Here is a 55612-nt window from a genome sequence, read left to right on the forward strand (position 1 = left end):
GGACGACTGGGGCGCGGCCGTCGACCCGGCGGGCGTCGTCGCGCAGGCGCGGCTGTTCAAGGAGCGGTACGGGTTCACCTCGTTCAAGCTCAAGGGCGGTGTCTTCCCGCCCGAGGAGGAGATCGCCGCCGTACGCGCCCTGGCCGAGGCCTTCCCCGGGCACCCGCTGAGGCTCGACCCGAACGGCGCCTGGTCCGTGGAGACCTCACTGAAGGTCGCCGGGGAGCTTGCGGACGTCCTCGAGTACCTGGAGGACCCGGCGCTCGGCACGCCCGCGATGGCCGAGGTCTCCGCCGGCACCGACGTGCCGCTCGCCACCAACATGTGCGTGACGACCTTCGCCGAGATCAAGGAGGCGTTCACCCGGGACGCCGTCCAGGTCGTCCTCTCCGACCACCACTACTGGGGCGGGCTGCGCAACACCCAGCAACTCGCCGCGATCTGCCGGACGTTCGGCGTCGGGATCTCCATGCACTCCAACACGCACCTCGGGATCAGCCTGGCCGCGATGACCCACGTCGCCTCCACCGTCCCCAACCTCCACCACGCCTGCGACTCCCACTACCCCTGGCAGTCGGAGGACGTCCTCACCCAGCGGCTGACCTTCGACGACGGCAAGGTCAGCGTCTCCGACGCGCCGGGCCTCGGCGTCGAACTCGACCGGGAGAAGCTCGCCGTCCTGCACCAGAGGTGGCTCGACGACGACGGCGCGCTGCGCGAGCGCGACGACGCGGCGGCGATGCGGATCGCCGACCCCGAGTGGGTCACCCCCGCCGTGCCCCGCTGGTAGGACCGGGGACGGCCCGCACGGTACGGGGGGCGGCCGCTGCGGCGTGAGCGGCGGCGGAGGGTCCGTGATGTGGTGCACACTGGCTGGATCCGCACCATGTCAGGGAGTGCACCGTGATCGCGCCCAACGCGTCCACCGGAAAGGGACCGTCACCCGTCATCGAGGGACCGCAGTGCCGGGCCCAGGTCGATCCGCTGGCCGGCCTGCGCACGCCCGACGACCCGCCCTGGGACGTGTACCTGACCGGCATGGTCTTCCTGGACATCATCTTCACCGGGCTCGACTCCGCCCCGGTGCGCGGCACCGAGTCCTGGGCGCGGGGCATGGGTTCGAGCCCCGGCGGTGTCGCCAACATGGCCACCGCCCTCGCCCGACTCGGGCTGCGGACCTCCCTCGCGGCCGCCTTCGGCGACGACCACTACGGCGATTACTGCTGGGACGCGCTGGAGCAGGGCGAGGGCATCGACCTCTCCACATCCCGCACCGCGCCCGGCTGGCACTCCCCGGTCACCGTCTCCATGGCGTACGAGGGCGAGCGCACGATGGTCTCCCACGGCCACGAACCGCCCCCGGAGGAGCCCGCCCCCGACCACCCGCCGTACGCCCGCGCGGCCGTCGCCTCCCTCACCCCCGGCACGCGCGCCCCCTGGATCGCCCAGGCCGCGAGCCGCGGCACCCGCATCTTCGCCGACGTCGGCTGGGACGACACCGCGGCCTGGGACCTGGCGGGCCTGGCCGACCTGGAGCACTGCGAGGCCTTCCTGCCCAACGCGGAGGAGGCCATGCGCTACACCGGCGCCGCCTGCCCGCGCGCCGCCGCCCACGCCCTCACCGAACACGTGCCGCTCGCCGTGGTCACTCTGGGCGCGGAGGGCGCGTATGCCGTGGACCGGCGGACCGGGGAGACGGCGGAGGTCCCCGCCATCGCCGTGGAGGCCCTGGACCCGACCGGCGCCGGTGACGTCTTCGTGGCCGGCTTCGTCACCGGCACCCTGGCGGGCTGGCCGCTCGCCGACCGGCTCGCCTTCGCGGGTCTGACGGCGGCCCTGTCCGTCCAGGAGTTCGGCGGCTCCCTCTCGGCCCCGGGCTGGGCGGAGATCGGCGCCTGGTGGCGGAAGGTGCAGTCGGTGGAGGGACAGGAGCCGGAGGCGCTGAGCCGGTACGCCTTCCTGGACGCGCTGGTTCCGGGGGAGGGAGCAACCCGCCCGTGGCCGCTGCGGCGGGCGGTGCCGACGATCGGGTTCGGGCGCTCGGCGTAGCGGACGCCGAAAAGCCCTACGGCGTTGTCAGTGCACCGTCGTACCCTTGGAATCGCGAGGCCGCCCTCAGCTGCGCGGCCGTGACGAGGAGGAACCGCAGGCCTACAGAGCCGGCCCATGACTCAGACACCCACAGCTCACACCCCCGCGCAGGAGCAGGCGAGAGCACAGTTCACGGTTCCCGCCCAGCACCCGATGGTCACCGTGCTGGGATCAGGCGACTCCCTCCTGCGCGTGATCGAGAAGGCCTTCCCGGCGGCCGACATCCACGTCCGGGGCAACGAGATCAGCGCGGTCGGCCACCCGGTCGACGTCGCCCTCATCTCGCGCGTGTTCGAAGAGATGATGCTGGTGCTCCGCACCGGGCAGCCGATGACGGAGGACGCAGTGGAACGCTCGATCGCCATGCTGAAGGCGAGCGAGAACGGGACGAGCGACGGCCAGGAGACCCCGGCCGAGGTACTGACGCAGAACATCCTGTCCTCCCGCGGCCGCACCATCCGCCCCAAGACCCTCAACCAGAAGCGGTACGTCGACGCGATCGACAAGCACACGATCGTCTTCGGCATCGGCCCCGCCGGTACCGGCAAGACCTACCTCGCCATGGCCAAGGCGGTGCAGGCCCTGCAGTCCAAGCAGGTCAACCGCATCATCCTGACCCGCCCCGCGGTCGAGGCCGGCGAACGTCTCGGCTTCCTCCCCGGCACCCTCTACGAGAAGATCGACCCGTACCTGCGCCCGCTGTACGACGCGCTGCACGACATGCTCGACCCGGACTCGATCCCGCGGCTGATGGCGGCCGGGACGATCGAGGTGGCGCCGCTGGCATATATGCGGGGCCGTACCTTGAATGACGCCTTCATCATCCTGGACGAGGCGCAGAACACCTCGCCCGAGCAGATGAAGATGTTCCTGACCCGGCTCGGGTTCGACTCGAAGATCGTGATCACGGGTGACGTGACCCAGGTCGACCTGCCCAGCGGAACCAAGTCGGGTCTGCGTCAGGTCCAGGACATCCTGGAGGGCCTCGACGACGTCCACTTCTCCCGCCTGTCGTCCCAGGACGTCGTACGGCACAAGCTGGTCGGCCGTATCGTCGACGCGTACGAGCAGTACGACAGCAAGCACGGCACGGAGAACGGTACCCACAAGGGCGGCCGGGGGAAGTCCGCGCACAAGGGGAAGTAGACACACACAGCGCCATGTCGATCGACGTCAACAACGAGTCCGGAACCGAGGTCGACGAGCAGGCGATCCTCGACATCGCCCGCTACGCACTCGCACGGATGCGCATCCACCCCCTCTCCGAGCTCTCGGTGATCGTGGTGGACGCCGACGCCATGGAGCAGCTGCACATCCAGTGGATGGACCTGCCGGGGCCCACGGACGTCATGTCCTTCCCGATGGACGAGCTGCGTCCGCCGTCGAAGGACGACGACGAGCCCCCGCAGGGCCTCCTCGGCGACATCGTGCTGTGTCCCGAGGTCGCCAAGAAGCAGGGCGAGGAGGCCGAGACGCAGCACTCCATGGACGAGGAGCTCCAACTGCTCACCGTCCACGGCGTGCTGCACCTGCTCGGCTACGACCACGAGGAGCCGGACGAGAAGGCCGAGATGTTCGGCCTGCAGGCGGCCATCGTGGACGGCTGGCGCGCGGAGAAGGGCCTGACCGGTCCGTCCCCGGCCCCGACCGTCTCATGAGCGGTCAGATCGTCGCGGGCGCGGTCGCCCTGGTCGTCGTGGCGTGGCTCGCCGCCTGCGCGGAGGCGGGCCTCGCCCGTGTCTCCAGCTTCCGCGCCGAGGAGGCGGTCCGTTCCGGCCGCCGCGGCAGCGCGAAGCTCGCGCAGGTCGCCGCCGACCCGACCCGCTATCTGAACGTCGCCCTGCTGGTCCGCGTCGCCTGCGAGATGGCGGCCGCGGCCCTGGTGACGTACGCCTGTCTGCAGTCCGTCGACGGCACCACCCGTGCCCTGCTCGCCGCGATCGGCGTGATGGTCCTGGTGTCGTACGTCGCCGTGGGTGTCTCGCCGCGCACCATCGGCCGCCAGCATCCGCTCAACACGGCAACGGCGGCGGCGTACGTCCTGGTGCCCCTCGCGCGGATCATGGGCCCGATCCCCAACCTCCTCATCCTGATCGGTAACGCGCTCACCCCCGGCAAGGGCTTCCGCCGGGGGCCGTTCGCCTCCGAGGCGGAGCTGCGGGCGCTGGTCGACCTCGCGGAGAAGGAGTCGCTGATCGAGGACGAGGAGCGCCGGATGGTGCACTCGGTCTTCGAACTCGGCGACACGCTCGTCCGGGAAGTCATGGTCCCGCGCACCGACCTCGTGGTCATCGAGCGCTACAAGACGATCCGTCAGGCCCTCACCCTCGCGCTCCGCTCGGGCTTCTCGCGCATACCGGTCACCGGCGAGAGCGAGGACGACATCGTCGGGATCGTGTACCTGAAGGACCTGGTCCGCAAGACGCACATCAGCCGGGACGCGGAGAGCGAGCTGGTGTCGACGGCAATGCGGCCCGCCGCCTTCGTCCCCGACACCAAGAACGCCGGCGACCTGCTGCGCGAGATGCAGCAGGAGCGCAACCACGTCGCCGTCGTCATCGACGAGTACGGCGGCACGGCCGGCATCGTCACCATCGAGGACATCCTCGAGGAGATCGTCGGCGAGATCACCGACGAGTACGACCGCGAACTGCCGCCCGTGGAGGACCTCGGCGAGGACCGCTACCGCGTCACGGCCCGCCTCGACATCACCGACCTCGGCGAGCTGTACGGGCTCGACGAGTACGACGACGAGGACGTGGAGACCGTCGGCGGTCTGCTCGCGAAGGCCCTGGGCCGCGTGCCCATCGCGGGCGCGTCCAGCACGGTCGAGCTTCCGGACGGGCGTGAACTGCGCCTGACCGCCGAGGCCGCCGCCGGCCGCCGGAACAAGATCGTCACGGTACTGGTCGAGCCGGTGGAACCGGCCGGTCCGCCCGAGGAGGAGAAGGACGCATGACCCCCGAGGAGCTGCGCGGCCTCTGTCTGTCCTTCAACGCGGCCGTGGAGGACTTCCCGTTCTCGCCGGAGATCTCCGTCTTCAAGGTCCTGGGCAAGATGTTCGCGCTCAGCGGGCTCGACAATCGGCCACTCACGGTGAACCTCAAGTGTGACCCGGAGGACGCGATCCGGCTGCGCACCGATCACCCGGGCCTGATCATCCCCGGCTACCACATGAACAAGCGCCACTGGAACACCGTCACGGTCGACGGCGGCCTGCCCGACGGCCTGGTGCGGGAGCTCGTCGAGGACTCCTACGACCTGGTCGTGGCCGGTCTGCCGCGTGCCGAGCGGCTCCGCCTCGACCGCCCCTGAGCTGGGCGGCGCCGGTGGTTATGCTCGGCTCATGACCGACAGCAGCGCGCTTGATCCCGAGGACCGCAAGATCGTCACCCTGGCCCGTTCCGCGCGGGCGCGCAACGGTGTGCCCGAGGGGGCGGCCGTACGGGACGAGACCGGGCGGACGTATGTCGCCGGGACCGTCGCGCTCGCCTCGCTGGAGCTGAGCGCGCTGCGCACGGCCGTTGCGATGGCGGTGGCCTCGGGTGCGAAGTCCCTGGAGGCGGCGGCCGTGGTGACCGAGGCCGGGTCCGTGCCCGAGCAGGACCTGGCGGCCGTACGGGATCTCGGCGGGGAGGGGACGCCGGTGCTGCTCGCCGGGCCCGACGGGACGGTACGCAGCACGGTCCCAGCAGGCTGAAAACCGCCCTTTTCAGAGTGGGCCGGAGTCGGCCGGAAATCCTCCTTGCCGCCTGCGTGTCTCTCGGGCATCAATGGAATCCGTAGTTCCGACGGTCCGTCAGATTCCTTACGCCACCCCCCACTCGGCGCCCCGCACCGCGCCTGTCGGCGGCCCGTCCGGACCTCTCCCATCCATCCCCACATGGCTTTCCCAGACACGGGAAGGGAGCCGGATTCCCCATGAGAGGCAAACGCAGAGCAGCAGGTGCGGCAATGGCGGTGGGGGCCCTCGCGGCCGCCTCGCTGGCGTTCGCGCCCAGTGCCCTCGCCGTCACCCCGCAGACCGCGACGATCAGCGCGGACTGCGGCGCCTTCGGCAGCGGCGAGGCCACGCTCACCGCCACCCAGGACGGCACGGCGGCCACCATCACCGTCACCTCGGCCGTCACCGCCCCGATCGCCCTGTCGCAGGACTCGATCTCCTCGACGCTCACCCTGGTGAACGGCGCCACCGGCGGCACCAGCACGTTCAGCGGGACCAAGAACCCCGCGATCGCGGCCGGTGACCCCGTCACCGTCGGCCCCCTCGACGGCACCGTCGCCTCCGGTGACAGCCTGGACGCCTACGGCGGCTCGCTGCAGCTGGTCGTCTTCGGGATCACCGTCTCCTGCACGGCGACCGGACCGCAGTCGCCCGGACCGTTCGTCTTCGACTGACCCGAGCCCGGGCTGCTCAGCCGACGGACCGTCAGTTCCTGGCAGACACACAGGAACTGACGGTCCATCAGTTCATTTCGGCATCTCCATTGACTTCTCACGCGATCCACACATCAATGCCCCCAGCGAGCACAGAAGAAGAGGGGGCACACCCATGGGTTCGCAGAACCGAAGACGCCGTCTGGCGTCGCTGTTCGGGGCGGCCGCGCTCGCGGTCACCGCGGGCGGCGCCCTGGCCTGTCCGGCCGGCGCCGCCACCAACGTGGACTTCCCCACGCACTGCATCCCGCCTGCCGTCGCCGGCATCCCGCCGATCGACGGCACCACCACGGCGAGCATCTCGGTGGACAACACCGCTCCGAAGGTCGGCGACACGGTCGCCGTGACCTACACGGTGGTCAAGCCCGCCGCCAGCAACCCCACCGCGATCGCCCTGCCGGCCGACATCATGACGCCCACCGGCAAGATCACCCTCACCGGTGCGCAGACCGGGGACGTCACCGTCGCCGGACCCAAGAAGAACGACCCGGTGCCCGGCAACGGCGCCTTCCCGTCGTTCTCCATGACCGGCACCTTCAAGGTCACCGCGCCGGGAGCGATCAAGCTCTCGCCCGGCGACTACAACATCCACACCAGCTACATCCTGGAGCTGGACACCCCGTGCACGGTGACCAACCCGCCCGCCCCGGTCTCCGAGACCGTCACGGCGACGAACTCCACCCCGGTCAACACCCGTGCCATCACCCTGAACAAGGCGTCCGGCAACCCCGGTGACAGCGTCACCGTCAGCGGCACCGGCTTCACCGCAGGCGCCACGGTGACCCTGGCCGGACGGTCCGGATCCACCCAGACCGCGGACAAGGCCACCGTCACCGCCGACGCGAGCGGCAAGATCAGCGGCTCCCTCGTCGTCAACGACAAGACGACGACCGGGATCGTGGCGTACGAGGGCAGCACGTACAGCGACGCCCTGGGCGCCGGCCCGGCCACGTACACGGTCATCGACAACACGCCGATTCCGGCCGGGAGTCAGAAGCTGATGACCACCGTGAACGCGGGCACGCTGTCGATGTCCCAGGCCGGGGACTCCGTCGCACTGTCGGCGGTGGACTTCGGCAAGGGCGGGGCCTCCACGGGCAAGCTGCAGACCGTCACCGTCAAGGACTTCCGCGGCGGCCCGGCCGGCTGGTCGCTCACCGGCAAGGTCACCGACTTCACCGGACCCGGCGCCAAGATCGACGCCGGGAAGCTGAGCTGGACCCCCGCCTGCGCCACCAAGGCGGGCAGCCCCAGCACCTGTCAGGCGGGTTCGGCGGGCACGGTGGGCACCTCGGGCGCGACCCTGGCGTCCACCCCCAACGGCACGCTGACCGGCGGTGAGTTCACAGCGGACGCCCAGCTCTCCCTGGACGTACCGGCGTTCACGCCTCCCGGGTCGTACTCCGGGGTCCTGACCCTGACGCTCAGCTGACCGTACGGGCGTCCGCACCCGCCCGTCCCTCTCCTACCGCCGAAGTCCGTGGGGGTCCGCACCCATGAGAAAGCTCTCCGTCCTCCTGCTCGGTCTGTTCCTCGCCGCTCTCGCCACGCCCGCCCACGCCGCCGACAACGGCAGCTGGTCGGTCTATCCCCTTGCCTCGAAGATCGCCGCGCGCCCCTACTTCTACCTCTCCGCCGATCCCGGTACGACCGTCTCGGACAAGGTCGTCGTCGCCAACAAGACCGTCGGGCCCATCACCTTCCGCCTCTACGCCGCCGACGCCTACAACACCGCCCGGGACGGCGGGTTCGCGGTGCGGACGGTGCACGAGAGGCAGCGGGGCGTCGGGGCCTGGGCTAGGCCCGCCGAGTCCCGGATCACCGTCCCCGCGCACGGCAGGGTCACCGTGCCCTTCACGCTGCGCGTGCCCCAGGGGGCCGAACCCGGCGACCATCCGGGCGCGTTGGTCGCGCTGGACGAGCGGATCGACAAGGGCAGCGGGTCCCTGGCGCTCGGTGTGCAGCGCGCGGTCGCCGCCCGTGTCTACCTGCGCGTGGGCGGACCCACCCTCCCCGCGATCTCCGTCGAGAACGTCCACATCAGCCACAGCCAGCCGATCGTCCCCGGCTTCGGGACCAGCACGTCGACGATCTCCTACACCCTGCACAACACCGGCAACGTCACGCTCGACCCCAAGGTGGAGCTGCGCGCGCGGGGCCTGTTCGGTCGCACCCTGCTCTCCCGCGACCTGTCCCGCATCCCCTCCGAACTCCTGCCGGGCCAGCGCGTGCACCTCACGGAGCCATGGCGCGGGGCGCCCCAACTCGACTGGGGCGACATCACGTTGACGGCGAGCGCGCAGGACACCCGGGAGTCGGCGAGCGCGTCCTTCTTCGCGGTGCCGTGGATCGCGACGGCGGTGCTGCTGGCGGTGCTGGCCGTGGGCACGGTGCTCTTCGCCAGATCGCGCCGGACGCGTGCGGTCGGTCAGGGTCCGGCGCGCCCCACGGGATCCCCGGCCACGGCGCGCGAGGCCGAGCGGGAGCGGCATCCGTCGAGGAGATGAGCTGTGCGGCGGATGCCCGGGCGTCGCACTCCGGGCGCACGCCAGGCACTGTCGCCGTACACCACCCGCCGCTCGCGGCCGGTGGTGTCTCACAGTGCGTCCGGGCCGCGCTCTCCCGTTCGTACCCGGACGACCGTCTCGACCGGCAGGGACCAGACCTTGCCGTCGCCGATCTTGCCCGTCTGTGCGGCCTTGACGATCGCGTCGATGACGGCGTCCGCGTCGGTGTCGTCGACGACGACCTCGATGCGGACCTTGGGTACCAGGTCGACCTGGTACTCGGCGCCGCGATACACCTCGGTGTGGCCGCGCTGGCGGCCGTAGCCGCTGGCCTCGGTCACGGTCAGGCCGTGCACGCCGATCTCCTGCAGGGCCGTCTTCACCTCGTCGAGGCGGTAGGGCTTGACGATCGCGGTGATGAGCTTCATGCCTGGCTCTCGGCCTTCCGGGCGGAGGGGACGACGGACGCGCTGACCGGGGCGCCGTGGCCCAGGACGCCGTGATCGTATGCGGTCTCGGCGTGCACCGTAAGGTCCAGACCGGTGTGCTCGTGCTCCTCGGCCGCCCGGAAGCCGATGGCCCTGTCCAGCAGCTTGCCGATGCCGTACGTCACGGCGAAGGAGTACGCTGCGACGACCCCCACCCCGACCGCCTGCTTACCCAGCTGGGCGAGCCCGCCGCCGTACAGCAGGCCCTCCGTGCCGCCGGTCATCGCCTTCTCGGTGAAGACGCCGATCAGCAGGGTGCCGATCACACCGCCGACCAGGTGGACGCCGACGACGTCCAGCGAGTCGTCGTAGTTCAGCCGGAACTTCCAGCTCACCGCGAACGAACAGACGACACCGGCGGCGAGGCCGACGACCAGGGCGCCGAGCAGGGAGACCGTGCCGCAGGACGGCGTGATCGCGACCAGGCCCGCGACCGCGCCGGACGCGGCGCCCAGGGTCGTCGGGTGGCCGTCCCGCTTCTGTTCGACGAAGAGCCAGCCGAGCAGACCGGTGCAGCCGGCGGCGAGGGTGTTGAGGAACGCGGCGGCCGCGAGGCCGTTGGCGCCGAGCGCGGAGCCGGCGTTGAAGCCGAACCAGCCGAACCAGAGCAGACCCGCGCCCAGCATCACCATCGGCAGGTTGTGCGGGCGCATGGCGTCCTTCTTGAACCCGAGCCGGGGGCCGAGGACCAGGGCGAGCGCGAGTCCCGAGGCGCCGGACGTGATCTCGACGGGCATACCGCCCGCGAAGTCCAGGGCGCCGAGGCGGTCCAGGATCCAGCCGCCCGGGCCCCAGACCCAGTGCGCGACCGGAACGTATACGAGCAGCGTCCACGTCGGCACGAAGACCAGCCACGCCGAGAACTTCGCCCGGTCCGCGATCGCGCCGCTGATCAGGGCCGCCGTGATGATCGCGAAGGTGAGCTGGAAGGTGGCGAACAGAACGGTGGGGACGGTGCCGTGCACGCTGTCGGGGCCCAGGCCCGCCATGCCGGCGTGCTTCAGGCCGCCGATGAGTCCGCCGCCGATGTCGTCGCCGAAGGCGAGCGAGTAGCCGGCGGCCAGCCAGACCACGGTGACCAGGGCGATCGACACGAAGCTCATCATCAGCATGTTGAGGACGCTCTTCGTGCGGACCATGCCACCGTAGAAGAGGGCCAGGCCCGGGGTCATCAGAAGGACCAGGGCGGTGGCGGCGAGCAGCCAGGCGGTGTCGCCCGTGTTGATCTGCGCGGCGGCGAAGGTCACGGTCGTCTCCATCGAGGTGGGGGCTCGTCAGAGGGTCACCGGCGTGCGTTTCCGGTTGCGTACGGCTGTGTTTCCGTAACGTTTCGTTGCGGCGGGGTTACCGAATCCTCACGGTACGGCGGGGGTCCGGGGATCAGGGAGAATGGGCGGCATGAGCGTTCGTACCCAGTCATCCGAAGAGTCGGGCGAGACCGTCCACCGTGCCGGCTTCGCCTGCTTCGTGGGGCGCCCCAACGCGGGCAAGTCCACCCTCACGAACGCTCTGGTCGGGCAGAAGGTGGCGATCACCGCGAACCAGCCGCAGACCACGCGGCACACCGTGCGGGGGATCGTGCACCGGGAGGACGCCCAGCTCATCCTGGTCGACACCCCGGGGCTGCACAAGCCGCGCACGCTGCTGGGGGAGCGGCTCAACGACGTCGTGCGCACGACGTGGGCCGAGGTGGACGTGATCGGTTTCTGCCTTCCGGCGAACGAGAAGATCGGCCCCGGTGACCGGTTCATCGCCAAGGAACTGGCGGGGATCCGCAAGACCCCCAAGATCGCGATCGTCACCAAGACCGATCTCGTCGACTCCAAGACCCTCGCCGAGCAGCTGATCGCCATCGACCAGCTGGGCAAGGAGCTCGGCTTCGAGTGGGCGGAGATCGTGCCGGTGTCGGCTGTCGGCGACAAGCAGGTGAACCTGCTGGCCGATCTCCTCGTGCCGTTGCTGCCCGAGGGGCCGGCGCTCTACCCCGAGGGTGACCTCACCGACGAGCCCGAGCAGGTCATGATCGCCGAGCTGATCCGCGAGGCGGCGCTGGAGGGTGTCCGCGACGAGCTGCCGCACTCCATCGCCGTCGTCGTCGAGGAGATGCTCCCGCGCGAGGACCGCCCCGCCGACAAACCTCTCCTGGACATCCACGCCAACCTGTTCATCGAACGCCCCAGCCAGAAGGGCATCATCATCGGCCCCAAGGGCAAGCGCCTGAAGGAGGTCGGCATCAAGTCCCGCAAACAGATCGAGGCGTTGCTGGGCACGCCGGTGTTCCTGGACCTCCACGTGAAGGTGGCGAAGGACTGGCAGCGGGATCCGAAGCAGCTGCGCCGCCTGGGTTTCTGAGCGGGACCCCTCCTCGGCACGCCGGCGGTGGCAGCTACGGCGTCTCGGCTTCTGACGGGGACAGGTCCTGTAGGCCGACCACCCGCAGCAACTGCAGTCGCTCGTACGACTCCGTGCCCGGGCGGGCCGTGTGGAGGATCAGGTGGTAGTGGCCGGTTTCGGTGAGGAGGATTTCGCAGTCCAGCTCCAGGAGGCCGACCAAGGGGTGGCGGAAGCGCTTCGTGGACTGGCGGCGGACCGCCACCTCGTGGTCGTCCCACAGGCGCGCGAACTCCTCGCTGGAGGCGAGCAGTTCGGCCACCAGCGCGGCCGGTTCGGGGTCGTCGGGGCGGGACGCGGCCACCGCCCGCAGGCTCGCCACATGGCTGCGCGCGTGGGCCGGTACGTCCTCCGGCGGGAGCAGGTCCCGGGCCGCGGGGTCCAGGAAGAAGCGGCGCAGCATGTTGCGGTCCCGCGGCGGACGAGCCGACGTGTCGCCGCTCAGCGCCCGCGACATCGCGTTCTGCGCCAGCACCTCCCCGCAGTCCGTCGAGACCATCGCCGGGGTGTCGTGCAGGCGGTCGAGGACCAGCAGCAGACCGGGGTTGACGTGCGTGGAGGCGCCGCCCCGGCGCGGCGGCTCCTCGCCGGCCAGATGGAACAGGTGGTCGCGCTCGTCGTCCGTCAGCCGCAGCGCGCGGGCCAGCGCCGTCAGGATCTGCCGGGACGGCCGCGGCCCCCGGGACTGCTCCAGGCGCGTGTAGTAGTCGGCCGACATCCCGGCCAGCTGCGCCACCTCCTCCCGCCGCAGCCCCGGCGTACGGCGGCGCGGGCCGGCCGCGAGACCCACGTCGGAGGGGTCCAGGCGGGCACGGCCACGACGCAGGAAGTCGGCGAGTTCGGCTCGGTTCACCCTTCCAGCGTGCGGGAGCCGGCCCGGCATATCCAGGGACTGCCGATCCCCTGATCGGTAGGTCTCTCCCGATGACCGGCGTCCCGCTGAAGGGTGGGTGGGGACGAGAGGAGCAGAACATGCTGACATTGGTCACGGGTACGACGGGACAGGTCGGACGGCGCTTCGTGCCGAGGCTGCTGGCACAGGCCCGGGCGGACGAGAACGTGCGGATCCTGGTGCGGGACGCGGCGCGCGCGGAGCCGTTCGCCCGGCTCGGCGCCGAGGTCGTGATCGGGGACGTACGGGACAACGAGGCCCTCGCCAAGGCGGTCGCCGGAGCGGACGCCGTCGTCAACGTCGCCGCCGCCTTCCGCGGGGTCCCGGACGAGGAGGCGTGGGCCGTCAACCGGGACGCGGCGGTGGAGCTGGGCCGCGCCGCCCTGGCCGCCGGTGTGCGGCGCTTCGTGCAGGTCAGCACGGGGCTGGTGTACGGCGTGGGGCGGGGCCGTCCGGTGACCGAGGAGGACGAGAGCCGGCCCGGCGGCACGATGTGGGGCGCCTACCCCGCATCGAAGGCGGAGGCCGAACGGGAACTGCTGGCGATGGAGGGCCTGGACCTACGGATCGCCCGGCTGCCCTTCGTCTACGGCGAGGGCGACCCGCACCTCGCCCAGTCGCTGCGCTGGGCCGGGCAGTGGGCGGCGACCCAGCGCCTGCACATGGGCCACCACGCGGACGTCGCCCAGGGCCTGCTGCGCGTCCTGCACGCCCCCGGCATCGCCGGCCGGATCTACAACATCGCCGACGACGCCCCCGTCACGGCGGTCGAACTGCACCAGCTCAACGGGGCCGAGGTGCCCGCCGAACTGCACGAGCGCACCGACCCCGACCCATGGCTGGTGATCATGTCCACCGACCGCATCCGCCGCGAGCTGGGCTACCGCCCCCGGTACCCGTCGGTCTACGCCGCCCGGGACGCCGGCGCCCTGTAGGTCACTCCACGCCCCGGATCCGCTGGACCAGCACCGCCCCCGCCAGCCCGATCACCGCCGACACCAGGTACAGCACCCGGTAGCCGCCCAGGTAGGTGACGATCGGCGCGGCGAGGGCGGGTGCCGCGACCTGGGGCAGGGCGTTGGCCACGTTGATCACGCCCAGGTCCTTGCCCCGGTCCAGGGCCTTGGGCAGCACGTCCGTCATCAGCGCGAAGTCGACCGAGGTGAAGACGCCGAAGCCGATGCCGAGCACGGCCGCCGCGACGACCGCCCCCGGCCAGGTCTGCCAGCCCGCCAGCGCACCCGTCGCCACCGCCATCAGCACCCCGGACCAGATCACGAACGGCTTGCGCCGTCCCGTCCGGTCCGACCACACCCCGCCCACCACCACCGTGGCGAGCAGCGTCACGCCGTTCACCGCGGTCAGGATCAGCACGCCCTGGTCGGGGTCGTGGTAGTGCAGCCGGTCGCGCAGATAGTAGAGCAGGTACAGCAGCACCAGCGCGTTGCTGAGGTTGATCAGGAAGCGGGTCAGCCAGGCCCACCCCAGGTCGGGATACCGCCGTGGACTGAGCCAGAACCCGGAGAGAAAGCCGCGCCAGGACCACACCGGCCGGTCCGCGGCCCCCAGCCGCAGATCCGGATACCGCAGCACGTACGGCAGCACGCCCAGCACCGTGAACACCGCGCACGCCCCATACCCGGCCCCGATCCCGCCGGCCACCGTCGCGAGCCCGGTCCCGCACACCACGCCCAGGATCTGCGCCGCCCCCAACCAGCCGCCCACGGCCCCGCGTTGCAGCCGGGGCACCCGGTCCGGCACCGCGGCCGTCACCGCCGCGAAGGCCGCGTTCAGCGTCAGCTGGACCAGGCACCAGCCGAGCGTCATCGTCGCCATCCCGCCCGCCCCGGCGAGGACCAGCAGCGACAGCGCACCGCCCGCCGCCCCGGCCACGATCCAGGGCGTACGACGGCCCCAGCGAGCGGTGGTGCGGTCCGAGAGGGCGCCGAAGAAGGGGTTGGCGACCAGGGAGACGACCGCGCCGATCCCGGTCACCCAGGCCAGCATGGTCTCCTTCGACATGCCGGAGCCGGGCGCGAAGTCCTTCGCCTGGGAGGCCAGCAGGATCTGCAGGGGGCCGTACCAGCCCACCCAGATCGCCCCGTTGGCGAGCGAGAGGGAGGCGGTCCAGCCCCGGCCGACCCGCTCGACCGGCTCGGCGAGTGCCTGCGGGGGCCGGGTGGTCGTCATCTCTGCGCCCGCAGCACGTCCCGGAACCAGCCGTACGAGGCCTTCGGCGTCCGCGCCTGCGTCTCGAAGTCCACGTGGACCAGCCCGAAGCGGCGCGCGTACCCCTCCGCCCACTCGAAGTTGTCCATCAGCGACCACACGAAGTACCCGCGCACGTCCACGCCCGCCTCCAACGCCCGGTGCAGGGCGCGCAGATGACCGTCCAGGTAGGCGATCCGGTCCAGGTCGTCGAGGCCCTCGTAACTGCAGCCGTTCTCGGTGATGACGACGGGCGGCAGCCGGTCGCCGTAGCGCTCGCGGAAGCCGGTGAGGAGTTCGGTCAGGCCCTCGGGGACGACGGGCCAGCCGAAGTCGGTCACCGGTACGCCCTCGATCTCCCGCACGGAGAAGGGCAGTTCGGCCGGGATGGTGAGGCCGCCGAACTCGATGTCCGTCCCCTGCGGGGCGCCCACGCGGGTCGGCGCGTAGTAGTTGATCCCGTACCAGTCGAGCGGCTCGGCGATGACCTTCAGATCGGCCTCGACGTCGCCCGGCATCAACTCGCCGATGCCGTCCGGGTACTGGCCGAGCAGCAGGGGGTCGGAGAACAGCCGGTTGAGCAGCAGGTCGTAGAAGTCGGCGGCTTCGACGTCGGCCTGTTCCGAGGAGGCCGGCCAGGTCGGACCGTGCGAGTTGGCGATCCCGATGTCCGTGGCACCGGCCGCGCGCAGGGCCCGTACGGCCAGACCGTGGGCCAGCAGTTGGTGGTGGGCGACCGGAAGCGCGTCGAACATCAGCTGCTTGCCGGGCGCGTGGGCGCCCAGCGCGTGCCCCAGCAGGGTCTGTTCGGCGGGCTCGTTGAGGGTGATCCACTTCCGCACCCGGTCGCCCAGCCGCTCGGCGACCACCGACACGTACTCCGCGAACCGCGAGGCCGTGTCGCGCTCCAGCCAGTCCAGGGCGACGGGCAGGTCCCAGTGGAAGAGGGTGGGGACGGGGCGGACGCCCGCGGACAGCAGCTCGTCCACGAGACGGTCGTAGAAGTCCAGGCCGCCGGGGGAGTCCACCCGCGGCCAGGAGATCGAGAAGCGGTACGCGTCCACGCCGAGGCCGGCCAGGAGGGCCACGTCCTCGCGGTAGCGGTGGACGTGGTCGCAGGCCACCGCCGCCGTGGAACCGTCCTTCACCCGCCCCGGCTCGGCCGTGAAGGCGTCCCAGACCGAGGGCTCGCGCTCGTCGACGGCGCCCTCGATCTGGTGGGCCGAGGTCGACACGCCCCAGAGGAAACCGGCCGGGAAGCGGGGTATCGGATTGCCTGCATCAGTCGCCATGGGCGGGATCATCCTTACCGCCGGTAACGGAAGTCAACGCCCTGGCGTGAACCGGTCGTTACAGCCCTTCTCTACGGCTTTCCTCACGCCCCTTCTTTCAGTACCCGGGAGATCAGCTGCCGCTGCTCCTCGGTGAGCCGGGGATCGGCGGCGTACACCGTCCTGCCGTCGACCGTGATCTCGTAGCTGAACCCGTCGGGCACGCCCGCGGGCGGCGTGACCCGGCCGGCGGCCACCGCCTTCTCGGCCAGGCCCTGCCACTCGTGCGCGTCGGGCCGCCCCGAGGTGTCCACCTCGGCGCGGCGCTCGATACCCGCGAATCCACCCGTGCGCCTCACTCGAATACGCATGGGTCCGTGTCTAGTACGGAACTACGACGTGCGCACCCCGACCTGCTCCCAGGCCTTCAGAACGGCCTGAAGCTCCTCGCCGTCGCTGTAGCGGGCCTTGGCCGCCGCCACCGTCAGCTTGGCGAAGTCCACGAACAGGGCGTCCTTCTTGAGCTCGCCGCCGGTCAGGACGTCGTACCAGATCTGGCCGGCCGTCTCCCAGGCGTGGCCGCCGAGCGCGTTCGCCGTCAGGTAGAAAGCGTGGTTGGGGATGCCGGAGTTGATGTGGACACCGCCGTTGTCACGGCCGGTGCGGACGAAGTCGTCCATGGTCGCGGGCTGCGGGTCCTTGCCGAGGACGTCGTCGTCGTACGCCGTGCCCGGCTCCTTCATGGAACGCAACGCCTTGCCCGTCACCCGGGGCGCGAGCAGGCCGGCGCCGATCAGCCAGTCGGCCTCGGCGGCGGTCTGGCCGAGCGTGTACTGCTTGATGAGCGAGCCGAAGACGTCGGACAGGGACTCGTTGAGGGCGCCGGGCTGGCCGAAGTAGGTCAGGTTGGCCGTGTACTGCGTGACGCCGTGGGTGAGTTCGTGGCCGATGACGTCGATCGGGATGGTGAAGTCGAGGAAGATCTCACCGTCACCGTCGCCGAACACCATCTGCTCGCCGTTCCAGAAGGCGTTGTTGTAGTCCTTGTCGTAGTGCACGCTCGCGTCGAGCGGGAGCCCGTTGCCGTCGATCGAGTAGCGCTCGTAGGCCTTCAGATACAGCTCGAAGGTGGCGCCGAGACCGGCGTAGGCGCGGTTGGCGGTGGCGTCCTTGCCGGGGTCGTCGCCCTCGCCGCGGATCTTGTGGCCGGGCAGGTCGGTGCCGTGGCGGGCGTCGTAGATGGTGCGGTGGGGCTGCTCGGCGGCCGCTCCGGTGGGCGGGGCGACGGCAGGGGCGCCGATGACCGTGGTCAGACGGCGGTGGGTGCGCTCGAAGGCGTCGCGCTCGAGGGTCTTGCGAGCGGCGTTGGCGAGCGCCGGGTCCTCGTGCTGGGCCAGCTTGTCGAGGATGTGCGGCGGTACGACTGTGCAGAAGACGGGCTCTGAGCCCCCGTTGGTCTTCGTCATGCCCGGCACGATGGCACTGCGTTAGCTTTATGTCACTAGGTGCGACCATGATTGGTGAAATATGGGGATGCTCCCGCCGTTGGTGATTGCGCTGTGTTATGCCGCTCCGGTTGTGTGTGGTTGCTCGCGCCGTTCCCCGCGCCCGTTTGGGGGCGCACTGCAGTCCCGCATGCTGATACGGGGCCGCCGACCCCGAGCGGCTCGGCTACAGTGGCTCGCATCATGCGTTTCGGGCTGCTTCTTCTTAGCTGCCGCGGCGAGGGCCTGTAGGACAGGTCGACTCCCTCCCCGCGGAGCTTCGTGTTGCGTCGTCGGCCGTCCTTCCGGACACCAAGAGGAGCCCCGCAATCATGGCGAACCGCCAGCAGCCCAGCAGCATGCCGATCCACAAGTACGGGAAGTACGAGCAGGTCGACATCCCCGACCGCACCTGGCCCGAGAAGCGGATCACCCAGGCACCTCGCTGGCTCTCCACCGACCTGCGCGACGGCAACCAGTCCCTGATCGACCCGATGTCGCCCGAGCGCAAGCGCCGGATGTTCGACCAGCTGGTGAAGATGGGCTACAAGGAGATCGAGGTCGGCTTCCCGGCGTCGGGCCAGACCGACTTCGACTTCGTGCGGTCGATCATCGAGGAGCCCGGGGTCATTCCCGACGACGTCACCATCTCCGTACTGACCCAGGCCCGCGAGGACCTGATCGAGCGGACCGTGGAGTCGCTGAAGGGCGCCAGGCGGGCCAACGTCCACCTGTACAACGCCACCGCGCCCGTCTTCCGCCGTGTCGTCTTCCGGGGCTCCAAGGACGACATCAAGCAGATCGCCGTCGACGGGACGCGGCTGGTGATGGAGTACGCGGAGAAGCTGCTGGGCCCGGAGACCGAGTTCGGCTACCAGTACAGCCCGGAGATCTTCACCGACACCGAGCTGGACTTCGCGCTGGAGGTCTGCGAGGCGGTCATGGACGTCTGGCAGCCCGGCCCGGACCGCGAGATCATCCTGAACCTGCCGGCGACCGTCGAGCGCTCCACGCCCTCCACCCACGCCGACCGCTTCGAGTGGATGGGCCGCAACCTGTCCCGCCGTGAGCACGTCTGCCTGTCCATCCACCCGCACAACGACCGGGGTACGGCCGTCGCCGCCGCCGAGCTGGCGCTGATGGCCGGCGCCGACCGCGTCGAGGGCTGTCTGTTCGGGCAGGGCGAGCGCACCGGCAACGTCGACCTGGTCACCCTGGGCATGAACCTGTTCTCCCAGGGCGTCGACCCGCAGATCGACTTCTCCGACATCGACGAGATCCGTCGTACGTGGGAGTACTGCAACCAGATGGAGGTCCACCCGCGCCACCCGTACGTGGGCGACCTGGTCTACACGTCCTTCTCCGGCTCCCACCAGGACGCCATCAAGAAGGGCTTCGACGCGATGGAGGCCGACGCGGCCGCCAAGGGTGTGACGGTCGACGACATCGAGTGGGCGGTGCCGTACCTGCCGATCGACCCGAAGGACGTCGGCCGCTCCTACGAGGCCGTGATCCGCGTCAACTCGCAGTCCGGCAAGGGCGGTATCGCGTACGTCCTGAAGAACGACCACAAGCTGGACCTGCCGCGCCGGATGCAGATCGAGTTCTCGAAGATCATCCAGGCGAAGACGGACGCCGAGGGCGGCGAGGTCACCGGCTCCGACATCTGGGCGGTCTTCCGGGACGAGTACCTGCCGAACCCCGAGAACCCGTGGGGCCGTATCCAGGTCAGGAACGGCCAGTCGACGACCGACACGGACGGGGTGGACACGCTCAGGGTCGAGGCGACCGTGGACGGCGAGGACACCGTCCTGACCGGTACCGGCAACGGCCCGATCTCCGCCTTCTTCGACGCCCTGCAGAAGATCGGCGTCGACGCCCGGCTGCTGGACTACCAGGAGCACACGATGAGCGAGGGCGCCTCCGCGCAGGCCGCCTCCTACATCGAATGCGCGATCGACGACAAGGTTCTGTGGGGAATCGGCATCGACGCGAACACGACGCGTGCCTCCCTGAAGGCGGTCGTCTCGGCGGTCAACCGCGCCGCCCGCTGACGTCTCTGACGTGCTGGTTCGGGGTCCTGATCTTCGTATACGGCGATCAGGGCCCCGCCCCTTTTCGGCCACCTGTTCGTGGAGGTCACGGAAAGGTCTCTTCCGGGGTACTGACTGCGCCTCCCCGATGTGGCTAACATCACGACACCGCTGCGATGTTGCCGCGGTGTTAAGGAGGTGCGACGTGCTGCCAGTACGGGGACGAAACGGCCGGGCCGCCAGGCCTGCGCGCCTCCTGGGAACCCGCACCGCGTGGACGCCCGTCGGGGACGGCGAGTTCTTCTGCCCGGGCTGCGGAGGCGACCGCAACTACCAGCGGCTGACCGGCCGCCGCCGCTTCACCCTCCTCGGCGTCCCGGTCCTGCCGCGCGGCGAGACCGGCCCGGTCGTCGAGTGCGCGGCCTGCAGCCGCCACTTCGGAACGGACGCCCTGGACCACCCCACCACCACCCGCTTCTCCGCGATGCTCCGCGACGCCGTCCACACCGTCGCCCTCGCGGTCCTCGCGGCGGGCGGCACCTGCTCCCGTACGACGCTGGAGACGGCCGCGGCCGCCGTCCGCGCCGCCGGTTTCGAGGACTGCACGGAGGACCAGCTCGGCGCGCTGGTCGACGCCCTGGCCGCGGACACCGGCCGGGTCTACGGCGAGCCGGGCGGCGCGGGCCTGGCCATAGAGCTGCACGAGGCCCTCGACCCCCTCGCCCCGCACCTCGCCCCCGTGGGCCGCGAGTCGATCCTCCTCCAGGCCGCCCGCATCGCCCTGGCCGACGGCCCCTACACGCCCGCCGAACGGGACGTCCTGACCACGGTGGGCGCGGCCCTGACCATCTGCTCGGACGACGTCAAGCGGCTGCTGGCGGCGGCACGGACGCCGTCCTGATACTCCCGCGGGAGTAACGCCCTACGGCGACCTCCCCTCGCAGTAGCCCCGAACTCGATCCCACGCCCGACGAACGCATCCCTGCGCGCCGGAAGTCTGGAAGCGGACCAGACACCCGAGCGGAGGGAGGCCCGTCCATGGGGGCCGGTGGGACAGATGCGGGACATCGGCGGGCCGTGCCCTGGGTGGTGGTCGGGCTGTGGGTGGCCGCGCTGGTGCTCGTGGGGCCGTTCGCCGGGAAGTTCTCCGGGATCCAGCAGAACCGGTCCGTGGACTATCTGCCCGACAGCGCGGACTCGACCCGGGTGGCCCGCATCCAGGACCGGCTGCCCGGCGGGGAGGCCACCGACCTGCTGGTCGTCTACCACCGGGCGGGCGGGCTCACCGCCGCCGACAAGGAGCGGGCGGGCGAGCAGGTCGCCCGGATCGAGGCCGCGTACCCGCTCAGCGACAAGCCGCGGGCCGTCCCCTCCCGGGACGGCACCACCCTGATGTACCCCGTCTCCAGCACCCGGCCCGGCCAGGACGACGAGGCGCGGGACGTCTTCGTCGACGGGGTCCGGGGCATCGCGGACGGCGGCGACGGGCTGAGCGTTCGCGTCGGCGGGCCCGGCGCGCTCAACACCGACATGGGCAAGGTCTTCGGCAGCATCGACGGCACCCTGCTGTACGCCACCCTCGGCGTCGTCACCGTCCTGCTCGTGCTCATCTACCGCAGCCCCTTCCTCTGGCTCGTCCCGCTCGCCACCGCCGGGGTCGCCGCCGGTCTGGCGATGGCCGCCGGGTACGCGCTGCACGAGGCCTTCGGCGTCACCGTCACCGGCCAGAGCGGCGGTGTGATGACCGTGCTCGTCCTGGGCGCCGGCACCGACTACGCGCTACTGCTCACCTCCCGCTACCGCGAGGAGCTGCGGAGGTACGAGCGGCCGTACGACGCCATGCGTGCGGCGCTGAAGGGCTGCGGCGCCGCGATCCTCGCCTCCTCGGCGACGGTCGCGGCCGGGCTGCTGTGCCTGCTCGCCGCCGATCTCAACAGCAGCAGCGGGATGGGACCGGTCGGGACGGTCGGTGTGCTGGCGGCCCTGCTCGCCATGACCACCCTGCTGCCCGCCGTACTGGTGCTGCTGGGGCGGCGGGTCTTCTGGCCGATGATCCCCGCCTTCGGGAGCGAGCCGAGGGTGCGGCGGTCGCTGTTCGCCGCGATGGGGACGTCCGCCACGCGCCGGCCCGTCGCGGTGCTGGCCGGCGGGGCGGTGCTGCTCGGAGCGCTGGCGCTCGGTGTCCTGCACCTCCCTGGCTCGCTCAGGCAGGAGGACTCCTTCACCAAGAAGCCCGAGTCCATCGTCGCCGCGCAGACGCTCGCGCACACCTACCCGGGGCACAGCAGCCAGCCCGTCACGGTCATCGCGCCGACCGGGAAGGCCGACGCCGTACTGGCCGCGGCGCGGGCGACGGACGGGGTCGCGCAGGCGACGGCCGGGCGGAGCGGGGGCGGCTGGAGCGAGGTGCGGGTCTTTCCCACCGCCGCCCCCGAGAGCCCGGGGGAGACGCGGACCATCGAGGCCCTGCGCGCCGGGCTCGACGATCGGTACGGCACCCATGTCGGCGGGCCCAGCGCCCAGCAGCTCGACCTCGCCGACAGCCAGGCCCGGGACCGTGAGGTCGTCGTGCCGTTGGTGCTGGCCGCCGTGTTCGTGATCCTGCTGGGTCTGCTGCGCAGCCTCGTCGCGCCGCTGATGCTGCTCGTCGCGGTCGTCGCGGTGTGGGGCGCGGCGCTCGGGATCGGGGGGCTGGTGTTCGGGCCGGTGCTCGGCTTCCAGGGCACGGACTCCGGCCTCGGGTTGCTGTCCTTCGTGTTCCTCGTGGCCCTGGGCGTCGACTACGGCATCTTCCTCATGCACCGGATGCGCGAGGAGTCCCTCGCCGGCGCCGAACCGCGGACGGCCGCGCTCACCGCGCTGCGCACCACCGGCGGGGTCATCGCCTCCGCCGGTGTCGTCCTCGCCGCGACCTTCGCCGTGCTGACCACCCTGCCGCTGGTGCCCCTGGTCGAGCTGGGGTTCGTGATCGCGGTCGGGGTGCTCCTCGACACCTTCCTGGTGCGGACGTACCTGGTGACGACGGCCAGCATGCTGCTCGGGCGGCGCGTGTGGTGGCCGGGGCGGCTGTCGCGGGAGTCGGAGCCCGTGCGGCCGGATCGTCGGCGGGAACCCGTGTGAAGCTGAACCCCGTGGAGCAGACGCAGACGAGAGCGACCGTGCCGCGGCGGGCCGACCGGATCATGGCGGTGGTCAACCGCGACCCGCGCACGGCGCCGCACGGCACGCGCAACGACGCGATCCTCGCCGCCGTGCTCGGTGCAGCAGCCGTGTGCCTGGCGCTGTTCACGGACCCGGGCCGCCGCCCGGACGCGCTCGGCTGGACGCTGCTGCTGGCCGCGCACGTGCCGCTGGTGTGGCGGCGGCACCGGGCCCTGCTCGTCCTGGTCACGGGGCTCGTGCTGCTCGTGCCGTACCACGCCCTGCAGAACAACCACTTCGCGGCGACCCCGGCCACGATCGTCGCGCTCTACACGGTCGCCGTCACCGGCCGCCCGCTGCGCACCATCCTGGCGGGCGTCGTCGTCCTCGGCGTCTCCACCGGCGCCATGCTCACCGTCAGCACCCACATGGCGGTCGAACTGCTGCGGATCTCCGGCTGGGTGATCGCCACCCTGTTCTGCGGGGTCGACGTCCGCTACTACCGGCAGTACGTCGCCGCCATCGTCGAGCGGGCCGAGCGCGCCGAACGCACCCGCGAGGAGGAGGCCCGCCGCCGGGTCGCCGAGGAACGCCTGCGGATCGCCCGCGACCTGCACGACCTGCTCGCCCACAGCATCACCCTGATCGGCGTGCAGACCTCGGTGGCCGCGCACGTCCTCGGCGCTGACCCCGAGCGCCTGGACCGGGAGACCGTCGCCAAGGCGCTGGACGACATCGCGGAGACCTGCCGGACGGCACACGGTGAACTGCGCACCACCCTGGAGGTGCTGCGCGCCTCCGAGAACGGCGACGGACGCGGCCCGCTGCCCGGCCTCGACGGACTGCCCGACCTCGTTCGGACGGCCCGGCTCGCGGGCGCGCGCGTCGAGCCGCCGCTACGGGCGCGGCAGGCACCGCCGGCCGTGGGCGCGGCCGCCTACCGGATCGTCCAGGAGGCGCTGACCAACGCCGTACGGCACGCCGGGCCCGAAGTCGCCGTACGGGTCGAGGTGCACGAGTCGGACGGGGCCCTGCGCCTGTCCGTCACCGACGACGGCACCTGCCCCGACCCCGGCACCGCGCCCGGATTCGGGCTGGCCGGCATGCGGGAGCGGGCCCGCAGCGTCGGTGGCACACTCGACGCCGGGCCACGGCGGGAGGGCGGCTTCGGGGTCACCGCCGTGCTGCCGCTCCAGACCACGGGGGAAGGGACAGGATGACCATCCGCGTGCTGCTCGCCGACGACCAGACGCTGGTACGGGCCGCGTTCGCGATGCTGGTGGAGTCGGCGCGGGACATGGACGTCGTCGGCCAGGCGGGCACCGGCCGGGAGGCGGTGGAGCTGACCCGCGCAGAGCGGCCCGACCTGGTGGTGATGGACATCCGGATGCCGGACCTGGACGGCATCGAGGCGACCCGGCTCATCGCCGCGGACGCGGAGCTGAGGGATGTCCGGGTCCTCGTCCTCACCACCTACGACACCGACGAGAACATCGTCGAGGCGCTGCGCGCCGGAGCCTCCGGGTTCCTGGTCAAGGACACCCGTCCGGCCGGACTCCTCGACGCCGTCCGTACCGTGGCCGCGGGCGAGGCCCTGCTCTCGCCGGGGCCCACGGCACGGCTGATCGAGCGGTTCCTGCGCAGCCCGTCGACGCCGGCGACGGGCGGCCCGGAGTGTCTGTCGGACCGGGAGCGGGAGGTGCTGGGGCTGGTGGCGCGGGGCCTCAACAACGCGGAGATCGCCGGGGCGTTGGGGCTGAGCCCGCTCACCGCCAAGACGCACGTCAGCCGGATCATGGGCAAGCTCGGGACGCGGGACCGGGCGCAGCTGGTGATGGTGGCCTACGAGTCGGGACTGGTGACTCCGGGAACCATGGACCCGTGACCCTCCTGAGCCGCACCTTCCTCGTCACCCTCGCGGTCCTCGCCCCCACCACGGCGACGGCGCACGCCTCCACCGCCCACGGCTGCACGTCCTCCGTCCCCTACGTCTCCGGCGAGGGCGGCTACGACACCTACCGCATCCCGGCGACCGTCACGACCCGGCGGGGCACCGTGCTCGCTTTCGCCGAAGGGCGGCACAACAGCCCCTCCGACACCGGGCACATCGATGTCGTCCTGCGCCGGTCGGACGACGGCGGCTGCACCTGGGGGCCGTTGCGGGTGGTGGCCGCCGGGGACGGGGACACGCGGGGCAATCCGGCGCCGGTCGTCGATCCGCGCACCGGGGCGATCGTGCTGCTGACCTGCTACAACAGCGGTGCTGTGACGGAGGCGCAGATCATGCGCGGGGAGGTGACGCCCGAGCGGGGACGGCGGGTGTTCGTGCAGCTCAGCCGGGACGACGGGCTGACCTTCTCCGCGCCCCGCGAGATCACGGCCCAGGTGAAGCGGCCGGACTGGCGGTGGTACGCGACGGGGCCGGGCCACGCCGTCGCCCTCACCCGCGGCCTGCACGCCGGCCGCTTGGTGGTCGCCGCCAACCACTCCGGCCCGCCGCCCGCCGGTTCCCCCGACACCGGCGCGGAGGCCAGGTACTACGGCGCGCACGACATCTACAGCGACGATGGCGGAGACAGCTGGCACATCGGGTTCACGGACGACACCTACGACGGCGTGGTCAACGCCAACGAGTCCACCGCCGCCCAACTCCCCGACGGACGGCTGTACTTCAACTCCCGCGACCAGAACGGCACGACCCCCGGCAACCGGGTGGACACCTACTCCGGGGACGGCGGCGAGAGCGTCGACCACCCCTACGCCGGGCAGCCCACCCTCGACGACGCCCCGGTCGTCGAGGGCAGCGTCCTCCAACTCGCCGGACGGGAAGCCCCGTTGCTCTTCTCGGCCCCGTCCGTCCCGACCGCCCGCCGCTCGATGGCCGTCTGGAGCAGCGCGGACGCCGGAGCGACCTTCACGAGGTCCTTGACCCTCGCCGACCAGCCGGCCGCCTACTCCGACCTGACCCAGGTGGACGCCCGGACGGTCGGCCTCCTGTACGAGAAGGGCACGACCGGCCCGTACGACACGATCGAGTTCCGCAGGCTGCCGGTCGACGGGCTCTGAGCCGCGGGCGGCACGTCCGGCGGAGCCCTCAGTGCAGTCCGGCGGCGGCGAGGTACTTGCCGATCCGTTCCACCTCCTCCGGTGACAGCGGCACCTGGGGTTCCGCCGTCGCCGGGCAGTCGATGACGCCCCGCAGGTGCAGCGCCGCCTTGAAGGCGCCCAGCGCCGACGAGCTGCCGCCCATACGGGCCGGGTCGCCCACGCCCACCAGCCGGAACAGGGCGCACAGCCGCTCCTGTTCGGCCCGCGCCCGCTCCCGGTCACCGTCCCGGCAGAGACGGACGAGACGGACGTAGCCATGGGGGTCGACGTTGGCGAGGCCCGGGACGGCTCCGTCGGCGCCGAGCGCGAGGGCGGCATCGACGACCAGCTCCGAGCCGGTCAGGACACTGAAGCCGGGCAGCGCGCGGGCGCCCGTGACGACCTCGCGGAAGGCGGCCAGGTCGCCGCTGGAGTCCTTGAGCCCCGCGAGGGTGCCGTCGGCGGCGAGGGCGAGGACCAGGTCGGCGGGGAGTTTCGTGTGGACGGCCACCGGGATGTCGTAGGCGATCACCGGGACCGGGGAACCCTGCGCGACCAGGCGGAAGTGGCGGGCGATCTCGGCGGGGTGGGTGCGGGTGTAGAAGGGCGCCGTCACCACCACCGCGTCCGCGCCCGCCGAGGTCACGGCCCGCACATGGTCCAGGACGCGGGGGGTCGTCATGTCGATCGCCCCGGCCAGGACGGGGAGCCGGCCGGACACATGGGCGGCCACCGACTCCACGACCAGCCGCCGCTGCCCGTCGGTCAGATAGGCCGCCTCCGACGAGGAGCCCAGCACGAACAGCGCGTCCACCCCGGCGTCCACCAGATGGTCGACCAGCCTGAGCAGCGAGGGGACGTCCACCTCGCGGTCCGGTGTCAGGGGCGTGCAGACGGGCGGGACGACACCGGTCAGCGGGGTGGGAAGGGTCATGAGGGCTCCCTGGGGTGGTTCTGCCGTACGAGGTCGCGCGTAGATTCGGCCTCCTGAACAGGATGGTGGCAGCGGAACCGGTGACCGGGCGCCGACGCGGCCGAGAATTCCGGCATCTCGGACGCGCACCGGCCGTCCGCCTTCCAGCAGCGGGTACGGAAGGGACAGCCGGAGGGCGGCCGGGTCGCGGACGGCACCGGGCCGGTGAGGGGGATCGGCTCGACGGGATGCAGCAGTCCGGGGGTCGCCGAGAACAAGGCCCGGGTGTACGGGTGGCGGGCCCGGTCCGTGACCTCGGTGGCCGGGGACTCCTCCACGATCCTGCCGAGGTACATGGTGATCACGCGGTCGCTCATCCGCCGTACCGTCTGGATGTCGTGCGAGACGAAGACCAGGGCGAGGCCCAGCCGCTCCCTCAGGTCGAGGAGGAGGTTGAGGATCTGGGCGCGGACGGAGACGTCGAGGGCGCTCGTGGGTTCGTCCGCCACGACCAGATCGGGCTCCAGGGCCAACGCCCGTGCGATCGCCACCCGTTGGCGCTGACCGCCGGACAACTGGCCGGGCAGGGCGTCGGCGAGGGCGCCCGGCAGACCCACGAGGCCCATCAACTCCCGTACCCGGTCCTCGCGTTCCGCGGTCGTGCCGCGCCGGTGCACGTTCAGTGGGTCCCGCAGGATCCGCCGTACCGGCAGCCGGCGGTTCAGGGCGGTCGAGGGGTCCTGGAAGACCATGCCGGTGCCGGCGCCTACGGTGGTACGGCGTTCGGCGGGCGGCATCGACCACAGGTCGCGGCCCCGGAAGGACACCGTGCCCCCGGTCGGCCGTTGGATGCCGACCAGCACCTTCGCCAGCGTCGACTTGCCGCACCCGGACTCGCCGACGACGCCGACCGTCTCGCCGGGCGCGACGGCGAGGTCGGCGCCGGTGAGGGCGTACACCCGGTCACGGGTGAACAGGCCGCCGCTACGGGCCCGGTGGACGACATGGGCGCCGGACAGCTCGACGATCGCGTTCACTGCACCGCCTCCGACGACGTCACGAGATCGACCGCGGGATGGTGACAGGCCGCCGTGTGGGCGGGCGTGCCGAGCAGGCCGGGCGGGGTGGTGCGGCAGACGCCGGTGGCGAGCGGGCAGCGGTCGGCGAAGCGGCAGCCGGCCGGGAAGTCGGCGGGGGACGGGACGACACCCCTGATCTGGGTCATGCGCTCCTCGGCGGACTCCAGGGACAGCACGCTGCCCAGCAGCCCGCGCGTGTAGTGGTGGGCCGGCTCCTCGACCAGGTCGGCGGTGACGCCCGTCTCCACGATCTGCCCGCCGTACATCACCACCACCCGGTCGGTGACGTCCGCGACCAGCGCCAGGTCGTGCGAGACGAGGATCAGCGCGAAGCCCAGCTCCTCGCGCAGTCGCAGCAGCAGCTCCATGACCTGCGCCTGGACCGTCACGTCCAGCGCGGTCGTCGGCTCGTCGGCGATGATCAGCCTAGGCTCGCGGGAGAGGGCCATGGCGATCAGGACCCGCTGCCGCTGGCCGCCGGAGAGTTCGTGCGGGTAGCTGCGCAGGGTGCGGTCGGGGTCGAGGCCGACCAGGGCGAGCAGTTCGGCGGGGGTGCGGTGGCCGCCGCGCCGTACGACCTGCTTGAGCTGGGCGCGGACGGTCATCGCCGGGTTCAGGGAGGACAGCGCGTCCTGGTAGACCATCGCCATCTCGTGGCCGAGCAGCCGACGCCGTACCCGCAGTGGCTCGGCGAGCAACTCCCGCTGCTGGAAGCGGACTTGACCACCGATCCGGGCGTCCTTCGGCTGGAGTCCCATGACGGTCAGGGCGGTCAGCGACTTGCCGCATCCCGACTCCCCGACAAGCCCCAGCACCTCACCGGGCCGTACCTCGAAGCTGATGCCGTCCACGATGTCGACGCCGCCGTGCCGGGAGTCGAAGCCGATGGTGAGGTCCTCCACCGCGAGCACGGGCTGCCGCCCCTGGGGGAGGGGACGGGCCCTGGTGCGCAGTCGCGCCGCTGCCGCAGCCAGCCCGGGCAGCCGCAGCACCTCCCCGCTCCCCGGCTCCGGAGCCTGAACCGGGTCGTCCTCACCCCGCACCTCCACCGCACGCCCCGCCGGGACGGCCCACGCGTCCGACACGCCCTCGGACAGGACGTTCAACGACAGCACGGTCACCAGCATCAGCAGCCCGGGAAAGACGGTCGCCCACCACCCCCCGGTCAGCACCATGTTCTTGCCGTCAGCGATGACACTGCCCCAGGACGGGTCCGGCGGCCGGACCCCCGCCCCGATGAACGACAGGGAGGCCTCGAAGACGACGGCCTCGGCGACCTGCACGGTGCAGAACACCAGCACCGGGGCGGCGCAGTTGACGGCGACATGGCGCAGCACGATGTGCGGGGTCCGGGCGCCGATCACCCGTTCCGCCGTCACATAGTCCTCGCCGTACTGGTCGAGGACGTTGGCCCGCACGACCCGTGCCACCGGCGGGATGAACAGGAACGCGATCGCGCAGATCAGCACCGTGATCCCGCCCCCGAAGACCGCCACCAGCACGGCGGCCAGCGCGATGCCGGGGAACGCCATCACCACGTCCAGGCAGCGCATCAGCGTCTCGTCGACCCCCTTGCGCGAGGTCGCGGCGACCGCCCCGATCAGCGCTCCCACGACCAGCGCGAGCGCGGTCGCGCCGAGCCCGATGGCCAGCGACCAGCGGGCGCCGTACATCAGCCGGCTGAGGATGTCCCGGCCGAGGCTGTCCTGGCCCATCCAGTGGTCGGCGGACGGATGCCCGGTGTCGTCGACGAGCGGCTGCTGGTCGAGCGGGTCGTCCGGCGCGATCAGCGGGGCCAGCAGGGCGACCAGGACGACGACGGCCAGGAAGCAGACGGCGGCCTTCGACAGCGGCGGGAGCCGCCGCCATCCGCGCGGGCGCAGCCCCGGTCGGGACAGGATCCCGGCGAGGTCCTTGCGGGTGGGGAACGTCATGACGCCTCCCTGAGGCGCGGGTTGAGCAGCAGGTACAGGACGTCGATGACGAGGTTGACCACGACGAACCCGGTCGCGGTCGTCAGGACGACGCCCTGTACGACCGCCGGGTCGCCGTTCTGCACGGCGTCGATCATCAGCTTGCCCATGCCCGGCAGCGCGAAGATCGTCTCGATGACGACGGCGCCGCCGAGCAGATAGCCGACGCGCAGCCCGAGCACGGTCAGCGGGTTGACGAGCGCGTTCCGCAGGACGTTGCGGCCCACGACGACACGCGGCGGCAGTCCGCTGCCGATCGCCGTACGGACGTAGTCCTTGTCGAGCTCCTCCACCACCGACGTCCTGACGATCCGGGTGAGTTGGGCCGCGACCGGCAGTGACAGGGCCAGGGCGGGCAGGGTCATGGTCCGCAGCCAGCCGGTGAGGGAGTCGGCCGGGTTGATGTAGCCGCCGGTCGGGAACCAGCCCCGGTCGACCGCCAGGTACTGGATCATCAGCAGCGCCAGCCAGAAGGCGGGGGCCGCGACGCCGATGAGGGAGACGACCCGGATGATCTGGTCGGGGAGGCGGCCGCGGTGGATGGCCGCCGTGACCCCGCCGAGCAGGGACAGCACCACGGCGATCGCGAGGCCCAGGAAGGTGAGCTGGAGGGTGAGCGGCAGCGCGGTGGCGACCTGGTCGAGGACCGGGGCGCGGGTCAGGGCGCTGGTGCCGAGGTCGCCGTGGAGCAGGTCGCCGACGAAGTGGACGTAGCGCACGGGCAGCGGGTCGAGCAGGCCGTTGCGCTCACGGAAGTCGTGCAGCTGTTGAGCGGTCGGGTTGGATCCCTGGAAGAACGCGGACGCCGGGTCGACGTCGGAGAAGCGCATCACCAGGAACACGAACAGCACCACGCCGAGCATCAGCGGCACGAGCAGGGCGACACGGCGGACGAGGATGCGCAGGACGGCGATCACGACGGTGCCCCTAGACCCATTTCGCCTGGAGCAGGTTGATGCCGGGATACGGCTGTGCTCTTATCCCCGTCAGCCTCCGCGGATCCCACGCCGTCATCAGCTCGTTGTGGACGACCGGGTAGAGCACGGCCTGCTCGGCGACGATGTCGATGTAGTCCTGGATCATCGCCCTCTTCCTCTCCGGGTCGGGCTCCCGGGTGGCCCGGTCCATGTCCGTGAAGAGCCGCTTGGCCACCGGGTCGTCGGCCCAACGGGCGTAGCCCATCCAGAGGTTGGCGGGGCCGTAGTTGTAGTGCATGATCAGGTCGGCGTCGAGGCCGAACTGGTTGGGGTTCGAGGCGGCGGCCACGACCTGGTAGTCCCGCTTCTGGTCCAGCTTGGTGAAGACGGCGATCGTCTCCTGCGGTGAGAGGGTGGTCCGCACGCCGATCGCGTCCCAGGACGCCTTGACGGTCGGCAGACAGTCGACGATCCAACTCACGTTCACCGCGAGGACGTCGACCCTCAGCCCGCTGACCCCGGCCGCCTTCAGCAACGCCTTCGCCTTCTCGGGGTCGTGGTCGTAGACGGTCCTCGCCCGCCGGTAGGCCGGGTTGCCCTCGTTCAGGAAGGAGGACGACGGCTTCCCGTGCCCCTTGAGCGCGACCCGCACCATCTTCTCGGTGTCGATGGCGTAGTGCAGCGCCTGCCGCACCCGTACGTCGTCGAAGGGCCTGTGCCGGGTGTTGAACATCAGGAACAGGTTGTTCATCCCGGCCCCGCCCGCGACCGACAGCCCGCCGCTTCTGAGCTGCTCGATGTCGGCGTACGGGATGTTGTCGGCGATCTGCGCGCCCGCGCTCGCCCCGGAGACACGGGCCACGCGCGGGGCCGCGTCCACGATCGTCAGCCAGTTCATCCGCCGGAAGGCCGGCGGGCGGGGGCCGTTGTAGTGCTCGAAGGCCGCGAAGGTCGTGTTGGACTTCGGATGGTGCGCGGTCTGCCGGTACGGCCCCGAGCCGACCGCCAGTCCCCTGATCGCGTCGTCCCAGGCGCCGGGCCGGGAGAAGACGTGCCTCGGCATGATCTTGGCGATGGTGAGCCGTGAAGCCCCTTCCGGGAAGGGGAACGCGAGCACCAGCTCGACCGTGCGGGCGTCGACCTTGCGGACCTCCTTCAGCCAACTCGCGAAGAAGCCCTTGGCGAGGGTCTGGGTCTTCGGGTCGAGGATGCGGTCGAAGACGAAGACCACGTCGTCGGCGGTGACGGGCCTGCCGTCGTGGAAGGTCGCGCCCTGCCGGAGCGTGAAACGCCAGGTGGTGGCGTTGAGGTCCGTGGGCACCTCGGTCGCGAGCGCCGCGTACGGCTCACGGGAGATCGGGTCGGTGTCCAGCAGCCCCTCGTAGATGTGGTTGTTGGCGGCCATGCAGAACGCCGACGCGGTCTGCGTCGGGTCCCAGGTGCCGTCGTTCCCGTAGCCGATGACGGCGGTCAGCGTGCGGTCCTTGCCGCCGCTCCCGGTGTCGATCGTCGACGGCGGCCCCCACGAGCAGGCGGACAGGGACGCGGAGACGGCGGAGGCCGCGCCCAGCGCGCCGGTGTGCTTCAGGAAGGTCCGGCGGTGCACGGTTCCTCCAGCGGTGAGGAGATACGACGTCCTACGTCCTGGCGTCAGCCGCGACCCTAGGAGGGGCCCACAGGGCGGTCAAGGGAACGCACACGAATGGCGTAGCCGTCAGAGGTCGGACCAATGACGTGCTGTTATGGCCGAGTTGACGCCCCGTCGGTCCTCGGCGTCGAGGCCCGTACGCTGGCCGGATGACGGACACGTGGAACCCCGCGGACCCCGGCGTGCTGCGCCTGCCCTCCGGCCGGCTGATCCGGGGCCGGGGACTGCGTCGGCCTCTCCCGCCCGGGGCGCCCGAACCCTCGTACGCCCTCTACCTCCTCGGCGGCCAACCCCCGCCCGTGCCCTGGGAGTTCACGTGGATCCGCTGGCCCGACTTCCGGCTGCCCGGCGACCGCCCGGCGGCCCGCGCCGCGCTCACCGCGGCCTGGGAGCGGGCCGCGCGTGAGCGGGTCGAGGTCGCTTGCGGGGGCGGGCGGGGGCGTACCGGGACGGCGCTGGCGTGTCTGGCGGTGCTGGACGGGGTGCCGGCCGAGGAGGCCGTGGACTTCGTACGGCGGCACTACGACCGGCGGGCCGTGGAGACGCCCTGGCAGAAGCGCTACGTGCGGACCTTCACACGCTGAGGGCGTCCGCCACCAGCCCGGCAGCCTCCGCGACCAGCGCGTCGTCGTAGGCGGCCGCGGAGTCCGGCTTGGTCGTCAGGACCGCCAGGACGACGGGACCGCCGGTCTCGGTCCAGGCGACGCCGACGTCGTTCGCGGTGCCGTAGGAACCCGAGCCCGTCTTGTCGGCGACCGTCCAGTCCGCCGGCAGCCCGGCGCGGAAACGCCGTGCGCTGGTCGTGTTGTTCAGCAGCCAGTGCGTCAGCAGGGCGCGGTCCGGGCGGTTCAGGGCGTCGCCGAGGACCAGACGGGCGTACGACTGTCCGATGGCGCGCGGGCTCGATGTGTCCGTGACGCGCCAGGGCTCGGCCGAGTTGAGCTCCGTCTCCCAGCGGTCCAGACGGGTCACCGGGTCGCCGATGGAGCGCGCGAAGCGGGTGATCGCCCTCGGGCCGCCCAGCTCGCGCAGCAGGAGGTTGCCGGCGGTGTTGTCGCTGTAGCGGATCGCCACGTCGGCCAGTCCGGCGACCGTCATGCCCTCGGCGAGGTGCGCACGGGTGTGGTCGGAGCCGTCGACGAGATCGGCCTCGGTGTAGTGGATCCGCCGGGACAGGACCTCGCCGTGTCGGTCCAGGTCGCGCAGGACGGCCGCCGCGGCCAGGGTCTTGAAGACGGAGCAGACGGGGAAGCGCTCGTCGGCGCGGTGGGTGACGGTCCGCCGGGTGCGGACGTCGTGCGCAAAGACGCCGAGACGGGCGCCGTGCCGCCGTTCCAGGTCGCGCAGGGGCTCGGTGGCGGCGTGGGCGGGGGCGCTCAGCAGGAGCGTGGTCGCGCCTGCGGTGCCCGCGGTGAGGAGGGTGCGTCGGGTCGTCCGGGAGGTGGGTGCGCCTGGGATCGTGTTCTCCTTCGCTCGGTTCGGGACGCCGATCTCTTCCCTGACCGACGTCGTACGTCATTCCTTGGTTGCCGGACCGTAGACCAACGGCGGACGGCGGGGCGGGAACGCGGGCGCCAGGCTGGGGGCATGGATGAGACGAAGGGGATCAGCCGGGCGCGGTTCCTGGCGGGGGCCGCGGCCGTGTCGGTCGCGGCGGCTACCCGGCCCGCGACCGCCGTAGGACGGCACGGCCTCCGTCACCGGGGGGTCGTCTACACCGTCGGCGAGGGGGAGACGCCGGGGACCGCGTGGAGCGCCGCCCGCATGCGGCGTGACATCCGGGCCATTCGCGACCGCCTGCACGCGGACACCGTCGACGTGACCGGCGACGGTGTCGAACGGCTCACCGCCACCGCCGCCGAGGCCGCCGAGCGGGGACTGCACGTATGGCTGCAGCCGACCCTCGCGGACGCCCCGGAGCGGGACATCCTCGAGCACATGGCCGAGTGCGGGCGGTTCGCGGAGCGGCTGCGGCGGCAGGGGGCGAGCGTCGACTTCAGCGTGGGCTGCGAGTTCTGGCTGTTCGTGCCCGGGATCGTGCCGGGCGAGACGGTCCTGGAGCGGGTCCGGAACCTGCTGGACGGGAAGGTCGACCCCGTGGCGATGCAGCGCCGCCTCGACCGCTTCACCACGAAGGCGGCGGCGCTCGGGCGGTCCGTCTTCCACGGCGACCTGGGCTATGCCGCCGCCCAGGACGACAAGGTCGACTGGCGGCTGTTCGACATCGTCGGCATCGACTACTACTCCTCCTTCCGTCACCATTCCGACTACATACGGGAGTTGAGGCGCTACCAGCGCTGGGGCAAGCCCCTCGCCATCACCGAGTTCGGCACCTGCACCTACGTCGGCGCCCCCGAGGCGGGCGGCATGGGCTGGGACGTCGTCGACTACGACAAGGGCGAGATCAAGGGACACCTGGTCCGCAGCGAGCACATCCAGGCCGCCTACCTCGTCGACGTGCTGTCGGTGTTCGAGGCGATGGGGCTGTACGCGGCGATGGCCTTCGAGTTCGTCACCCCCGACGCCCCGCACCGCGCGGACGACCCGCGCAAGGACCTCGACATGGCGAGCTACAGCATCACCAAGGTCATCAAGAACCGCCCGGACGACCCGCGTTCGGGCTGGCACTGGGAGCCCAAGGAGGCCTTCCACGCCCTCGCCCGCCACTACGCCCGGTGCGCTCACCTGCAGTAGACGTCCCGCCGCGGCCGCTCGCCCGTCGCCAGGAACCGTGAGACCGTCGCGTCGCCGCACGCGTTGCCGTTGTCGAGATAGGCGTCGTGGCCGGTGGAGTTCACCGTGACCATGACCGCGCGGCGGCCGAACGCCTCGCGCATCTTCAGGGCGCTGCTCAGCGGGGTCGCCACATCGCGTACGTCCTGCACGAGCAGCACGTCGGCGGGCCCCCGGTCGGTGATCCGCACGGGTGCCCGCTTCGGCTGCCACGGCCAGGCGGCGCACACCATCGCGTTACGCGGCATGCCCGCCGTCAGCGGGTACTTGGCGCGGCTCTCCTCGACGCCCTTCCGGTACACGCCGGCCGACCGGGGCCAGGCGGCGTCGTTGCAGATGGTGGCGGCGCCGACCGCGGTGTAGTTCTGCATCACCTCGTCCGGCGGGGACTGCGGCGCGGGCAGCGCCCCGCCCTTCTGCGCGGCCAGGATCAGCCGGGCCGCGGTGGGATAGTCGTCGGGGTCGTAGAGGCTGTTCAGCAGGGTCTGGCGCAGGACGTCGCCGTTCAGCTCCTCGGGGTTGGCGCCGGGCCACGGGATCGGCTCGCGGTCCAGGCGGGCCGCGAGACGCAGGAAGAGCGGACGCACCTCGGCGGCCGTGGGAGCGAGGCGGTACGGACTGCCGGGCGTGGACGCCCACTTGGCGAACTCGGGGAAGTTGTCCTCGACGCCGACCTCGAACGCCTGTAGCCAGGCCCGTTCGACCCGGACCGGGTCCGGGTTGCCGCTGCTGTCGAGCACGATCCGGTCGGTGCGCTGCGGGAAGAGCTGGGCGTAGACGGCCGCGACGTACGTCCCGTACGAGACCCCCCACGCGGAGAGCTTCCGGTCGCCGAGGGCGGCCCGGATCCGGTCGATGTCACGGGCGTTGTCGACGGTGCTGATGTGCCGCAGCAGCTCACCGCCGTTGCGGGCGCAGGCGTCCGCCATGCGACGGGCGGTGGCCATGTTCCGGTCGACCGATCCGTCGGGGCCGGGCCAGGGGCGCAGCGCGGTGACGGCGAGGTCACGGTGTTCGAGGCCGCAACTGACCGACGTGGAAGGCGCGTTGCCGCGCGGAGCGAACCCGATCAGGTCGTAGGAGTCCCGGACGCCCTGCGGCAGCTTCTGCCCCTTGCCCGAGGGGTCGCCCAGACTGTCCCCGCCCGGCCCGCCGGGAACGAGCAGCAGCGCGCCCCGGCGGGCGGACGGTTTCTCGGCCGGGATACGGGAGACGGCGAGGTCGATCCGTGCGCCGTCGGGGTGGGCGTAGTCCATCGGCACGGCGAGGGTCGCGCACTCCTGACGCGGATCGAGGCCGGCGCCCTGGCACTTGGTCCAGTGGAGCGTCTGCTCGGGGCGGGCGGAGGCGGTGACCGGCGCGAGAAGACCGAGGACGACCCCGGTGGCGGCGACCAGTGAGGCGGTGCGGATGCTCTTCGTCATGGCCATGAGCCTCGCCGATCCGCGCCGCCCGTCCCATCCGGTCAACTGCCTTGTCGCGAAGGGGGTTTACCCCACCGCCTACCGCGGGTTTCTCAGACGTCCCGCCGGTCGACGGCCACCACCGCGACCACCGCGCTCACCACCGCCCACACCCCGAACACGACCCACCCGCCCGTGACGGTCGTCGGGTACTTGGAGACCAGGGTGAAGGGATGGGTGCCGTACCCGATGTCGACGAGCCGCACCCAGGCGTTGAAGGGCAGCGCGTTACGGACGCAGGCGGTCCAGTGGTAGGTGTCGGTGACGAAGGACGGCAGCAGGAGCAGCACGAGGGTCGTCAGGACCATCGTGGTCGCGCTGTGCCGGATCAGTGCCCCCATACCCATGCCGACCAGCGCGCTCACCGGGGCCAGCAGCGCCGACGCCACGACCACGCGCCAGGCGCCGGGAAACCCGATCGACACGCCCGCGCCCCGGCCGTCGAGGACGGCCTGGGTCGCCGCGAAGGAGACGCCCGCGACCAGCGTGCCGTACAGCGTCATCACCGCCGTCACCACGACCACCTTCGCCGCGACCAGCGCCCGGCGGTCCGGGACGGCGGTGAAGGTCGTGCGGATGAGGCCCGTCGCGTACTCGCCCACGATCGTGATCGCCCCGATGCCCGCGCATGCCAGCACCAGCATCAGGGCGGCGCCCTGGGTGAAGGCGTCCCGCAGCGCCCAGTAGACGAAGTCGCGGTGGATCGGGCCGCCGTAGTGCGGGTAGTTGACATAGTCGGCGCGGGCCGCGTTCGTGTTGAAGGCGACCAGGGCCAGGGCGCTCGCACCGAGGGACCAGTAAGTGGAACGCAGGGAACGGAGTTTGATCCACTCGGCGGCCAGCAGGTCGGTGAAGCGGGCGGCGGGCGGGGCGAGCGTGGTCATCGGCGGTCTCCGGCGAGGTACTCGACACGGTCGGCGGTCAGTTCCATGAACGCGGTCTCCAAGGAGGCGGCCGACGTCGACAACTCCCAGAGCAGGAAGCGGTGTTCATGGGCGATCTCACCGACCCGCACCGCACTCGCCCCGTTCACCCTCAGCGTCTCCACGTCGTCCGGCGCCACCTCCGCGCCCTCCGCCTCCAGTACGGCGGCCAGCGGGCCTGCGTCCGGCGTGCGCACCGTCACGGTCGGCGCCGTACCGCGCGCGGCGAAACCGGCCAGGCTCTCGGCGGCGATCAGCTCGCCCCGGCCGATGACGACCAGCTGGTCGGCGGTGTGCTCCATCTCGGACATGAGGTGACTGGAGACGAGGACGGTACGGCCCTCGTGGGCCAGCCGCCGGAACAGCTCCCGCACCCACAACACCCCTTCCGGATCGAGGCCGTTGAGGGGTTCATCGAACATCAGCACCGGTGGGTCGCCGAGCAGGGCGGCCGCGATGCCCAGCCGCTGCTTCATGCCGAGCGAGAAGGTGCCGACCCGGCGCCGGGCCGCCGCGTCGGTGAGACCGACCTCGGCGAGCACCTCGTCCACCCGGCGGCGCGGGATCCGGTTGCCGCGGGCCAGTGCGTGCAGATGGGCCCGCGCGCTGCGGCCGCCGTGCACGTCGTGCGCGTCGAGGAGGGCGCCGACGTGGTGCAGTCCGCGTGGGTGGCGGCGGAAGGAGTGGCCGCTGATCGTCGCCGTGCCGGACGTCGGCTCGACGAGGCCCAGCAGCATCCGCAGGGTCGTGGTCTTGCCCGCGCCGTTGGGACCGAGGAAGCCGGTGACATGGCCGGGGCGGACGGTGAAGGACAGGTCGCGTACGGCGGTCGTGGGGCCGTACCGCTTGGTGAGCTGTTCGACTTCGATCATGTGGACCACGGTCGCGCGGGCGGACGGTCCCGGGCATCGGGCGGACGCTGACACTCGTCCGGCCCGGCTGTCGACCGTGGTTGTACGTCCCCGGGCCGATGACCGGCGCGGGAGGGGCCGCCTACGATCACGGCATGTCCGCCACCCCGCCTCCGCAGTCCCTGCTCAAGCGTCTGTCGCCGGGTGACTGGACGGCGATCGTGTGGTGCGTGAGCACGCTGTTCACGCTCCTGACGACGTTCCGGCTGCCCGGCGAACTGCAGCCCAGCCAGTGGCCGGCGGCCCAGCTCTACCGCTGGGACGGGCTGCTGTTCCTCGCGGTCTCCACCGCGCTGGCGTTCCGGGGCGGCCGGCTGCTGCAACGCAGGCCGCTGCGTGCCCTGACCTGGACGATCCTCGCCGCGGTCCTCGACACGACCACCCTCGGCGTGGGCGAACTCCCCATGGCGCAGTACCTCACCACCATCGTCGCGCTGTACTTCATCGCCTCGGCCCACCCCCGGCGCACCGCGCTCATCGCCCTGGCTCTGGCGGTCGGCACCCTGGCCGTCTACGTATCGGTGCGGCTGCTGTGCGGCTGGGTCGCCGGCACGGGACCCGAACTGGCCGTCGCCCTCGTCACCGTCATCGCCTGGCTGCTCGGCAACTCCAGTCGCCAGTCCCGCCTGCACGCCGAACGCCTGAGCGCCGAGCACGCGGACCGGGCCGTCGCCGCCGAACGGCTGCGCATAGCCCGGGAGATGCACGACACCGTCGCCCACAGCATCGGCATCATCGCCCTCCAGGCCGGCGCCGCGGCCCGGGTGGCCGGGACCCGTCCCGAGGCGGCCCTCGCGGCCATGCGGGCGGTGGAGAACGAGGGCCGCGAGACGCTGGCCGGCCTGCGCCGCATGCTGGTCGCGCTGCGGGCGGCGGACGACGGCGGCACCGGCGACGCGATCCCGGCGGGCCTGGACGACGTCGACCGCCTGGCGGCCACGACGACCGCGGCGGGCGTACGGGTGGAGGTACGGCGCCTCGGCGCCCCCCGCCGGCTCCCGCCGGAGATCGACCTGTCGGCGTTCCGGATCATCCAGGAGTCGGTGACGAACGTGGTCCGGCACGCGGGAACCTCCCGGTGCCAGGTCACCCTGCGCTACACCGACGACGACCTCGCCCTCGAGATCACCGACGAGGGTCGCGGCCACGGCGCCTCCACCGACACCGGGTTCGGTCTGGCCGGGATGCGCGAGCGGGTCGCCCTGCTGCACGGCGAGTTCACGGCGGCCCCGCGCCCCGACGGCGGTTTCCGGGTCGCGGCTCGGCTGCCGGTGCCGGCGGGCGTGCGATGACGGACCGGGCGGTACGGGTCGTCCTCGCCGACGACCAGGAACTCATCCGCACCGCGCTGAGCATGGTGATGGCCGAGCTCGACGACGTGGAGGTGGTCGGCGAGGCGGCGAACGGCACGGAGGCGGTACGGCTGACGGCCGAACTCGCCCCGGACGTCGTCGTCATGGACATCCGCATGCCGGGCATGGACGGCATCGAGGCCACCCGCCACATCACCGCCTCCGGCTCCGACGCCCGGGTGGTCGTCCTGACCACCTTCGACGACGACGACCACGTCTACGGCGCCCTGCGGGCCGGCGCGTCCGGCTTCCTGGTCAAGGACATGGGTCTGGACGACATCATCGGCGCGGTACGGGTCGTGGCGGCCGGTGACGCGCTGATCGCGCCGAGCGTGACCCGCCGCCTCATCCACGACTTCGCCGCACGCCCCGAACCGGCCGTCGGCCGCCGGGAACTGACCGGCATCACGGACCGCGAACGCGAGGTCCTCACCCTGGTCGGCTCCGGCCTGTCCAACACGGAGATCGCGGCCGAACTGTGCATCAGCGTCGCGACGGCGAAGACGTACCTCACCCGTCTGCTGACCAAACTCGACGCGCGGGACCGCGTCCAGCTGGTCATCCTGGCGTACGAGGCCGGGCTGGTGTCCGTACGGCCCCGGTGAATTCCGCTGTCCCTCCGTCGGACGCGTGAAGTGCGCAGACTCCTGCCGATCTTAGGGGCCGTACGCCGTTATCGGCAGCAAAAGCGTGAAATCAAAAAAGAAAGGGGAAGCACGCTGGAGTGCCGGGTCTCACCTCCGCCCGGAATTCCGAGTCGCTTTTATTACGGTCGTTAAGGAGAGGAAATGAAGCCCCCCAAACCACCGGTCGGCAGTCACGTCGTGGACACGCGTACCGGGAAGGCCGGGATCGTGATGGGCCACGAGGGGCCGTACGTCCAGCTGAGACCCTTCGGCGGTGGCAAGGAGTGGGACGCCGATCCGGAGTCTGTGCGGCAGGCCCCCGCGGTGGGCGAGAATGGGGCCCATGAGCCTGTTCCGCGACGACGGCATCGTGCTGCGCACCCAGAAGCTCGGTGAGGCGGACCGCATCATCACGCTGCTCACGCGCGGGCACGGGCGGGTGCGGGCCGTGGCCCGCGGTGTGCGGCGGACCAAGTCGAAGTTCGGGGCGCGGCTCGAACCCTTCTCCCACGTCGACGTGCAGTTCTTCGCGCGGGGGAGCGAGCTGGTGGGGCGCGGGCTGCCGCTGTGCACACAGAGCGAGACCATCGCCCCCTACGGCGGGGGGATCGTGAGCGACTACGCCCGCTACACCGCGGGCACCGCCATGCTGGAGACCGCCGAGCGCTTCACGGACCACGAGGGCGAGCCGGCGGTCCAGCAGTACCTGTTGCTCGTCGGCGCCCTGCGGACGCTGGCGCGCGGCGAGCACGCCCCGCACCTCGTCCTCGACGCCTTCCTGCTGCGCTCACTCGCCGTCAACGGCTACGCGCCCAGCTTCAGCGACTGCGCCAAGTGCGGGCTGCCCGGGCCGAACCGGTTCTTCTCCGTCGCCTCCGGCGGCTCGGTCTGCGCCGACTGCCGGGTGGCCGGCAGTGTCGTACCGTCTCCGCAGACCCTGGACCTCCTCGGCGCGCTGCTTACGGGAGACTGGGAGACCGCGGACGCGTGCGAGCCGCGGTACGTCCGGGAGGGGAGCGGGCTGGTGTCCGCGTATCTGCACTGGCATCTGGAACGCGGACTGCGTTCGCTTCGTTACGTAGAGAAGTAAGCGGTAAGAGGAGACGAGAAGCACATGGTCGTACGCGGGATCCTGGGAAGCCGGCGCCGCGAGTACAGGGCGCCGGAGCCGCACCCGTCGGGCGCCCGCGCGCCGAAGCTCCCGGGTGAGCTCGTCCCGAACCATGTGGCGATCGTCATGGACGGGAACGGCCGCTGGGCCAAGCAGCGCGGGCTGCCCCGCACCGAGGGCCACAAGGTCGGCGCCGAGCGCGTGGTGGACGTGCTGCAGGGCGCGATCGAGATGGGCGTCGGCAGCATCTCGCTGTACGCCTTCTCCACCGAGAACTGGAAGCGCTCGCCCGACGAGGTCCGCTTCCTGATGAACTTCAACCGCGACTTCATCCGCAAGAGCCGGGACACGCTCGACGAACTCGGCGTCCGGGTGCGCTGGGTGGGCCGGATGCCCAAGCTGTGGAAGTCGGTCGCCAAGGAGCTCCAGGTCGCCCAGGAGCAGACGAAGGACAACGACCGGCTGACCCTGTACTTCTGCATGAACTACGGCGGCCGCGCGGAGATCGCCGACGCGGCGCAGGCGCTCGCCGAGGACGTGGCGGCGGGCCGCCTGGATCCCGGCAAGGTCAACGAGAAGACCCTCGCCAAGTACCTGTACTACCCGGACATGCCGGACGTGGACCTGTTCCTGCGGCCCAGCGGCGAGCAGCGCACCTCCAACTACCTGCTCTGGCAGAGCGCCTACGCCGAGATGGTCTTCCAGGACGTGCTCTGGCCGGACTTCGACCGCCGTGACCTGTGGCGGGCCTGCGTCGAGTTCGCCTCCCGCGACCGCCGCTTCGGCGGCGCCGTGCCGAACGAGGAACTGCTCGCCATGGAGGCGGCGATGAGGGGCGACGACACCACGTCGTGAAGCCCCCCGCCTACAGGCCCGTGCGTTCCTCAAGCCGGCGAACCGCACGGGCACGTGCTGTGTGAGCAGGTGAGCACAGGGCGCGGCCGCGCCCTGATCGGCTCAGCCTGCGGCGCAGTCCGCGCAGGTGCCGAAGATTTCCACCGTGTGGGCCACGTTGACGTAGCCGTGTTCGGCGGCGATGGCCTCCGCCCATTTCTCGACCGCCGGGCCCTCCACCTCCACCGCCTTGCCGCAGACGCGGCAGACCAGGTGGTGGTGGTGGTCGCCGGTCGAGCAGCGGCGGTAGACCGACTCGCCGTCGGAGGTGCGCAGGACGTCGACCTCACCGGCGTCGGCGAGGGACTGGAGGGTGCGGTAGACCGTGGTGAGGCCGACCGAGTCGCCCTTGTGCTTGAGCATGTCGTGAAGCTCCTGCGCGCTGCGGAACTCGTCGACCTCGTCCAGGGCTGCCGCCACGGCGGCCCGCTGCCGGGTGGCACGGCCCTTCACGGGCGGTCCAGCGGTCGTCACCGGTTCCTCCTTCACGAGGGTCGCGTCTGCGCCTGCCCGGTCATTGTGCCAGCCCGGGCTGTGGGCGGTCAGACGCCGACCTTCCCCCCGGCCTCCCGACCGGCCGGAATCGCGCACTCGACGGGGTCGCCGGCGGGCCGCGCGGCGGCGGCCGCACGGGCGCGGCGGCGGGCGAGAGGGGCGGCGAGAGCGGTCAGCACGACGAAGGCCGCGATGGTCAGCAGCACGATCGTCGCCCCGGGCGGCACGTCCTGGTAGTACGAGGTGATCGTGCCGCCGAGGGTCACGGACACCCCGATGGCCACCGCGATCGCGAACGTCGCCGCGAAGCTCCGGCTGAGCTGCTGGGCCGCGGCGACCGGCACCACCATCAGCGCGCTGACCAGCAGCAGCCCCACCACCCGCATCGCGACCGTCACCGTCACGGCCGCCGTGACCGCGGTGAGCAGGTTCAGCGCCCGCACCGGCAGCCCCGTCACCCGCGCGAACTCCTCGTCCTGGCTCACCGCGAACAGCTGACGGCGCAGACCGAGGGTGACCAGCACGACGAAGCCCGCCAGCAGACAGATCGCCGTCACGTCCGACGGCGAGACCGTCGAGAGCGAGCCGAAGAGGTACGAGGTCAGGTTCGCGTTGGAGCCGCCGGGCGCGAGGTTGATGAACATCACCCCGCCCGCCATACCGCCGTAGAAGAGCATGGCGAGGGCGATGTCGCCGCGGGTGCGGCCGTACCAGCGGATGAGCTCCATGAGGATCGCGCCCAGCACGGACGTGAGGGTCGCCATCCACACGGGGGAGGCCGAGAGCAGGAAGCCGAGGCCGACACCCGTCATCGCGACATGGCCGATGCCGTCGCCCATGAGGGCCTGGCGGCGCTGGACGAGGTAGATGCCGATCGCCGGGGCCGTGATGCCGACCAGGACGGCGGCGAGCAGGGCTCGCTGCATGAAGGCGTAGTCGAGGAAGTCCATCACAGTCCCATCAGCTCAGCAGCCCCGTGCGGATCGGCCCGTGGGGATGTACGTGGTCGTGGCCGGGAAGGGCGTGCTGCCCGAGCGCGGGCGGCGGCGGTCCGTCGTGCGTCACGCAGCCGTCGCGGAGCACGACCGCGCGGTCGATCAGCGGCTCCAGCGGCCCGAGTTCGTGCAGGACGAGCAGGACGGTCGAACCGGCCGCCACCTGCTCCCTGAGCGTCCGCGCCAGCACCTCCTGACTCGCCAGGTCCACGCCCGCCATCGGCTCGTCCATGATCAGCAGTTCGGGTTCGGCGGCGAGCGCGCGGGCGATCAGGACGCGCTGGTGCTGGCCGCCGGAGAGGGCGTTCACGGAGTCCTTCGCCCGGTCGGCCATCCCGACCAGCTCCAGCGCCCGGCGCACGGCCGCGTGGTCGGCCCGGCGCAGGACGCCGAAGCGGGCCCGGGAGAGCCGTCCCGAGGAGACGATCTCGGTGACGGTCGCCGGGACACCGCCCGCGGCCGTGGTGCGCTGCGGTACGTACCCCACGCGCGCCCAGTCCCGGAACCGCCTCCTCGGCGTCCCGAACAGCTCGATCTCCCCGGCGCTCACCGGCACCTGGCCGATGACCGTCCGGACCGCCGTCGACTTGCCGGAGCCGTTGGCGCCGAGCAGCGCGACGACCTCCCCCCGTGCCACGGTGAGGTCGATGCCGCGCAGAACGGGGCGCGAGCCCAGCTCGGCGGTGACGCCCCGCAGGGATATGACGGGTTCGGTCATGCCGTCCTCCGCGTCCTCCGGTGTCACTTCGTCCCCAGGGCCGTCTGCAGCGCCTTGAGGTTGGCCTCCTGCACGGAGAAGTAGTCCTTGCCGCGGGACTTGGCGGTGATGCCCTCGATCGGGTCCAGGACGTCCGTCCTCAGACCGGCGTCGGAGGCGATGGTCTTCGCGGTCTTGTCGCTGACGAGCGTCTCGTAGAAGACCGTGGTGACGTGGTCGGCCTTCGCCATCTGCTCCAGGGCCCGCACGCGCGCCGCGCTCGGCTCCGACTCGGGGTCGAGGCCGTTGATGGCCTCCTCGGTCAGGCCGTAGCGCTCGGCGAGGTAGCCGAAGGCGGCGTGGGTGGTGATGAAGACCTTTGACCTGGTGTGCGCGAGCCCGTCCTCGAACTGCTTGTTCAGCTCGTCGAGCTTCTCGACCAGGGCCGCGGTGTTCTTCTTGTAGTCGGCCGCGTTCTTCGGGTCGGCCTTCTCGAAGGCGGCGCCCACCCCCTCGGCGACCTGGGCGTAGCGCACCGGGTCGAGCCAGATGTGCGGATCGAGGCCGGCCAGCTCCTCGTTCTTGGAGTCGTCGTGGGAGGCCGCGTGGCCGCCGACCTCGTTGCCGTGCTTCTCCAGCGAGGTGAGGGAGGCGGCGTCGATCTTCGTCTTCACGTCGGACTGGGCCACCGCCTCGTCGACGGAGGGCTGGAGGTTCTTCAGGTACAGCACCGCGTCGGACTCCTGCAGCCGCGCGGTCTGCTGCGCGCTGATCTCCAGGTCGTGCGGTTCCTGGCCGGGCTGGGTGAGGCTGGTGACGTGGACGTGGGCGCCGCCGATCCGCTCGGCGAGGTAGGCCATCGGATAGAACGACGCGACGACGTCGAACGTGCCGTCACCGGCCGCGGCGGCACTGTCGGAGGAGCAGGCGGAGAGGGTGGTGAGGCCGAGGGCGGTGACGGCCGCCACGGCCACCCCGGTTATGTGCTGTCGTCGTACGTTCATGACAGTCATTTTCATCTGACATGGAAACCGTTGTCAATAAACGATCCGACCGGAACCGATTTGATTGAGGGGGAGCCCCCGCCGGTACCCTGAAGCATTCGCTCTGAAGCGTCTCGCTTCGTCGCCCGTCGTCGTAATGAAGAGAGCACCGTGGCCGCCGACAAGATCGACACCATCGTCAGCCTGAGCAAGCGCCGTGGCTTCGTATTCCCCTGCAGTGAGATCTACGGCGGCCAGCGCGCCGCCTGGGACTACGGACCGCTGGGTGTCGAGCTCAAGGAGAACCTGAAGCGCCAGTGGTGGCGCTACATGGTGACGTCGCGCGAGGACGTGGTCGGTCTCGACTCGTCCGTGATCCTGGCCCCCGAGGTCTGGGTCGCCTCCGGCCACGTCGCCACCTTCACGGACCCGCTGACCGAGTGCACCTCCTGTCACAAGCGGTTCCGCGCCGACCACCTGGAGGAGGCGTACGAGGCCAAGCACGGCCGCCTCCCGGAGAACGGCCTGGCCGACGTCAACTGCCCCAACTGCGGCAACAAGGGCCAGTTCACCGAGCCCAAGCAGTTCTCGGGCCTGCTCTCCACGCACCTCGGCCCGACGCAGGACAGCGGCTCCATCGCCTACCTGCGTCCCGAGACCGCGCAGGGCATCTTCACCAACTTCGCCCTGGTGCAGACCGCTGCGCGCAAGAAGCCGCCGTTCGGCATCGCGCAGATGGGCAAGTCCTTCCGCAACGAGATCACGCCCGGCAACTTCATCTTCCGCACCCGCGAGTTCGAGCAGATGGAGATGGAGTTCTTCGTCAAGCCGGGCGAGGACGAGAAGTGGCAGGAGTACTGGATGGAGCAGCGCTGGAACTGGTACACCGGTCTCGGCCTGCGCGAGGAGAACATGCGGTGGTACGAGCACCCGCAGGAGAAGCTCTCCCACTACTCCAAGCGCACCGCTGACATCGAGTACCGCTTCCAGTTCGGCGGCAACGAGTGGGGCGAGCTCGAGGGTGTGGCCAACCGCACCGACTACGACCTCACCGCCCACTCCAAGGCCTCCGGCCAGGACCTCGTCTACTACGACCAGGAGGCCCAGGAGCGCTGGACGCCGTACGTCATCGAGCCCGCGGCCGGTGTCGGCCGCGCGATGCTGGCGTTCCTGCTCGACGCCTACGTCGAGGACGAGGCCCCCAACGCCAAGGGCAAGCTGGAGAAGCGCACGGTGCTGCGCCTCGACCACCGGCTGGCCCCGGTCAAGGTCGCGGTGCTCCCGCTCTCCCGCAACCCCGAGCTGTCCCCGAAGGCCAAGGGCCTCGCGCAGGCTCTGCGGCAGAACTGGAACATCGAGTTCGACGACGCCGGCGCCATCGGCCGCCGCTACCGCCGCCAGGACGAGATCGGCACGCCGTACTGCGTGACGGTCGACTTCGACACGCTCGAGGACAACGCGGTGACGGTGCGCGAGCGGGACTCGATGAAGCAGGAGCGCGTGTCGCTTGACCAGATCGAGGGCTACCTGGCCGGTCGTCTGGTCGGCGCGTAGCCGCGAACACCGGACAGCCCGGCCGGGCCCCCAAGTCGGTCCGTGGCCCCCGATACAGGTCTCGCATTGGCCCTGTATCGGGGGCCGCTCCGTCACCAGGCTGGACCCATGAGTCTCGCCTTCCTCCTCACCACCCTGATCGTCGTCGCCACCCCCGGCACCGGCGTCGTCTACACCCTCGCCGCCGGGCTGTCGCGTGGCCGGCGGGCGAGCGTGGTCGCCGCCTTCGCCTGCACGCTGGGGATCGTGCCCCATGTGCTGGCCACCGTGACCGGGCTCGCGGCCCTGCTGAACGCGAGCGCCGCGGCCTTCCAGGTCGTCACGTACGCCGGAGTCGGCTATCTGCTGTACATGGCCTGGGCGACCCTGCGGGACCGGCACGCCATTGACGTCGACGAGGGCGCCGCGCCGCTCTCCGCGGGGCGCGTGATCGTGCGGGGCGTGCTGATCAATCTGCTCAACCCGAAGCTGACGATCTTCTTCTTCGCGTTCCTGCCGCAGTTCGTGGACCCGGCCGCCCAGCACGCCCTGACGCCCATGCTGGGCCTGAGCGGTGTGTTCATGCTGGCGACGTTCGTCGTCTTCGCCCTCTACGGGGTGCTCGCCGCCTCGGTCCGCAGCCACGTCACCTCACGGCCGCGGGTGATGACGTGGCTGCGGCGGAGCTTCGCGGGGTCCTTCGTTGCGCTGGGCGCGAAGCTGGCGCTGACGGCGCGTTAGCGCCCCTGCAGGGTCTTCACGTTGTTGCCGAAGGTCCAGTTCTTCGAGCCGTCCCAGTTGATCGACCAGGTCATCAGGCCCTTGAGTGAGCTGCCGTAGTGCTTCCAGGCCTGGGAGACCAGGGACGGCGACATGTAGCCGCCGCCCGCGCCGGACTGGGCGGGCAGGCCCGGGACCTGCTTGTCGTACGGCACCTTCACCGTCGTGCCCTGCACGGTCAGGCCCTTGTTGAGGCAGTCCGTCTGGGCGGTGAAGCCCGCGACCGTGCCGGCCGAGTAGGAGTCGCCGGAGCAGCCGTACATGCTGCCGTTGTAGTACTGCATGTTCAGCCACCACAGGCGGCCGTTGTCGGCGTACTTCTTGATGATCGGCAGGTAGGCGCCCCAGATGGAGCCGTAGGTGATGCTGCCGCCGGTGACATAGGCCGTCTCCGGGGCCATCGTCAGGCCGAAGTTGGACGGCATCTTCGCCAGCACCCCGTCGATGACGCGGATCAGGTTGGCCTGGGAGGCGGAGAGCTGGGTGATGCGGCCGCTGCCGACCAGGCCCGTCTCGATGTCGATGTCGATGCCGTCGAAGTTGTACTTCTTCAGGATCGGCACGATCGTCGCCACGAAGCGGTCGGCCACCGTCTGCGAGCTGAGGTCGATGCCGGCCGCGGCGCCGCCGATCGACAGCAGGATCGTCTGCCCGGACGCCTTCGCCGCGCACATCTCCGCGGGCGTCGCCACCTTCACGCCCGCGTCCATGCCGTCCTCCCACAGGGCCGTGCCGTCGGAACGGATCACGGGGAAGGCCGCGTTGATCACGTTGTAGCCATGGGCGGCGATTCGGGAGTCGGTGATCGGCGTCCAGCCGAAGGGCGGGTGGACGCCGTTGGCGGAGCCGTCCCAGTTCTCCCAGTAACCCTGCAGGACCTTGCCGGCGGGCCGCGACTTCACCGCGCAGGTGTCGGCGGCGGTGGCGGCGGGCGCCAGGGGGAGCTGGGTGAGGGCCGCGGTGGCGAGGGCGGTGGCGAGCAGGGCCAGGGTGCGGCGGAGCATACGGGCCTCCCGGTGGGGGTGCGGTGAGGTGTCGTAGGCATGACAGTGCAACGGTCCAGACCTTTCGTCAATAGGTCTGGACCAGTTCGAGGTATTGAATGACAGATATTGAAATCTGTCAGCTGTTATGTGAAGGTGGCCGTATGACGATGCCAACCCGCAACCTCGGAACCACCGGCCCCCAGGTCTCCGCCCTCGGCCTCGGCTGCATGGGCATGTCCGGCATGTACGGGGACTCGGACCGTGCCGAGTCCATTGCCACCATCCACGCCGCCCTGGAGGCCGGCGTGACCCTGCTCGACACCGGCGACTTCTACGGCATGGGCCACAACGAACTGCTGATCAGCGAGGCCCTGCGCACCGCCCCGGCCGCCCGGCGGGAGAACGCGCTGATCAGCGTGAAGTTCGGCGCCCAGCGCGGCCCGGACGGCGCCTGGCACGGCTACGACGCGCGCCCGGCCGCCGTGAAGACCTGGGCCGCCTACTCCCTCCAACGCCTCGGCGTCGACCACATCGACGTCTACCGCCCCGCCCGGCTCGACCCGAACGTGCCGATCGAGGAGACCGTCGGCGCGATCGCCGAACTCGTCGAGGAGGGGTACGTCCGGCACATCGGGCTGAGCGAGGTCGGCGCGGAGACCATCCGCCGGGCCGCCGCCACCGCCCCGATCGCCGACCTCCAGATCGAGTACGCGCTCATCTCCCGCGGCCCCGAGCGGGAGATCCTGCCCACGCTGCGTGAGCTGGGCATCGCCGTCACCGCGTACGGCGTCCTCGCCCGCGGACTGATCTCCGGCCATGTCTCGGCCGACCGGGGCTTCGACGCCGGCGACTTCCGCGCCCACACCCCCCGCTTCCAGGGCGAGAACCTGCGGCACAACCTCACGCTGGTCGAGTCCCTGCGCAAGATCGCCGAACAGAAGGGCGTCTCCGTCGCGCAGATCGTCATCGCCTGGGCGCTGTCCCGGGGCGAGGACATCGTGCCGCTGATCGGCGCCCGCACCCGGGAGCGGCTCGCCGAGGCGCTGGGCGCCCTGGAGGTGACCCTGGACGCGGCCGACCTCGCCGCCATCGAGACCGCCGTGCCGGCGGACGCGGCCGCCGGCGAGCGGTACGCCCCCGCGCAGATGGCGATGCTCGACAGCGAGCGCTGATCACGCCGCCGGGTACCGTCTAGCCATGGCACCGTCCCCCGAGACCCTGACCGCCGAGCGCATCCTCGAAGCGACCGAGGAGGTGCTGCGCCGCTACGGCCCCGCCAAGGCCACCGTGGTGGACGTGGCCCGCGCGCTCGGCGTCAGCCATGGCAGCGTCTACCGGCACTTCCGTACCAAGGCGGCGCTGCGGGAAGCCGTGACGAAGCGCTGGCTGGACCGCACGACGGAGCTGCTGGCCGGCATCGTCGCGGACACCGGCCGGGACCCGGAGGACCGGGTGCGGGCGTGGCTCGCCGCCCTGTTCGCCGCCAAGCGCCGCAAGGCGGGCGCCGACCCGGAGCTGTTCGCCACGTACACGGTCCTCACCGGTGAGAACGGCGGGGCCGTCGGCACCCATCTCGCCGAGCTGACCGGCCAGTTGACAGAGCTGGTGCGGGCCGGCGTCGACGCGGGCGTCTTCACCGCCGAGGATCCGGCGACCACCGCCCTCGCCCTCTTCCAGGCCACCGGCCGCTTCCACGACCCCTGTTACGCCAAGGAGTGGGAACAGCCGGGCGCGCAGGCGGAGTTCGAGGCGCTGGTCGACCTGTGCGTGCGCGGGCTGAAGGGCGCAGGAGCCCAAGCCTAGGCCTAGGCCTGTTGCGAAAGTCCCGCCTGCCCCGCGACGCCCGGCACGCTCCCCACGCTCGAACAATCTCGCTCGCGCGGGGGACCCCATGACACCGCAGGGCCGCCCTCCGGGCGGACGACGGGACTTTCGCAGCAGGCCCTAGGCTCCCGCCACGCACCGCCAGAAGTCCCGCATGAGCGGGGTCGGTGTCGGGTCGGTCATCGCCACCTGGGTCAGCAGGACCGCGACCGTGCCGGTCTGCGGGACGATCTGCGCCGCGGTGCCGGCTCCGCCGACCCAGCCGTAACGGCCCGGGACGTTCCAGGGGTCGGCCGGGGTCACGTCGACCTGGCCGCCGTACCCCCAGCCTTGGCCCTCCAGGAAGAGGGTGGCGCGCTCGCGCTGTTCGGCCGTGAGGTGGTTGGTGGTCATCCGGCTGACGGAGGTGGGGCTGAGCAGGCCGCCGCCCGAGTCCAGGAGCATGCGGGCGAAGGCCAGCCAGTCGTCGGCCGTGGAGGCCAGGCCTCCGCCGCCGGACAGGAAGCGAGGGGCGTGGGCGAACTCGCCGTCCGGGGTGTCCGACACCTCCAGCGTGCCGTCCGGAGCCGGGTCGTAGGCCGTGGTGAAGCGGTGCCGCTCGGAGGCCGGCACCTCGAACGCCGTGTCCGTCATGCCCAGCGGCTCGAAGATCCGCTCGGCCAGGAACTCCGCGAGGGTACGGCCCGACGCCCGCGCGATCAGGATGCCCTGCAGGTCGGAGGAGGTGCCGTAGAGCCAGGACTCGCCCGGTTGGTACAGCATCGGCACCTGCGCGAGACGGTGGAGCCAGGTGTCGTGGTCCGGCCAGTCCTGGAGGTGACGGCCGTCCTTCTGCACCTCGAACAGCGCCTGCACGGCGGGGAGGGTGAAGTCGGAGGGGAAGCCCCAGCCGGTGCGGGAGCTGAGCAGGTCCTCGACGGTGATGGGACGGGAGGCCGGCACCACGTCCCCGACAGGGGCGTCCGGCGTCCGCACCACCATCGGCTTCGCCAGCTCCGGCAGCCACTCCTCGACCGGTGCGTTCAGCCCGATCAGGCCGTCCTCGACCAGCATCAGCACCGCCGCCGCGGTGATCGGCTTGGTGATGGAGGCGATACGGAAGATCGAGTCGCGGGCCATCGGGGCGGTGCCGCCGACGTCCACCGAACCGACGGCCACCACCTCCACATCGGCACCGCGGGCCACCAGCCCCACGGCGCCCGGCGCCGTTCCTCGGTCGACATGGCGTCGCAGGGTGTCGTACAGAGCGCTCATGGGTCGCCTTCCGGTGCGAGTCGGTCGTACGGCCTACGACTGGCGGCACGCCGGAAACTCATCGCTGGGACGGCCCTACGCGTCCGACGGGTCCACGGTCGCCTGGTGGGCCTCGGCCAGGTGTTCCTCCGCCTTCAGCCAGGGCAGGAACTGGGCGCCCTGACGCCAGCCGCAGGTGTCGCATCTGATGGTGCGCTGTACTCCGGTGCGCCGCACCTGGACGACGTGTTCCCGTCCGTGCTGGTCCCAGCGGCTCACCTTGCTCGTGTTGATCTCCAGCATGATGTCTCGCCTCCGCCACAGGAGTGTGCAGCAAGACCAACATCAACAGGGGGTCTTCCACGATGAGTTGACCGAGCTGTGGCCTGTTCCTCACATCCGCGTCAGCCGATGGTGCGCGGCAGACGCAGGCTGAGCAGGCAGGTGAGGGCGACGCAGCCCAGCTGGGCCAGGAGCGTGGTGACCAGGGCGTCGCGCATGCCCAGGGCCGGGATCAGGGACAGGAACAGGGTGCCCAGCGCGGCCACCCCGAGGGCCAGGGCGGACTGCTGGGTCGTCATCATCACGCCGCTGCCGACGCCGGCCCGCGCGGGCTCCACCTCGGAGAGCACGACCCGGAAGATGATGGGAAGTTGGAGCGCCTGCCCGGCACCCGCGAGCGCGGCGCCGGGGAGCAGTTCGACGAGGCCGAGGTCCGGCCAGGACCGCCAGGCCGCCAGCGCCATCAGCCCCACACCGACCCCCTGCAGCAGCCCGCCGGCCGTCACGACCCGGGTGCCGTACCGCGCGACCAGCCGGGGACCGGCGAGCGAGACGAAGAAGAACACGACGGCCATCGGCGCGAGCGCCAGCCCCGCCGGGACCGGGCCCAGCCCCGCACCGCGCTGCAGCGCCACCGCGATGACGAACATGAAGCCGCTGAAGCCGACCGAGAACGGCACGATCATCACCAGACCGCGGCGCAGCGAAGTCAGCCTGAACAGGCTCGGCGGGACCAGGGGCGTACGGCCCCGGCGGTCGGCCCGGCGCTCCACCGCGTAGAACGCCGCCGCGACGAAGGGGAACGCCGCCAGCGACAGCCAGGTCCACAGCGGCCAGCCGGCCGTGCGGCCCTCGGTGAGCGGGGCCAGCAGGGCGAGCAGTGAGGCGGTGAGCAGGACGGTGCCGGGGCCGTCGACCGGCTCGGGGTGCTGGGAGCGGGTCTCGGGCACGCCCCGCGCCGCCAGGACCAGGCCCAGGACGACGACCGGGACGTTCACCAGGAACACCGAGCGCCAGCCGGTGCCCCAGACGTCGGCCGCCACCAGGACGCCGCCGAGGATCTGCCCGGCGACCATCGACAGGCCGGCCGTGGCGCCGTACAGGCCCATGGCCCTGGCCCGGCGGGGCCCGGCGGTGGCCGCCTGGATGGTGGCGAGGACCTGCGGCAGCATCGCGGCGGCCGCCGCGCCCTGCGCGACCCGCGCCGCGACCAGCGTCCAGGCGCTCGGCGCGAGACCACAGGCCAGCGAGGTCAGGCCGAAGGCCGCCATGCCGCCGAGGAAGAGGCGGCGCCGGCCGAACAGGTCGCCGAGCCGCCCGCCCAGGACGAGCAGGACGGCGTACGCGAGCCCGTACCCGGCGACGACCAGCTCCAGCACGGACTCGCTCGCGTGCAGGTCCCGGCCGATCGTGGGCAGGGCGACGTTGACGATGAAGAAGTCGATGAGAGGGAGTGCCGCTGCCAGCAGCACGGTGAAGAGTCCGAGGCCGTTGAGCGCGGGTGGCGCCACCGGGGATCGGACGGTGCGTGAAGTGATGGTTTCGGTCACCCCTTGAGCCTGCGCCCGCGCTCAGACGGGTACCAGAGTCTTCTTATCCTGGTAGAAGGAGTACCTGGCAACAGGATGCGTGAGACGGCAGGCTGGGAGTATGACGACCATGGCCCAGGAGACGCCCTCGGAAACCTCGGCGGCAGCGATACGGCGGCATGAGCTGGCCGGCTTCCTGCGCCACCGCCGTGAGCACATCACCCCCGAGCAGGTCGGGCTGCCCCGGGGCACCCGGCGCCGTACCCCCGGGCTGCGCCGCGAGGAGGTCGCGCAGCTCGCCTCGGTCGGCGTCACCTGGTACACGTGGCTCGAACAGGCGAGGGACATCCAGGTCTCCGTCCAGGTCCTGGACGCCTTGGCCCGCACCCTCTTCCTCGACCCCAGCGAGCGTGCGCACCTCTTCCAGCTGGCCGGGCAGGTCGACCCGACGCCGGCCACCATCTGCCCGTCGATCACCCCCGGGGTGCGGGCCGTCCTGGAGCACCTGGAGCCGGTCCCGGCCTGTGTGCAGAACAGCCGGTACGACATCCTCGCCTACAACCGCACCTACGGCCTGCTGCTGTGCGACCTCGACGCGGTGCCGCCCGAGGACCGCAACTGCCTGGTGCTGTCCTACACGCACGAGGAGTGGCGCTCCTCGATCGTGCACCTGCGGGACACCCAGCGGCTGATGGCCGCCCGGTTCCGGGCCACGATGGCCGCCCATCTCGCCGAGCCCGCCTGGAAGATGCTGCTCAAGCGGCTGCGCGCGGAGTCGGCGGAGTTCCGTGAGAACTGGGAGCGGCACGAGGTGCAGGCCCACCGCACCAAGCGCAAGGAGTTCGACAACCGCTACGTCGGCCGGATCGCCGTCGACCACACCGATCTGTGGCTCGGCCCCGAACTGGGCCCGCGCATCGTGACGTACGCCCCCGCGGACGAGGAGTCGAGGGAGCGCCTGGAGAAGCTCCACGCACTCGCCCTGGAGCGGGCGGGCGCTCGCTGACCGTCGGCGCCCGCTGACCGTCGAACCGTCTACGCGTTCACGCCCGCCGCTTCGCGCACCTCGACCGACTCCAGCTCGTCGGCCGCCCGGGCCGCGGCCCGTCGAGCCCACCGGCCGGTGGTCAGCGCCCCGAGGACGAACACGGCGACCCCGCATCCGACGACGATCCACCACGCCGGCACCGACGCGGAGACGAACGCGTCCTTGTACGACGACGATCCGACCCCGGACGCCAGGACCGCCCCGATGACGGCGACCCCCAGCGTCTGCCCCAGCTGGCGGCTCGTGGAGGCCACGGCCGCCGCGACGCCCGCCTGCGCCCGCGGCATCCCCGAGACCGCCGTGTTGGTGATCGGCGCGTTGATGAAGCCGAATCCGACGCCGAACAGCACGTATCCGAGGAACAGCGTGACGTCGGACGTCTCCGCCTGGAACGCCGCGAACAGCAGCGCGCTCGCCGTCATCGCCGCTCCGGCGACCAGCAGCGGCAGCCGCGGACCGCGATTGCCCACCAGACGGCCCGAGAGCGGCGCGCACAGCATGATCGGCAGGGCGATCGGCAGCATCCACAAGCCCGCGTGCCGCGCGTCCAGCCCCCGTACGTTCTGCAGGTACAGCGTCGAGAGGAAGAGGAACCCGCCCAGCGACGCGAACCCGCTGATCGCTATCACCGTCGCCCCGCTGAACGGCGGCGAA

The 55612-nt window shown here is 71.4% G+C and carries 55 protein-coding genes (2 of these 55 only partly in view); 30 read left to right on the forward strand and 25 right to left on the reverse strand.

Annotated elements, in window-relative coordinates; translation table 11 throughout:
• The 10 genes from ABZZ74_RS24980 to ABZZ74_RS25025 all read left to right on the forward strand — a co-directional run.
• A protein-coding gene (locus tag ABZZ74_RS24980) for a glucarate dehydratase family protein (protein WP_356768450.1) crosses the window boundary here: on the forward strand, positions 1–790 show its 3' portion. Its footprint begins 500 nt before the window's first position; 790 of the gene's 1290 nt are visible here — the last part of the coding sequence; its start codon lies off the left edge, out of view; its stop codon occupies positions 788–790.
• Between the two features lie 113 nt (positions 791–903).
• On the forward strand, positions 904–2049 hold the full coding sequence (locus tag ABZZ74_RS24985) for a PfkB family carbohydrate kinase (RefSeq protein WP_356768452.1): 1146 nt from the start codon (positions 904–906) through the stop codon (positions 2047–2049).
• A 117-nt stretch (positions 2050–2166) separates the two neighbouring features.
• A complete protein-coding gene (locus tag ABZZ74_RS24990; RefSeq protein ID WP_133041064.1) occupies positions 2167–3237 on the forward strand; it encodes a PhoH family protein in 1071 nt (356 codons plus the stop codon).
• Between the two features lie 14 nt (positions 3238–3251).
• Positions 3252–3749: an rRNA maturation RNase YbeY gene (gene ybeY / locus ABZZ74_RS24995; protein WP_133041065.1), complete on the forward strand. Its 498-nt coding sequence runs from the start codon at positions 3252–3254 to the stop codon at positions 3747–3749.
• Positions 3746–5050 carry a hemolysin family protein gene (locus ABZZ74_RS25000; RefSeq protein ID WP_356768455.1) on the forward strand — a complete coding sequence of 435 codons (1305 nt, stop codon included), beginning with the start codon at positions 3746–3748 and terminating at the stop codon, positions 5048–5050. Before ybeY ends, ABZZ74_RS25000 begins: the two co-directional genes overlap by 4 nt.
• A complete protein-coding gene (locus ABZZ74_RS25005) occupies positions 5047–5406 on the forward strand; it encodes an MmcQ/YjbR family DNA-binding protein (protein ID WP_356768457.1) in 360 nt (119 codons plus the stop codon). The genes ABZZ74_RS25000 and ABZZ74_RS25005 overlap by 4 nt, the downstream gene beginning before the upstream one ends.
• 31 nt (positions 5407–5437) lie before the next feature.
• Positions 5438–5791, forward strand: a complete 354-nt coding sequence (locus ABZZ74_RS25010) for a cytidine deaminase (protein WP_356768459.1) — start codon at positions 5438–5440, stop codon at positions 5789–5791.
• 221 nt (positions 5792–6012) lie between these two features.
• The gene (locus ABZZ74_RS25015) at positions 6013–6489 is read left to right on the forward strand and encodes a hypothetical protein (protein WP_356768461.1); all 477 of its coding nucleotides are present in this window, start codon (positions 6013–6015) and stop codon (positions 6487–6489) included.
• Positions 6490–6643: 154 nt separating this feature from the next.
• On the forward strand, positions 6644–7960 hold the full coding sequence (locus ABZZ74_RS25020) for a beta-xylosidase (RefSeq protein WP_356768463.1): 1317 nt from the start codon (positions 6644–6646) through the stop codon (positions 7958–7960).
• A 64-nt stretch (positions 7961–8024) separates the two neighbouring features.
• Positions 8025–9035, forward strand: a complete 1011-nt coding sequence (locus ABZZ74_RS25025) for a DUF916 domain-containing protein (RefSeq protein WP_356768465.1) — start codon at positions 8025–8027, stop codon at positions 9033–9035.
• Between the two features lie 89 nt (positions 9036–9124).
• Here the strand turns inward: ABZZ74_RS25025 and ABZZ74_RS25030 are convergent, their stop codons facing one another.
• Together ABZZ74_RS25030 and ABZZ74_RS25035 are read right to left on the reverse strand one after the other, a co-directional pair.
• Positions 9125–9463 carry a P-II family nitrogen regulator gene (locus tag ABZZ74_RS25030; RefSeq protein ID WP_133041072.1) on the reverse strand — a complete coding sequence of 113 codons (339 nt, stop codon included), beginning with the start codon at positions 9461–9463 and terminating at the stop codon, positions 9125–9127.
• Positions 9460–10770, reverse strand: a complete 1311-nt coding sequence (locus tag ABZZ74_RS25035; RefSeq protein WP_356768467.1) for an ammonium transporter — start codon at positions 10768–10770, stop codon at positions 9460–9462. Before ABZZ74_RS25035 ends, ABZZ74_RS25030 begins: the two co-directional genes overlap by 4 nt.
• 151 nt (positions 10771–10921) lie before the next feature.
• Between ABZZ74_RS25035 and era the strand changes: the two genes are divergently transcribed.
• On the forward strand, positions 10922–11875 hold the full coding sequence (gene era / locus ABZZ74_RS25040; RefSeq protein WP_240867561.1) for a GTPase Era: 954 nt from the start codon (positions 10922–10924) through the stop codon (positions 11873–11875).
• A gap of 34 nt (positions 11876–11909) precedes the next feature.
• On the opposite strand, the gene ABZZ74_RS25045 is transcribed toward era, so the two are convergent.
• The gene (locus ABZZ74_RS25045) at positions 11910–12767 is read right to left on the reverse strand and encodes a helix-turn-helix transcriptional regulator (RefSeq protein ID WP_356768470.1); all 858 of its coding nucleotides are present in this window, start codon (positions 12765–12767) and stop codon (positions 11910–11912) included.
• Positions 12768–12886: 119 nt separating this feature from the next.
• On the opposite strand from ABZZ74_RS25045, the gene ABZZ74_RS25050 reads away from it, so the two are divergent.
• Complete coding sequence (locus ABZZ74_RS25050) at positions 12887–13741, forward strand: NAD(P)-dependent oxidoreductase (protein ID WP_356768472.1); 855 nt, start codon at positions 12887–12889, stop codon at positions 13739–13741.
• Between the two features lies 1 nt (position 13742).
• Here the strand turns inward: ABZZ74_RS25050 and ABZZ74_RS25055 are convergent, their stop codons facing one another.
• The 4 genes from ABZZ74_RS25055 to ABZZ74_RS25070 form a co-directional block, all read right to left on the reverse strand.
• Positions 13743–14996, reverse strand: a complete 1254-nt coding sequence (locus tag ABZZ74_RS25055) for an MFS transporter (protein WP_356768473.1) — start codon at positions 14994–14996, stop codon at positions 13743–13745.
• Positions 14993–16306 (reverse strand): GH1 family beta-glucosidase, encoded by a 1314-nt coding sequence (locus ABZZ74_RS25060; RefSeq protein ID WP_356768475.1) that lies wholly within the window; start codon positions 16304–16306, stop codon positions 14993–14995. The genes ABZZ74_RS25055 and ABZZ74_RS25060 overlap by 4 nt, the downstream gene beginning before the upstream one ends.
• Positions 16307–16389: 83 nt before the next feature.
• Positions 16390–16656, reverse strand: coding sequence for a protealysin inhibitor emfourin (locus ABZZ74_RS25065; protein ID WP_356768477.1), 267 nt, complete (start codon positions 16654–16656; stop codon positions 16390–16392).
• 21 nt (positions 16657–16677) lie between these two features.
• Positions 16678–17751, reverse strand: a complete 1074-nt coding sequence (locus tag ABZZ74_RS25070) for a M4 family metallopeptidase (protein ID WP_356768479.1) — start codon at positions 17749–17751, stop codon at positions 16678–16680.
• A 350-nt stretch (positions 17752–18101) separates the two neighbouring features.
• On the opposite strand from ABZZ74_RS25070, the gene leuA reads away from it, so the two are divergent.
• The 6 genes from leuA (at position 18102) to ABZZ74_RS25100 (ending at position 26009) form a co-directional block, all read left to right on the forward strand.
• On the forward strand, positions 18102–19823 hold the full coding sequence (leuA, locus tag ABZZ74_RS25075; protein WP_356768481.1) for a 2-isopropylmalate synthase: 1722 nt from the start codon (positions 18102–18104) through the stop codon (positions 19821–19823).
• A gap of 184 nt (positions 19824–20007) precedes the next feature.
• The gene (locus ABZZ74_RS25080; protein WP_356768483.1) at positions 20008–20703 is read left to right on the forward strand and encodes a TerB family tellurite resistance protein; all 696 of its coding nucleotides are present in this window, start codon (positions 20008–20010) and stop codon (positions 20701–20703) included.
• 137 nt (positions 20704–20840) lie between these two features.
• Complete coding sequence (locus ABZZ74_RS25085) at positions 20841–22922, forward strand: MMPL family transporter (RefSeq protein ID WP_356768485.1); 2082 nt, start codon at positions 20841–20843, stop codon at positions 22920–22922.
• Between the two features lie 62 nt (positions 22923–22984).
• Positions 22985–24163: a sensor histidine kinase gene (locus ABZZ74_RS25090; RefSeq protein ID WP_356768618.1), complete on the forward strand. Its 1179-nt coding sequence runs from the start codon at positions 22985–22987 to the stop codon at positions 24161–24163.
• Positions 24160–24828 carry a response regulator transcription factor gene (locus ABZZ74_RS25095; protein WP_356768487.1) on the forward strand — a complete coding sequence of 223 codons (669 nt, stop codon included), beginning with the start codon at positions 24160–24162 and terminating at the stop codon, positions 24826–24828. The genes ABZZ74_RS25090 and ABZZ74_RS25095 overlap by 4 nt, the downstream gene beginning before the upstream one ends.
• Positions 24825–26009, forward strand: a complete 1185-nt coding sequence (locus tag ABZZ74_RS25100) for a sialidase family protein (protein WP_356768489.1) — start codon at positions 24825–24827, stop codon at positions 26007–26009. The genes ABZZ74_RS25095 and ABZZ74_RS25100 overlap by 4 nt, the downstream gene beginning before the upstream one ends.
• A 28-nt stretch (positions 26010–26037) precedes the next feature.
• Here the strand turns inward: ABZZ74_RS25100 and ABZZ74_RS25105 are convergent, their stop codons facing one another.
• Genes ABZZ74_RS25105 through ABZZ74_RS25125 form a run of 5 tightly spaced genes read right to left on the reverse strand, consistent with a single transcriptional unit; the run spans position 26038 to position 32518 of the window.
• Entirely contained in the window at positions 26038–26964 is a 927-nt protein-coding gene (locus ABZZ74_RS25105) for a dihydrodipicolinate synthase family protein (protein WP_356768491.1), read from the reverse strand.
• Positions 26961–27980 (reverse strand): ABC transporter ATP-binding protein, encoded by a 1020-nt coding sequence (locus ABZZ74_RS25110; protein WP_356768493.1) that lies wholly within the window; start codon positions 27978–27980, stop codon positions 26961–26963. The genes ABZZ74_RS25105 and ABZZ74_RS25110 overlap by 4 nt, the downstream gene beginning before the upstream one ends.
• Complete coding sequence (locus ABZZ74_RS25115; protein ID WP_356768495.1) at positions 27977–29956, reverse strand: dipeptide/oligopeptide/nickel ABC transporter permease/ATP-binding protein; 1980 nt, start codon at positions 29954–29956, stop codon at positions 27977–27979. The genes ABZZ74_RS25110 and ABZZ74_RS25115 overlap by 4 nt, the downstream gene beginning before the upstream one ends.
• Positions 29953–30912, reverse strand: a complete 960-nt coding sequence (locus tag ABZZ74_RS25120) for an ABC transporter permease (RefSeq protein WP_356768497.1) — start codon at positions 30910–30912, stop codon at positions 29953–29955. The genes ABZZ74_RS25115 and ABZZ74_RS25120 overlap by 4 nt, the downstream gene beginning before the upstream one ends.
• Before the next feature lie 10 nt (positions 30913–30922).
• Positions 30923–32518, reverse strand: coding sequence for an ABC transporter substrate-binding protein (locus tag ABZZ74_RS25125; protein WP_356768500.1), 1596 nt, complete (start codon positions 32516–32518; stop codon positions 30923–30925).
• A gap of 191 nt (positions 32519–32709) precedes the next feature.
• Between ABZZ74_RS25125 and ABZZ74_RS25130 the strand changes: the two genes are divergently transcribed.
• Positions 32710–33144 carry a protein-tyrosine phosphatase family protein gene (locus tag ABZZ74_RS25130; protein WP_356768502.1) on the forward strand — a complete coding sequence of 145 codons (435 nt, stop codon included), beginning with the start codon at positions 32710–32712 and terminating at the stop codon, positions 33142–33144.
• On the opposite strand, the gene bla is transcribed toward ABZZ74_RS25130, so the two are convergent.
• Positions 33134–34018, reverse strand: a complete 885-nt coding sequence (bla, locus tag ABZZ74_RS25135; protein WP_356768620.1) for a class A beta-lactamase — start codon at positions 34016–34018, stop codon at positions 33134–33136. The genes ABZZ74_RS25130 and bla overlap by 11 nt on opposite strands.
• A 129-nt stretch (positions 34019–34147) precedes the next feature.
• Here bla and ABZZ74_RS25140 point away from each other — a divergent pair, with 129 nt between their 5' ends.
• Positions 34148–35254, forward strand: a complete 1107-nt coding sequence (locus ABZZ74_RS25140) for an abortive phage infection protein (protein WP_356768504.1) — start codon at positions 34148–34150, stop codon at positions 35252–35254.
• Here ABZZ74_RS25140 and ABZZ74_RS25145 read toward each other — a convergent pair.
• The 3 genes from ABZZ74_RS25145 to ABZZ74_RS25155 form a co-directional block, all read right to left on the reverse strand.
• Positions 35242–36717, reverse strand: a complete 1476-nt coding sequence (locus tag ABZZ74_RS25145; RefSeq protein WP_356768506.1) for an alpha/beta hydrolase — start codon at positions 36715–36717, stop codon at positions 35242–35244. The genes ABZZ74_RS25140 and ABZZ74_RS25145 overlap by 13 nt on opposite strands.
• 92 nt (positions 36718–36809) lie before the next feature.
• Entirely contained in the window at positions 36810–37640 is an 831-nt protein-coding gene (locus ABZZ74_RS25150; RefSeq protein WP_356768508.1) for an ABC transporter permease, read from the reverse strand.
• The gene (locus ABZZ74_RS25155; protein ID WP_356768510.1) at positions 37637–38551 is read right to left on the reverse strand and encodes an ABC transporter ATP-binding protein; all 915 of its coding nucleotides are present in this window, start codon (positions 38549–38551) and stop codon (positions 37637–37639) included. The genes ABZZ74_RS25150 and ABZZ74_RS25155 overlap by 4 nt, the downstream gene beginning before the upstream one ends.
• A gap of 134 nt (positions 38552–38685) precedes the next feature.
• Between ABZZ74_RS25155 and ABZZ74_RS25160 the strand changes: the two genes are divergently transcribed.
• From ABZZ74_RS25160 to ABZZ74_RS25180, 5 genes are all read left to right on the forward strand, one after another.
• Positions 38686–39882, forward strand: a complete 1197-nt coding sequence (locus ABZZ74_RS25160) for a sensor histidine kinase (RefSeq protein WP_356768512.1) — start codon at positions 38686–38688, stop codon at positions 39880–39882.
• A complete protein-coding gene (locus tag ABZZ74_RS25165) occupies positions 39879–40547 on the forward strand; it encodes a response regulator transcription factor (protein ID WP_356768514.1) in 669 nt (222 codons plus the stop codon). The genes ABZZ74_RS25160 and ABZZ74_RS25165 overlap by 4 nt, the downstream gene beginning before the upstream one ends.
• Positions 40548–40730: 183 nt before the next feature.
• A complete protein-coding gene (locus ABZZ74_RS25170; protein ID WP_356768516.1) occupies positions 40731–40964 on the forward strand; it encodes a hypothetical protein in 234 nt (77 codons plus the stop codon).
• Entirely contained in the window at positions 40912–41658 is a 747-nt protein-coding gene (recO, locus tag ABZZ74_RS25175; RefSeq protein ID WP_240867536.1) for a DNA repair protein RecO, read from the forward strand. Before ABZZ74_RS25170 ends, recO begins: the two co-directional genes overlap by 53 nt.
• Before the next feature lie 24 nt (positions 41659–41682).
• Positions 41683–42534, forward strand: coding sequence for an isoprenyl transferase (locus ABZZ74_RS25180; RefSeq protein ID WP_133041099.1), 852 nt, complete (start codon positions 41683–41685; stop codon positions 42532–42534).
• 102 nt (positions 42535–42636) lie between these two features.
• Here the strand turns inward: ABZZ74_RS25180 and ABZZ74_RS25185 are convergent, their stop codons facing one another.
• The 4 genes from ABZZ74_RS25185 to ABZZ74_RS25200 all read right to left on the reverse strand — a co-directional run bounded on the left by ABZZ74_RS25185 (position 42637) and on the right by ABZZ74_RS25200 (position 45764).
• The gene (locus ABZZ74_RS25185; RefSeq protein ID WP_356768519.1) at positions 42637–43047 is read right to left on the reverse strand and encodes a transcriptional repressor; all 411 of its coding nucleotides are present in this window, start codon (positions 43045–43047) and stop codon (positions 42637–42639) included.
• Positions 43048–43115: 68 nt separating this feature from the next.
• On the reverse strand, positions 43116–44018 hold the full coding sequence (locus ABZZ74_RS25190; RefSeq protein ID WP_356768521.1) for a metal ABC transporter permease: 903 nt from the start codon (positions 44016–44018) through the stop codon (positions 43116–43118).
• Positions 44019–44028: 10 nt separating this feature from the next.
• Positions 44029–44781, reverse strand: coding sequence for a metal ABC transporter ATP-binding protein (locus ABZZ74_RS25195; RefSeq protein WP_356768523.1), 753 nt, complete (start codon positions 44779–44781; stop codon positions 44029–44031).
• 23 nt (positions 44782–44804) lie between these two features.
• Positions 44805–45764: a metal ABC transporter substrate-binding protein gene (locus tag ABZZ74_RS25200; RefSeq protein ID WP_356768525.1), complete on the reverse strand. Its 960-nt coding sequence runs from the start codon at positions 45762–45764 to the stop codon at positions 44805–44807.
• 150 nt (positions 45765–45914) lie between these two features.
• Between ABZZ74_RS25200 and ABZZ74_RS25205 the strand changes: the two genes are divergently transcribed.
• Positions 45915–47297, forward strand: a complete 1383-nt coding sequence (locus ABZZ74_RS25205) for a glycine--tRNA ligase (RefSeq protein WP_356768527.1) — start codon at positions 45915–45917, stop codon at positions 47295–47297.
• A 108-nt stretch (positions 47298–47405) separates the two neighbouring features.
• Positions 47406–48017, forward strand: a complete 612-nt coding sequence (locus ABZZ74_RS25210) for a LysE family translocator (protein ID WP_356768529.1) — start codon at positions 47406–47408, stop codon at positions 48015–48017.
• On the opposite strand, the gene ABZZ74_RS25215 is transcribed toward ABZZ74_RS25210, so the two are convergent.
• A complete protein-coding gene (locus tag ABZZ74_RS25215; protein ID WP_356768531.1) occupies positions 48014–49060 on the reverse strand; it encodes a chitinase in 1047 nt (348 codons plus the stop codon). The two genes, ABZZ74_RS25210 and ABZZ74_RS25215, sit on opposite strands and share 4 nt — an antisense overlap.
• 143 nt (positions 49061–49203) lie before the next feature.
• Here ABZZ74_RS25215 and ABZZ74_RS25220 point away from each other — a divergent pair, with 143 nt between their 5' ends.
• Positions 49204–50214: an aldo/keto reductase gene (locus tag ABZZ74_RS25220; protein WP_356768533.1), complete on the forward strand. Its 1011-nt coding sequence runs from the start codon at positions 49204–49206 to the stop codon at positions 50212–50214.
• Between the two features lie 25 nt (positions 50215–50239).
• Complete coding sequence (locus ABZZ74_RS25225) at positions 50240–50845, forward strand: TetR family transcriptional regulator (RefSeq protein ID WP_356768535.1); 606 nt, start codon at positions 50240–50242, stop codon at positions 50843–50845.
• Positions 50846–50986: 141 nt separating this feature from the next.
• Here the strand turns inward: ABZZ74_RS25225 and ABZZ74_RS25230 are convergent, their stop codons facing one another.
• From ABZZ74_RS25230 to ABZZ74_RS25240, 3 genes are all read right to left on the reverse strand, one after another.
• Entirely contained in the window at positions 50987–52120 is a 1134-nt protein-coding gene (locus tag ABZZ74_RS25230; RefSeq protein ID WP_356768537.1) for a serine hydrolase domain-containing protein, read from the reverse strand.
• Between the two features lie 75 nt (positions 52121–52195).
• On the reverse strand, positions 52196–52402 hold the full coding sequence (locus ABZZ74_RS25235) for a hypothetical protein (protein ID WP_356768539.1): 207 nt from the start codon (positions 52400–52402) through the stop codon (positions 52196–52198).
• A gap of 101 nt (positions 52403–52503) precedes the next feature.
• Positions 52504–53931: an MFS transporter gene (locus tag ABZZ74_RS25240; protein ID WP_356768541.1), complete on the reverse strand. Its 1428-nt coding sequence runs from the start codon at positions 53929–53931 to the stop codon at positions 52504–52506.
• Positions 53932–54031: 100 nt separating this feature from the next.
• Between ABZZ74_RS25240 and ABZZ74_RS25245 the strand changes: the two genes are divergently transcribed.
• On the forward strand, positions 54032–54916 hold the full coding sequence (locus ABZZ74_RS25245) for a helix-turn-helix transcriptional regulator (protein WP_356768543.1): 885 nt from the start codon (positions 54032–54034) through the stop codon (positions 54914–54916).
• Positions 54917–54945: 29 nt separating this feature from the next.
• Here ABZZ74_RS25245 and ABZZ74_RS25250 read toward each other — a convergent pair whose 3' ends face one another.
• A protein-coding gene (locus tag ABZZ74_RS25250; RefSeq protein ID WP_356768545.1) for an MFS transporter crosses the window boundary here: on the reverse strand, positions 54946–55612 show its 3' end. 779 nt of this gene lie beyond the right edge of the window; the window shows 667 of its 1446 coding nt (coding positions 780–1446); its start codon lies beyond the right edge, outside the window; its stop codon occupies positions 54946–54948.

Source organism: Streptomyces sp. NPDC006476, assembly GCF_040612015.1.
GTDB classification, from domain to species: Bacteria; Actinomycetota; Actinomycetes; order Streptomycetales; family Streptomycetaceae; genus Streptomyces; species Streptomyces griseorubiginosus_B.

What these genes read in the sequence shown, in the direction of transcription:
- ABZZ74_RS25070 (WP_356768479.1), bottom strand. Translation starts at nt 17,751, where the DNA reads ATGACGAAGACCAACGGGGGCTCAGAGCCCGTCTTCTGCACAGTCGTA.
- ABZZ74_RS25115 (WP_356768495.1), bottom strand. Translation starts at nt 29,956, where the DNA reads ATGACGTTCCCCACCCGCAAGGACCTCGCCGGGATCCTGTCCCGACCG.
- ABZZ74_RS25180 (WP_133041099.1), top strand. Translation starts at nt 41,683, where the DNA reads ATGGTCGTACGCGGGATCCTGGGAAGCCGGCGCCGCGAGTACAGGGCG.
- ABZZ74_RS25140 (WP_356768504.1), top strand. Translation starts at nt 34,148, where the DNA reads ATGGATGAGACGAAGGGGATCAGCCGGGCGCGGTTCCTGGCGGGGGCC.
- ABZZ74_RS25245 (WP_356768543.1), top strand. Translation starts at nt 54,032, where the DNA reads ATGACGACCATGGCCCAGGAGACGCCCTCGGAAACCTCGGCGGCAGCG.
- ABZZ74_RS25005 (WP_356768457.1), top strand. Translation starts at nt 5,047, where the DNA reads ATGACCCCCGAGGAGCTGCGCGGCCTCTGTCTGTCCTTCAACGCGGCC.
- ABZZ74_RS25155 (WP_356768510.1), bottom strand. Translation starts at nt 38,551, where the DNA reads ATGATCGAAGTCGAACAGCTCACCAAGCGGTACGGCCCCACGACCGCC.
- ABZZ74_RS25170 (WP_356768516.1), top strand. Translation starts at nt 40,731, where the DNA reads ATGAAGCCCCCCAAACCACCGGTCGGCAGTCACGTCGTGGACACGCGT.
- recO (WP_240867536.1), top strand. Translation starts at nt 40,912, where the DNA reads ATGAGCCTGTTCCGCGACGACGGCATCGTGCTGCGCACCCAGAAGCTC.
- ABZZ74_RS25105 (WP_356768491.1), bottom strand. Translation starts at nt 26,964, where the DNA reads ATGACCCTTCCCACCCCGCTGACCGGTGTCGTCCCGCCCGTCTGCACG.
- ABZZ74_RS25065 (WP_356768477.1), bottom strand. Translation starts at nt 16,656, where the DNA reads ATGCGTATTCGAGTGAGGCGCACGGGTGGATTCGCGGGTATCGAGCGC.
- ABZZ74_RS25050 (WP_356768472.1), top strand. Translation starts at nt 12,887, where the DNA reads ATGCTGACATTGGTCACGGGTACGACGGGACAGGTCGGACGGCGCTTC.
- ABZZ74_RS25235 (WP_356768539.1), bottom strand. Translation starts at nt 52,402, where the DNA reads ATGCTGGAGATCAACACGAGCAAGGTGAGCCGCTGGGACCAGCACGGA.
- ABZZ74_RS25085 (WP_356768485.1), top strand. Translation starts at nt 20,841, where the DNA reads ATGGGGGCCGGTGGGACAGATGCGGGACATCGGCGGGCCGTGCCCTGG.
- ABZZ74_RS25210 (WP_356768529.1), top strand. Translation starts at nt 47,406, where the DNA reads ATGAGTCTCGCCTTCCTCCTCACCACCCTGATCGTCGTCGCCACCCCC.
- ABZZ74_RS25230 (WP_356768537.1), bottom strand. Translation starts at nt 52,120, where the DNA reads ATGAGCGCTCTGTACGACACCCTGCGACGCCATGTCGACCGAGGAACG.
- ABZZ74_RS25055 (WP_356768473.1), bottom strand. Translation starts at nt 14,996, where the DNA reads ATGACGACCACCCGGCCCCCGCAGGCACTCGCCGAGCCGGTCGAGCGG.
- ABZZ74_RS25000 (WP_356768455.1), top strand. Translation starts at nt 3,746, where the DNA reads ATGAGCGGTCAGATCGTCGCGGGCGCGGTCGCCCTGGTCGTCGTGGCG.
- leuA (WP_356768481.1), top strand. Translation starts at nt 18,102, where the DNA reads ATGGCGAACCGCCAGCAGCCCAGCAGCATGCCGATCCACAAGTACGGG.
- era (WP_240867561.1), top strand. Translation starts at nt 10,922, where the DNA reads ATGAGCGTTCGTACCCAGTCATCCGAAGAGTCGGGCGAGACCGTCCAC.
- ABZZ74_RS25160 (WP_356768512.1), top strand. Translation starts at nt 38,686, where the DNA reads ATGTCCGCCACCCCGCCTCCGCAGTCCCTGCTCAAGCGTCTGTCGCCG.
- ABZZ74_RS25015 (WP_356768461.1), top strand. Translation starts at nt 6,013, where the DNA reads ATGAGAGGCAAACGCAGAGCAGCAGGTGCGGCAATGGCGGTGGGGGCC.
- ABZZ74_RS25190 (WP_356768521.1), bottom strand. Translation starts at nt 44,018, where the DNA reads ATGGACTTCCTCGACTACGCCTTCATGCAGCGAGCCCTGCTCGCCGCC.
- ABZZ74_RS25010 (WP_356768459.1), top strand. Translation starts at nt 5,438, where the DNA reads ATGACCGACAGCAGCGCGCTTGATCCCGAGGACCGCAAGATCGTCACC.
- ABZZ74_RS25090 (WP_356768618.1), top strand. Translation starts at nt 22,985, where the DNA reads ATGGCGGTGGTCAACCGCGACCCGCGCACGGCGCCGCACGGCACGCGC.
- ABZZ74_RS24990 (WP_133041064.1), top strand. Translation starts at nt 2,167, where the DNA reads ATGACTCAGACACCCACAGCTCACACCCCCGCGCAGGAGCAGGCGAGA.
- ABZZ74_RS25020 (WP_356768463.1), top strand. Translation starts at nt 6,644, where the DNA reads ATGGGTTCGCAGAACCGAAGACGCCGTCTGGCGTCGCTGTTCGGGGCG.
- ABZZ74_RS25030 (WP_133041072.1), bottom strand. Translation starts at nt 9,463, where the DNA reads ATGAAGCTCATCACCGCGATCGTCAAGCCCTACCGCCTCGACGAGGTG.
- ABZZ74_RS25095 (WP_356768487.1), top strand. Translation starts at nt 24,160, where the DNA reads ATGACCATCCGCGTGCTGCTCGCCGACGACCAGACGCTGGTACGGGCC.
- ABZZ74_RS25145 (WP_356768506.1), bottom strand. Translation starts at nt 36,717, where the DNA reads ATGACGAAGAGCATCCGCACCGCCTCACTGGTCGCCGCCACCGGGGTC.
- ABZZ74_RS25130 (WP_356768502.1), top strand. Translation starts at nt 32,710, where the DNA reads ATGACGGACACGTGGAACCCCGCGGACCCCGGCGTGCTGCGCCTGCCC.
- ABZZ74_RS25215 (WP_356768531.1), bottom strand. Translation starts at nt 49,060, where the DNA reads ATGCTCCGCCGCACCCTGGCCCTGCTCGCCACCGCCCTCGCCACCGCG.
- ABZZ74_RS25150 (WP_356768508.1), bottom strand. Translation starts at nt 37,640, where the DNA reads ATGACCACGCTCGCCCCGCCCGCCGCCCGCTTCACCGACCTGCTGGCC.
- ybeY (WP_133041065.1), top strand. Translation starts at nt 3,252, where the DNA reads ATGTCGATCGACGTCAACAACGAGTCCGGAACCGAGGTCGACGAGCAG.
- ABZZ74_RS25225 (WP_356768535.1), top strand. Translation starts at nt 50,240, where the DNA reads ATGGCACCGTCCCCCGAGACCCTGACCGCCGAGCGCATCCTCGAAGCG.
- ABZZ74_RS25025 (WP_356768465.1), top strand. Translation starts at nt 8,025, where the DNA reads ATGAGAAAGCTCTCCGTCCTCCTGCTCGGTCTGTTCCTCGCCGCTCTC.
- ABZZ74_RS25195 (WP_356768523.1), bottom strand. Translation starts at nt 44,781, where the DNA reads ATGACCGAACCCGTCATATCCCTGCGGGGCGTCACCGCCGAGCTGGGC.
- ABZZ74_RS25060 (WP_356768475.1), bottom strand. Translation starts at nt 16,306, where the DNA reads ATGGCGACTGATGCAGGCAATCCGATACCCCGCTTCCCGGCCGGTTTC.
- ABZZ74_RS25200 (WP_356768525.1), bottom strand. Translation starts at nt 45,764, where the DNA reads ATGAACGTACGACGACAGCACATAACCGGGGTGGCCGTGGCGGCCGTC.
- ABZZ74_RS25220 (WP_356768533.1), top strand. Translation starts at nt 49,204, where the DNA reads ATGACGATGCCAACCCGCAACCTCGGAACCACCGGCCCCCAGGTCTCC.
- ABZZ74_RS25165 (WP_356768514.1), top strand. Translation starts at nt 39,879, where the DNA reads ATGACGGACCGGGCGGTACGGGTCGTCCTCGCCGACGACCAGGAACTC.